Consider the following 56,618-nt stretch of genomic DNA (forward strand, 5'->3'; position numbering starts at 1 on the left):
GACGAGATCGGCATGGGCGACAACATCTGGCTCGGCGACCGCGACGCCGTCCGCACCCCCATGCAGTGGACCCCCGACCGCAACGCCGGCTTCTCCGCCTGCGACCCCGGACGGCTCTACCTGCCGGCCATCATGGACCCCGTCTACGGCTACCAGGTCACCAACGTCGAGGCGTCCATGTCGTCGCCCTCCTCGCTGCTGCACTGGACCCGCCGGATGATCGAGATCCGCAAGCAGAACCCCGCCTTCGGACTGGGCACCTTCACGGAGCTGCCGTCCTCGAACCCGGCGGTCCTCGCCTTCCTGCGCGAGTACGAGGACGACCTCGTCCTGTGCGTGCACAACTTCTCCCGGTTCGCCCAGCCCACCGAACTCGATCTGCGGGTCTACGACGGCCGGCGCCCGGTCGAACTGATCGGTGGGGTCCGGTTCCCGGCCATCGGCGAGCTGCCGTACCTGCTGACCCTGGCCGGACACGGCTTCTACTGGTTCCGGCTCCCCCGAGTCGCCTCCTCCATCGGCCGTCGGCGTTGAGTGTGCGGAGCCGAGGAAAGGACGCGTCACCATGACGAAGACCGCTGCCCTCCCCCGGTCCACGGCGATCACCGGTCTCGACCGGCCGCTCGCCTCGCTCGGCGGGCTGCTGCGCGAGTGGCTGCCCCGGCAGCGCTGGTTCGCGGGCAAGGACCGGCCCGTCACGGATCTGTCCGTACTCTCCCTGACCGAACTCTTCCCCGGCTGCCTGCACCTGCTCGTGCACGCCGACCACTCCCCCGGCGGGGACGGCGCGCCCTCCGGCGACTGCTACCAGCTCCTGCTGGGCGTGCGCGAACAGCGCACACCCCGGCTGGAACGGGCGTACATCGGCCGTGCCGAGGAGGGTCCGCTCGCCGGACTCGCCGTGTACGACGCGCTGCACGACCCGCACGCCGCCGAACTGCTGCTGGAGCGGCTGCGGGTGCCGGGCACGGTCGGCCCGCTCCGGTTCGAGACCGCCCCGCGGACCCGGATACCCGGCGGCCTCACGCCCCGGCTACTGGCCGCCGAGCAGTCCAACTCCTCCCTCGTGTACGGCGATTCCTACATCCTCAAGGTGTTCCGGCGGATCCAGCCCGGGGTCAACCCGGACCTGGAGGTGCCCGGGGCGCTGGCCGCTCAGGGCTGTGCCCGGGTGCCCGCGCCGGTGGCCTGGTTCCGGACCACCGAGCCGAGCCCGGCGACCCTCGGAGTGCTGCAGCCCTTCCTGCCGGACGCCGCCGACGGCTGGACCCTCGCCCTGCGCGCGCTCGCTGCCGGGGAGGACTTCGCCACCGAGGCGCACGAGCTGGGCCGGGCCACCGCGGACGTGCATCTCGCGCTCGCCACCGCCTTCCCGTCCGCCGTCCACGACGAGCACGGCAGGACCGCCCAGGCCATGTCGGTGCGGCTGGAGGAGGCCGCGCACGCGGTGCCGGCCCTGCGGCCGTACGTGCCGGGGCTGCGCGGCGCGTTCGACGCGCTCGCCAGCTGCGACGCGGGACCGCCCGCCCAGCGCATCCACGGCGACCTGCACCTCGGGCAGGTGCTGCGGGCGGACCGCGAGTGGTTCGTCATCGACTTCGAGGGCGAGCCGTCCCGGCCGCTCGCGGAGCGGCGCGGCACCCAGTCGCCGGTGCGGGACGTGGCCGGCATGCTGCGGTCCTTCGACTACGCGGCCCGCCAGCGCCGTCCCTGGCGTCCCGAGTGGGCCCTGCGCTGCCGGGAGGCCTTCTGCGCGGGTTACGCTGCGCGGGCCGGCTGGGATCCGCGGAAGAAGCACGCTTTGCTGCGCGCCCACGAGACGGACCGCGCGGTGTACGAGGTGGTGTACGAAGCCCGGCACCGGCCGGCCTGGCTTCCGGTTCCGATGGCCGCGATCGAGCGGCTCGCCCGCTGGGGAGGCTGACCTCATGGCCCTGCGCGACTCCTTGCTTCCCGAACCCTCGGGACCGTCCCGTCCCACCGCGCCGGCGCTGGACGCCGACGCCCGCGGACGCCTGCTGGCGGGCGCCCACCACGATCCGCACGCGCTGCTCGGCGCCCACCCGGTGGACGGGGGCACCCTGGTCCGCGCGCTGCGCCCGCACGCCCGTGCGGTGAGCGTGATCGTCGACGGGGAACGCATCCCGCTGGCGCCGGAGGGCGACGGCCTCTTCGCCGCCGTGCTCCCGTACGCCGAGCCCCCCGCCTACCGGCTGCTCGTCACGTACGAGGACGGCGACGGCGAGGGGCTGGAGGTGGACGACCCGTACCGCTTCCCGCCCGCGCTCGGCGAGTTCGACCTGCATCTGATCCGCGAGGGACGGCACGAGCAGCTGTGGAAGGCGCTCGGCGCCGAGCCGATGACCCACCAGGGCGTCACCGGCACCCGGTTCACGGTGTGGGCGCCGAACGCCCAGGGCGTGCGGGTCGCCGGGGACTTCACCTGCTGGGACGGCACGCAGTACCCGATGCGCTCGCTGGGCGCGGCCGGGGTGTGGGAGCTGTTCCTGCCGGGCGTGGGCGAGGGCGACCGGTACAAGTTCGAGATCACCTCGCGGTACGGCGGCCGGTTCCTCAAGTCCGATCCGATGGCCCGGCGTACCGAGGTGCCGCCCGCCACCGCGTCGATCGTGGCGGTCTCCCGGCACGAGTGGGGCGACGCCGAATGGATGGCGCACCGGGGCGACACGCCGGTGCACGAGGCGCCGTTCTCGGTCTACGAGGTGCACCTGCCGTCCTGGCGTCCCGGCCTGACCTACCGCGAACTGGCCGAGGAACTGCCCGCCTACGTCGGCGACCTGGGCTTCACGCACGTCGAGTTCATGCCGGTCGCCGAGCATCCCTTCGGCGGCTCCTGGGGCTACCAGGTCACCGGCTTCTACGCGCCGACGGCCCGCCTCGGCACCCCGGACGACTTCAAGTACCTGATCGACGCGCTGCACCGGGCCGGCATCGGCGTGATCATGGACTGGGTGCCGGCCCACTTCCCCAAGGACGACTGGGCGCTGGCCCGCTTCGACGGGGACCCGCTGTACGAGCCCGGGGACGACCGGCGGGCCGAGCATCCGGACTGGGGGACCTACGAGTTCGACCTGGGCCGGGTGGAGGTGCGCAACTTCCTCGTCGCCAACGCGGTGTACTGGTGCGAGGAGTTCCACATCGACGGGCTGCGGGTGGACGCGGTCGCCTCGATGCTCTACCTCGACTACTCGCGGGACTCCGGGCAGTGGACGCCGAACGTGTTCGGCGGGCGCGAGGACCTGGCCGCGGTGGCGTTCCTGCAGGAGATGAACGCGACCGTGTACCGGCGGGCGCCGGGCGTGGTGACGATCGCCGAGGAGTCCACGGCGTGGGACGGCGTGACCCGGCCGACCGACAGCGGCGGTCTCGGTTTCGGCCTGAAGTGGAACATGGGCTGGATGCACGACTCGCTGGAGTACATCCAGCACGAGCCCGTGCACCGCAAGTACCACCACGACGAGATGACCTTCTCGATGGTCTACGCGTACAGCGAGAACTACGTGCTGCCCATCTCCCACGACGAAGTGGTGCACGGGAAGCAGGCCCTGGTGTCCAAGATGCCCGGGGACTGGTGGCAGCAACGCGCCAATCACCGCGCGTATCTGGGCTTCATGTGGGCCCATCCCGGCAAACAACTGCTCTTCATGGGGCAGGAGTTCGCCCAGGGCGGCGAGTGGTCGGAGGCCCGCGGCCCCGACTGGTGGCTGCTGGACCCGGCCTACGGCGCCGAGGCCGACCACCGGGGTGTCCGGGATCTGGTCCGCGATCTCAATTCCGTGTACCGCACACGCCCCGCGCTGTGGCAGCGGGACACCGATCCGGCGGGGTTCCAGTGGGTCGTGGGCGACGCGGCCGAGGACAACGTCTTCGCCTTCCTGAGGTTCGATGCCGAGGCCCGGCCCCTGCTGGCGGTCTCCAACCTCTCCCCCGTGGTCCGTCCCGACTACCGGCTGAACGTGCCCGGCCGGGCCGTCGTGTGGCGCGAGATCCTGAACACCGACAGCGCGCGGTACGGCGGCGGGGACGTCGTCTGCCGCGGGCCGCTGCTGGCCGACGAGGGCGCCGTACGGCTGACGCTGCCGCCGCTCGGCACGGTGTGGCTGGAGCCCGTCGTCCCGTAGGCCGCCGGACGGGCCCGCACGTGTCCGGGCGGCCGGGCCTGGGCAGTTCGGGGTGAAAGACCCCGCCGCGCCCGGTCGCGGCCCGGCCGGAGGGCGGTCCTCGGTGCTGCGTACCGTCGGAGTGGAGGAAGAACTTCTGCTGGTGCACCCGGACAGCGGGGAGCCGATGCCCCAGTCGGCGGCCCTCCTGGACCGGGCCGCGCTGGACGATCCCGGACAGGCCGTGTTCCAGAAGGAACTGTTCGGGCAGATGCTGGAGCTGGCCACCAGTCCGCAGCGGCACATGGCGGACCTCGGCGCGGAGATCGCGCGCTGCCGCAAGGAGGCGGCCCGGCTCGCCGGGGAGATCGGCTGCGCGGTGGCGGCGCTCGCCACCTGCCCGCTGCCGGTCACGCCCGCGCTCAGCGCGCACGAGCGGTACCGCTGGATGGCCGGGCGGTTCGGCAGCGCCACGCTGGACCAGTTCGTGTGCGGCTGCCACGTCCACGTGTCGGTGGAGTCCGACGAGGAGGGTGTCGCGGTCCTGGACCGGCTGCGGCCGTGGCTGCCGGTGCTGCGCGCGCTCAGCGCCAACTCGCCGTTCTGGCAGGGCCGGGACACCGGCTACGCCAGTTTCCGCGGCCGGCTGTGGTCGCGCGGCCCGTCGGCCGGCCCCACCGAGCTGTTCGGTTCGGCGGCGGCCTACCGGCGCCGGGTCGCGGACATGGTGGCCAGCGGGGTCATCCTCGACGCGGGGATGGTGTACTTCGACGCCCGGCTGGCCGTGCACTACCCGACGGTGGAGATCCGGGTGTCCGACGTCTGCCTGCGGGCGGACACCACCGTCCTGGTCGCCACCCTCGCCCGGGCCCTGGTGGAGACGGCCGCCCGTGACTGGCGGGCGGGCCGGCCGCCGCTGGACCACAGCGTGAGCATGCTGCGGCTGGCCTCCTGGCAGGCCGCCCGCTCCGGCCTGGAGCAGGAGCTGCTCGATCCGGTCGCCATGCGGCCCCGGCCGGCCGCCGAGGTGGTGGACGCGCTGCTGTCGTACACGGCGGACGCGCTCGCCGACAGCGGTGACACCAGCGGTGCGGAGGAGGCCGTCGCACAGCTGCTGTCCCGGGGAACCGGAGCCGGTGAGCAGCGCGCGCTGCTGGAGCGCACGGGCAGCCTGCGGGAGGTCGTCGTCGACTGCGTCCGACGCACACAGGGGTGACCTCTTGTCACTGCGGGGAACCGAGTTGACCGTTCCTGACACGGACCGCGTTCCCCTGGGCTAGATTCGACCAGCGTCGACAACAGTACCGATCGGGAGGGTCACCCTCCGTACAATCTGGAGCAGCGCATGCGCGACTACGCCCTCGCTCCGACTACCGCTTCGACCCTGACCGGCGGGCTCGCCGACAGCATCTTCGAGACGGCGGACCGGAACCCCACCCTGCCGGTGCTGGCGCGCCGGCCCGACACCGGCGCCGCGGGCTGGGAGGAGATCACCGCGGTCGAACTGCGCGACGAAGTGGTCGATCTGGCCAAGGGTCTGATCGCGTCGGGTATCTCGCCCGGTCACCGGGTCGCCGTGATGGCGCGGACCCGCTACGAGTGGACGGTGTTCTGCCTGGCGTTGTGGTCGGTGGGCGCCGAGGTGGTGCCGATCCATCCGACCTCCGCCCGGGACCAGGTGGAGTGGATCCTGCGGGACGCCCGCTGCGTGGCCGTGGTGGTCGAGGACGCCCCGGCCGTGATGACCGTCGGTACGGTGTGCCAGGGCCTACCGGGCCTCAAGCACGTCTGGCAGTTGGACGCGGGGGCGGTGCCCGCGCTGGTGCAGCAGGGCGCGCTGGTCCCGCTGACCACGGTGGAGTCGCTGCGGCGGATCGTGATGCCGGACTCCACGGCGGCCGTCACCTACACCTCCGGCACCTCGGGCCGGCCGCTGGGCTGCGCGCTGAGCCACCGTGGCCTGGCGTACCCGTGCGACACCCTGCTGGCGGGCTGGGGGCACACCGCCGCGCCCCCCGGCGAACAGGCCTCCGTCCTCGCGTACCTGCCGTTCTCGCACGTGTACGGCCTGATGGTGATGGTGATCTGTCTGCGCGGCGGGTTCCTGATGGGCCACGAGCCGGAGATGACGGAGAACGCGCTGGCGTCGGCGCTGCGCAGCTTCCGGCCCACCTACCTGTACGCCGTGCCCTCGGTGCTGGAGAAGCTCTACAAGACGTTCCTGCGCACCGCGCACCAGCACGGCCGAGGCGCCCTGTTCGAGCGGGCCGTGGACACCGCGCGGGACTTCGCCTCCGCCCAGGAACGGCAGCGGCTGGGCACCGGCGCCGGGCCGGGTCTGGACCTGCGGCTCCAACACGCCCTGTACGAGCGGACGGTGTACCGCAAGCTGCGGTCCGTGCTCGGCGGACGGGTGCTGCGGGCCACCTCCGGCGGGTCCTCCCTCAGCCGCGAACTCACCCTGTTCTTCGAGGGCATCGGCATTCTCGTGCACGACGGCTACGGGCTGACCGAGTCCAGCGGCGGAATCACCATGCAGCCGCTGGGCCGCGAGAAGTCCGGGACGGTCGGCCAGGCCCTGCCCGGCGTCCAGATCCAGGTCGCCGACGACGGCGAGATCCTGGTGCGCGGACCGTCCGTGTTCCAGGGCTACGTCGGTGACGACTACGCGACGCGTTCCGCGCTGCGCGGCGGCTGGCTGGCCACCGGGGACATCGGACGGCTCGACCCCGAGGGCTATCTGACCATCACCGGCCGCAAGAAGGACGTCATCATCACCAGCAGCGGCAAGAGCGTGGCGCCGGCCCCGCTGGAGCAGCGACTGCGGATGCATCCGCTGGTGCACCAGGCGGTGGTGGTCGGCGACGACCGGCCCTGCGTGGGCGCGCTGATCACCCTGGACCCGGACTTCCTCGCGCACTGGCGCGGTGGACTGTCGCTGCCGGGCGAGTCGCCGGGCCGGGAGGCGCGCGAGGAGAACGCCCTGCGGGAGGAGATCGCGCGGGCCCTGGCGTCCGTCAACAGCACGGTCTCCCGTTCCGAGTCGATCCGGGTATACCGGGTGCTCCAGGAGCCGTTCGCCCCCGGCAACGGCATGCTCACGCCGTCGATGAAGCTGCGCCGGGACGCGATAGCGCGTCACTACGCGGCCGAGATCGACGCCATGTACCAGGCCCGCTCGCGGGCCGCGCAGCGGCCCGGCGCGGCCGAGCCGGCGGACTGGGACGACGCGGACGACGTGTTCCGCTGAACCCCGTACGCGTAGCCGGGGCGGCAGGGGGAACTCGCCGCGAGGGGAGTTCCGACACAGATGACGGCCCTGATCCCCGAGGGCCGGGAGAGACGACATGGCGACCGGGCCACGGCGCGACCCCAGATCCTCCCCGGAGGAGACCCTCGAACGGACGGTCTCCTTCCCCGGGGAGCTGCGCAACGTCACCGGTGCCCGGCTGGCGGCGGACGGCTACCTGGCCGACCTGTGCCGTACCTCGCCGCCGACCGCGCCGGAATGCTGGGACGACATCCTGCTGGTGGTGACGGAGCTGGCCGCGAACGTGGTCCAGTACGCGCCGGGACCCTTCGAACTGCGGATGCGGCGCACGTACGACGGGGTCCACTTCACCATGCACGACACCAGTCAGGTGCAGCCCGAGCCGCGGCCCTTCCATCCGCGGCACGGCGGCGGCGGTGTCGGCTGGCACCTGCTGCACACCCTGTGCGACCAGGTCAGCGTGGTCGTCACCGACACCGGCAAGGACATCCACGTCTTCCTGCCCTGGTGAGCCGTAACGCGGTCACGCGGGGCGGCGGGCGACCACCCCGAACATCGTGACGGACATGTGCAGCGCACCGTGCTCGGCGGCCTCGGCGAGGTCGGCGTACAGGGTGTCGCGCTGCTGCTCGGTGAGGGCTCCGGTGCGCACGGCGGACTCGCCGAGCATCCGGATCAGCGGCCAGGCGACCGTGCGGTGGTCCTGCAGCAGCGCCTGCGAGCCGCGGTCCTCCACCACGAACCCGGCCGCGCTGAGCTGGCCGACCAGACGGCGCCCGGAGTAGGGGTTGGCGCCCTGCAGGGCGGCGGCGGTCAGGGCGTGCACGACCGCCGGATCGCCGGGGTGCAGCACCGTGGTCCCCCAGTCGGTGTCCAGCAGCGCCACCCGGCCGCCCGGCCGCAGGACCCGGGCCATCTCGGCGACGGCCCGGTCGGGATCGGTCAGGTGCTGGAGGACCCGCTCGCACCACACCAGGTCCATCGAGGCGTCGGGCACCGGCAGAGCGGCCGCCTCGCCGTGCACGAACCGGACCCGGCTGCCCGGTGAGCGCTCCTCGGCGACCGCCCGCAGGCTCGGGTTCGGCTCGACGCCGATCGCGACGCCTTCCGGGCCGAGCGCGGCGGCCAGGGTCCGGGTCTGCGAGCCGGTGCCGGAACCGACGTCGAGCAGGCGCTCACCGAGCCGTACCGCGAGCGCCTCCTCGGCCCAGGCGCGCAGCCGCCGTACGCCCGGGTTGGCGTCCTGGGAGTCCAGGGCGCCGACCAGCGGGGCCACGCGGTCGGGGTCGATGTGCCGCTGCTGGAAGCCCGTTCCGGGCTGGGTCTGCGCCATGGCGGGCACTCTACTGGCGTGAATGATCGCCGCGGGCGGCCTTGTGCCGGACACGAGTACGGCGCATATCCGTGCGACAGCCGGTTACTCCTCTCGATCGAGGGGCATGCTGGAGCCCATGCGTTCGTCTGCCTGCGCCGCCCGGCTGGCGGAACGGCGCCGGGCACGGTGGGATCGAACTGGTGCGAGGCGAGCGTTCCAGGGCGTGCGCACGGCGTGACCCGGGCCCCTGGAGCAACGGAAAGGGATGGACACCGTGACACGACCCAGGATCCTGGTGGTGGGAGCAGGCTTCGCCGGAGTGGGCTGCGTCCGCCGCCTGGAACGCAAACTCGCCCCGGACGAGGCCGACGTCACCCTGGTGTCGCCGACCTCCTACGAGCTGTATCTGCCCCTGCTGCCACAGGTCGCCTCGGGCGTGCTGACACCCCAGTCGATCGCCGTCTCGCTGCGCCGCAGCAAGAAGTACCGCACCCGGATCCTCCCGGGCGGCGCCATCGGCGTGGACCTCAAGTCCAAGGTGTGCGTGGTGCGCACCATCACCGACCGGGTGGTGAACGAGCGGTACGACTACATCGTGCTGGCCCCCGGCAGCGTCACCCGGACCTTCGACATCCCGGGTCTGACCGAGCACGCCTTCGGCATGAAGACCCTGGCCGAGGCCGCCTACGTCCGTGACCACGTCATCTCCCAGCTCGACCTGGCCGACGCCAGCGACGACCCCGCCGAGCGGGCCGCGCGGCTCCAGTTCGTGGTGGTGGGCGGCGGTTACGCGGGCACCGAGACCGCGGCCTGCCTGCAGCGGCTCACGCACGCCGCGCTGCACCGCTACCCGAACCTCGACCCGAAGCTGATCAAGTGGCATCTGATCGACATCGCACCGAAGCTGATGCCGGAGCTGGGCGACAAGCTCGGCCGCAGCGCCCAGGAGATCCTGAGCCGCCGGGGCGTCGACATCTCCCTCGGGGTGTCCATCGCGAAGGCGGGCGCCGAGGAGGTCACCTTCACCGACGGCCGGGTGGTGCCCACCCACACGCTGATCTGGACGGCCGGCGTGGTGGCCAGCCCGCTGATCGCCACCCTGGGCGCCGAGACGGTCCGGGGCCGGCTGGCGGTCGACGCCGAGATGACCCTGCCCGGCCAGGACGGGGTGTTCGCGCTCGGCGACGCGGCCGCCGTCCCGGACAAGGCCAAGCACGAGCCGGGCGCGGTCTGCCCGCCCACCGCGCAGCACGCCATGCGGCAGGGCAAGGTGGTCGCCGACAACGTCATCGCGACCCTGCGCAACAAGCCGCTCCAGCCGTACGTGCACAAGGACCTGGGGCTCGTGGTGGACCTCGGGGGCAAGGACGCCGTCTCCAAGCCGCTGGGCATCGAACTGCGCGGCCTGCCCGCCCAGGTGGTGGCCCGCGGCTACCACTGGTCGGCGCTGCGCACCAACGTGGCCAAGACGCGGGTGGCGACCAACTGGCTGCTGAACGCGCTGGCCGGCGACGACTTCGTGCGCACCGGCTTCCAGTCCCGCACCCCGGCCCGGCTCAAGGACTTCGAGTACACCAACAGCTATCTCACCCCGGAGGAGGTCAGGGCCCGTGTCGAGGGCCACGGCGACGCCACGGTCTGACGCGGGGAGCGGCCCGGTGAGCACGACGGGGCGCTCGGTGCGGGCGGAGGTCCGGGGGCGGCTCGCGGCGGCCGACCCCGGGCTGCTCCGGTTCACCGCCGCTCTGCGCACGGTCCTCGCCATCGCGGTCACGCTCGCCGTCCTGACGGCCTTGCGGTTCGACGTGTCGCATCTGGTGGCGGGCGCCATCGCGGCGATGGTCGCCACCTTCGCGATCCGGGAGAAGGGACGGCCCCAGCAGGCCGTCACGCTCGCCCTGGGCCTGCCGGTGGCGCTGGTCTCGATGTCCCTGGGCGCGCTGCTCAACCAGCGGGTGGTGATCGGCGACCTGTTCTTCGTCGCGCTCATCTACTGCGCCGTCTACAGCCGCCGGTTCGGCGACCGGGGCACGGCGCTGGGGCTGATCGGTTTCCAGATCTACTTCGCCTCGCTGTTCGTGCACGCGACCGGGCCCGCGCTGCCCGGTCTGTACGTGGTGATCGCGGTCGCCTTCGGCAGCGCGGCGCTGGCCCGTTTCGCGCTCGTGCCGCAGACACCGGCGGGCATCCTGGACCGGCTGCGGCGGGCCTTCCGCGGCCGGTTCGCCCAGCTGGTCGCGGCGCAGGCGGAGTTGCTGGACGCCGGGCCCGACGAGCTGGACAGGACGGTGGAGGAGGTCCGGGTCAGGACCGCCCGGCTGCACGAGACGGCCCTGCTGATCCAGGGCCGGCTGACGGACGGCACCGACGACGAGGCGGTGGCCCGGCTGCTGCAGCGCCGGATCGCGGACGCCGAGATCGCCGCCGAACGGCTCGGGTTGATGCTGCTCACCGCGCGCAGCGCCCGGCGGGCGGACACCCTCACCCTGCACCTGCCCGGTGTCCACCTGGCCTCCCCGCCCCCGCTGCCCGCGCGGGACGAGGCGCTGGACCGGCTGCGCCTGGATCTGGAGGCGCTGCGGCTGCTGGTGCTGCGGCCGGTCGGCCCGCGGCCGGGGGCCGCGCTGTCCGTGCTGCGCAACCGGCTGCTCGGCTACCGCGAGGAGGAGAACCTGCCGCCCGCCGATCCGGCCGTGCAGGACGTCTTCCGGGGTGTCGGCGAGGCCGCGCGGGCGGTCCTCGGGCTGCGGATCGCGCTCGACGGACCGCAGGACGAGTCCGACGACACCCCGGCCACGTCCCGGTCGCGCGAGGAACTGGACGCCGAGGACGCGGCCATCGAGGTGGCCGAGGAGGAGGAGACCGGGACCGAGGAGCCCACCGGGCTGCGCCGGCCCACCACGCGGGCGGCGGTGCAGGTGGCGGTCGGGTCGTCGCTGGCCATCGTGGGGGGCGAGTTCCTGTCCGCGCAGCGCTGGTACTGGGCGGTGCTGACCTGCTGGATCGTGTTCCTCAACACCGCGTCCACCGGCGAGATCCTGGTGAAGGGCTACCGGCGTCTGCTGGGCACGGTCCTCGGCGTGGTGGCGGGCATCGGGCTGGCGGGACTGGTCGGGCACCACACCTGGACGGCGTTCGGGCTGGTCCTGCTGTTCGTCTTCGCGATGTTCTACTCGGCGCCGCTGTCGTACACCCTCATGTCGTTCTTCGTGACGGCGATGCTGGGCCTGCTGTACACGCTGCTCAACACCTACAGCCTGGACGTCCTGGTGCTGCGGATCGGGGAGACGGCGCTGGGCGCGGTGTGCGGGGTGATCGCGGCGGCCGTGGTGCTGCCGGTGCACACCGACCGCCGTACCGACGAGCTGCTGGTGACCACGCTGGACCGGCTAGCCGACGTGACCCGGGCGGCCACCGACCAGTTGAGCGGTGCGCCGCCGGCCGACCTGGTGGAGAAGGCCCGCGACCTCGACCAGGCACTGGCCGACCTGCGGGCGGCGGTGCAGCCGCTGACGCACCCGATCACGCCGCTGCGGTCCCGCCGGGACACCGCGCGGTACCTGGTGGCGCTTCTGGAGACGTGCGCCTACCACGCGCGGTCCCTGGCGGCGACGGCCGAGCTGCTGCCGACCCACCCGGCGATCGCGGCGGATCCCCGGCTGCGCGGGGCCGGGCGGCGGATCGTGCACAACATCGAGGCGATCGCCGCCCAGGTCGACGGCGGGCGGCCCGGCGCCGAGATCGAGACGGGCCCGAGCATCGCGGCGATGCTGGAGCCGGGTACGCTGCGCGCGCCGCGCTACGGCCGGGTGACCGATCGGGTGCTGCGGCACCTGCAGCGCCTCGACGAGGCGGTGGCGGGGCTGGCCCGGCCCCTGAAGGTGCCGGTCCGGACGCCCGCCGCCTGACGGTGAGCGGTCACCGCCGGCCGAGGGCCTCGGCGCGGACGCGGGCGCAGCTGCGCGTGATGAGGCGGGAGACGTGCATCTGGGAGAGGCCGAGGCTCTCCGCGATGCGGCTCTGCGTCATGTCCTCGAAGAAGCGCATGTAGAGGATGGCGCGCTCTCGTTCGGGAAGCCGGCGCAGGCCTTCCTTGACGGCTTCCCGGTCCACGACGGTGTCGAAGGAGCCGTCGGAGTCCCCGAGGGTGTCGGCGAGGCTGTATCCGTCGTCGCCTGCGGAGAGTTCGGCGTCCAGGGAGAGGGTGCTGAAGCTCTCCAAGGCCTCCAGCCCGGCGCTGACCTCGTCCTCGGTCAGGCCGGTGTGGGCGGCGAGGTCGGCGACGGAGGGTTCGGGGCTGCCGGGGGTCTCGGTCAGTTCACGGCGGGCGACCCGGACCCGGTTGCGGTACTCCTGCACCCGGCGCGGGACCCGCAGCGCCCACATGCGGTCGCGGAAGTGCCGCTTGACCTCGCCGGTGATGGTGGGCACCGCGTAGCTCTCGAAGGCGCCGCGCGAGGGGTCGAAACGGTCGACGGCCTTGACCAGGCCGAGCGCGGCGACCTGGCGCAGGTCCTCGATGTTCTCGCCGCGGTCGCGGAAGCGTCCCGCGATGCGGTGCGCCATCGGCAGCCAGGCGGCCACCAGGTCGTCGCGCAGCGCCTCCCGCTCGGGGCCGTCGCCGAGTTCGGCGAGCCGGGCGAACAGGGCGGCGGTGTCGGGGGCGTCGTGGTGGGAGCGGCGGGAGGGGGTGTGCGTGCTGCGGCCGGGTGTGGCGGGGTGGCTGTTCGACAAGTCGGTGAGCATGCGGAAACGCTCCTGAGCTGGGTTCCAGGGCATCGCCGGAACGAGGTTCCGGGACTCGACCCGAACTGCTGTGTCAGAGTCGCCGCGGGAACTCCGCCCGGACCGCGTCGCGGGCCGGGGGCGGTCGATCCGCTCCCACTGGCGCGCGCCTCCGGTCCGAAGCACGACGGTCCGCCTGCCCCTGGTCTCCCCGCGCAAACACCACGGGGAGAAATCCGGCCCGCCGGATCAACCCAGCGACACGACCGCCGTGATGCGCTTGCCGCCGCGGGGCAGTCCGGCGACCTCGACGTCCCGGGCCAGCCGGCAGACGATGGGCCAGCCCCGGCCGCCGGGCCGGTCGTCGTCGGGTTCGCCGGCAGTCCGCTCGGTCACCGGCAGCGCGTCACTGCGGTCGCTGACCGACACGCGCAGCGCGCATCCCTCGACGTCCACGTCGAAGCCGGTGATCCCGCCGCCGTGCACGATCGCGTTGGTGGTCAGCTCCGAGGTGACGAGCAGGGCGTCGTCCATGGCCGTGGCGGCGCACGGCGGGGCCTGCCGGGCGAGCGCGCCGCGGACCGCTCTGCGGGCGTCGGAGGGCCGCAGTGACGGCCGGTGGGGGTCGGTGGACATCACCACTGATTCGGTCCGGAACTTCTCGCGCATCCCTTCGCTCCCTGCGTGGTGGACCGGTTGGACGGAGGGGGCCCGTCCGCACGGGTCTCCCTTTTCTTCGGCTCACCCGTCGACGCGGTGGCAAACACATTCGCGGCCCTCGAAGGCTTCCCCGAGTGAAACAGGTCACGTAGCCTGTTCGTGGGTACCCGAGATCGCCCCCGATGGTTTAGCGTTCATCCATCAGTGGTCGAGGAGTCGACGTCAGGTCCTCCCGAGCCACCGCTTGACGGCCCTGGCTGGCCTCCCCCGTCCAGCCAGGGCTTTTTAACGCCCGGGCGGTGCCCTGAGGCGATTCTCATGCCCCCCGAGGTGCCCGGCACGGCGGCAGCGGCTGAAATGGGCGTAGGGAATGCCCCCGTACCCTCGCCGGCGAGGAGCCCCGTGCCATGACCAAAGCCATCAAACTGCTGACCGCCCTGCCGCAGGCACAGCGCGAGCGCCTCATGGAACTGGCCGAGGAGGTCTCCTTCGCCGAGGACACCCGCATCTTCGAGGCGGGCGGCACCGCGGACCGCTTCTGGGTGATCCGCTCGGGGGCGGTCAACCTGGACCAGGAGGTGACGTCCCGCAAGCGGGTCACCGTCGCCACCCTGGGCGCCGGCGACCTGCTCGGCTGGTCATGGCTGTTCCCGCCGTACGCCTGGGACTTCGGAGCGATGGCCTTCAGCCAGGTGCGGGCCTACGAGTACGACGCCGCGGCCGTGCTCGCGCTGTGCGTGGAGGATCCGCTGCTGGGGCTCTCGCTGGTGCGGACCGTCGCCGAGATCCTCGCCAGCCGCCTGGAGGTCACCCGCGGCAAGCTGCTGGACGCGTACGTGGGACGCCGGCCCGCTTAGGGCGCACCACGCCCCGGGGCGTCAGACGCGGTAGCGGCGCAGGGCCGGCACCGCGGCGGCCAGGAGCAGCATCACCGCCACGACCAGCAGTCCGCCGCCCGTGACGGCGGCACGCGGCCCGAACACGGACCCCATGGTGCCGTGCAGGACGTCGGCGAGGCGCGGGCCGCCCGCGACCACCACCGTGAACACGCCCTGCATCCGGCCGCGCATCTCGTCGGTCGCGGCGGACAGCAGGATCGCGCCCCGGAAGACCATCGAGACCATGTCGGCGACCCCGGCGGCGGCCAGGAAGGCGACCGCCACCCAGAGGTTGCGGCTCAGCCCGAACCCGGCGACCGCCGCTCCCCAGCCGACCACCGCGCCGATCACCATCCAGCCGTGCCTGCGGGCTCGCGAGAACGTGCCGGAGAAGAGCCCGCCGAGCACCGCGCCGACCGGGATCGCCGCGAACAGCAGGCCGAGCGCCAGCCCTTCGCCCCAGGAGCCGTAGGTCTCGGCGGCCAGTTGCGGGAACAGGGCGCGGGGCATGCCGAAGACCATGGCGATGATGTCGGCCACGAAGGAGAGCAGCAGCACCTTGTGCATCGAGATGTACCGGAACCCGGCCACGATCTCCCGGACGCCGGCCCTCCGGGCCGCCGCACGGGCCAGCGGCGGCAGGGCGGGCAGCCGGTAGACCGCCCACACCGTCACGCACAGCGCCAGCGCGTCGATCAGGTACAGCTCGGGCAGGCCGATGACCGGGATCAGGGCGCCGGCCAGCAGCGGCCCGATCACCTGCCCGGTCTGCATGACGGTCGAGCCGAGGGCGTTGGCCGCGGGCAGCTGTCCCTCGGGGACCAGGCGCGCTATGGACGCCGTGCGGGCGGGCGCGTTCAGCCCCCAGAACGCCTGCTGCAGGGCCAGCAGGACCATCAGCGCGGCCACCGATTCCAGGCCGGTGACGGCCTGGAGCCAGAACAGCAGCGAGGTGACGGCGATGCCGCAGTTGGTGATCAGCAGCAGCTTGCGGCGGTCCATCGCGTCGGCGACCGCGCCGCCCCACAGGGCGAAGACGACGAGCGGCAGCAGTCCGGCGAGGCTCGCGGCACCGACCCAGGCCGAGGACCCGGTGATGTCGTAGATCTGCTTGGGCACGGCCACCGCGGTGAGCTGGCTGCCGACCGAGGTGACGATCGTCGAGGTCCACAGCCGGCGGTAGGCCGGAATGGCCAGTGGGCGGGTGTCCATCGCCCAGCGCCGCCAGCCCCGCCGCGGCGGAGGCGGGGACGCCGCGGCATCCTCGGGGGGCTGTATGCCGGACTGGGTGCCGCTCTCGCTGGTGTCCACGGAGTTCCTGGTGTCCTGGTCCTCTTGGTGCTCACTACATCTTTCGACTGCAGGATCACTATCCCAGCACCTTCCGCGACCGCCGAACCCGCCGTCTCAGGATCCGGCCAGCAGCGTCAGGCCGAGCCCGATCATGGTCACCGCCACCAGCGCGTCCAGCACCCGCCAGGCGGCCGGTCCCGTGAGACAGCGGCCGAGCAGCCGGGCGCCGAATCCGAGCGCGGCGAACCAGCACAGGCTGGCCAGCGCCGCCCCCAGGCCGAAGGTCCAGCGCAGGTCGCCGTGGCCGGCGGCGAGCGAGCCGAGCAGGAACACCGTGTCCAGGTAGACGTGCGGGTTCAGCCAGGTCATGGCGAGGCAGGTGAGCACGGCCCGCCGCCGGGAACCGGCCGCCTCGCCCTCGGCGCGCAGGCCGCCGCCGCCCGGACGCAGCACCCGGCGGGCGGCCAGGACGCCGTAGCAGAGCAGGAAGGCACCGCCGACCACGCCGACCGCCCGCACCGCGCCCGGCCACGCCGCCACCAGCGCGCCCACCCCGCCGACGCCGAGCGCGATGAGGGCGGCGTCGGACAGGGCGCAGATGCCGACGACCGCGAGGACGGCGTCCCGGCGGACGCCCTGGCGCAGGACGAAGGCGTTCTGGGCCCCGATGGCGACGATGAGCGAGAGGCCACTGCCGAATCCGGCGGCAGCGGCGGCGAGAGTGCTGGACATGTCCTCGACGGTAGGGAAGCGATCTCTGTACGTACAGCTAAGGATTCTTACGTACCCTTAGCACGACTGCAGACGGGAGCAGATCGTGGACCTTCCTCTCGACCAGGTGCGGACGCTGCTGGCGGTGGTGGACGAGGGCACCTTCGAGGCGGCGGCCGCGGCCCTGCACGTGACGCCGTCGGCGGTGAGCCAGCGGGTCAAGGCGCTGGAGATGCGGACGGGCCGGGTGCTGCTGCGGCGCACCAAGCCGGTGCGGCCCACCGAGTCCGGCGAGGTGCTGGTGCGGTTCGGCCGCCAGCTGGCCCGGCTGGAGCGCGACGCGCGCCACGAACTGGGCATGAGCAGCGCCGGGGAGCCGACCCGGGTGTCGGTCGCGGTCAACGCCGACTCGCTGGCGACCTGGTTCCTTGAGGCGCTCGACGGGCTCCCGCACGTCTTCGTCGAACTGCGCCGCGAGGACGAGGAGCACACGGCCTCGCTGCTGCGGGAGGGGCTGGTGATGGCGGCGGTGACCTCGTCGCCGGACGCGGTGCCCGGCTGCTCCGTGCGCGCGCTCGGCCGGATGCGGTATCTGCCGGTGGCCGCGCCCCGGTTCGCGGCGGCGCACGTCACCGGGCCGCTGGCGGAGGCCCTTGGGAACGCGCCGGTGATCGTGTTCGACCGGGTGGACGACTTCCAGGACGGGTTCGTACGACGGCTGGGCGGAGCGGGCGCGGCGGAGCTGCGGCACTACGTGCCGACGTCGGAGGGGTTCCTGGACTCGGTGACGGCGGGCCTGGGATGGGGCATGGTGCCGGAGGCGCAGGCCGAGCCGCGGCTGCGGGACGGCCGGCTGGTACGGCTCGGAGGCCCCGAGCTGTGGGTGGACACGCCCCTGTACTGGCAGCAGTGGAAGCTGGATTCGCCGGCGCTCGGGGCGCTGGCGGACGCGGTGGCGCGGGCGGCACAGGGCGCGCTGCGCCGGCCGTAGGCTCCGGTCACGGGGGCGCGTCCGGGTGGCGTCCGGCGCTCTCCAGCAACATCTCCAGTGCCGTCGGATACGCGCTGGTCACCATGCGTCTCGCCAGCAGCGGTGCCGCCTCGGCGATGCGGGGGTGGGTCGCGGGCGACAGCCGGGCGTACGTGGAGTGCCACTTGGCCTCGTCCGCGCGCAGCGCGTCCCGCGGCAGCGCCAGCGACGCCGCGTCCAGGGCGGCGAAGGCCAGGGTCTGGTCGATGAAGGCGTGGTAGACGCGGACCGTCTCCGCCAGCGGGAAGCCCGCCGTGCGCAGGACGTCGAGGATCGCCTCGTCCGCCGCGAGTTCCTGCGCCCGGCCCGTCACCCGGCTCGCCGTCAGCAGCGCGGCCTGCGGGTGGGAGACGTACTCGGCGTGGATGCGCAGGCCGATCGTGCGCAGGTCGGCCCGCCACTCCCCCGTCGGCACCCAGCCGGCCAGCGCCTGGCCGATCAACGCGTCACCGATCGCCAGGGTCAGTTCGTCCATGCCCCGGAAGTACCGGTACAGGGTGCTGGGATCGCAGTCCAGGGCCAGGCCCAGGCGGCGGGCGGTGAGGCCCGCGCTGCCGTGCTCGCGCAGCAGCCGCAGGGCGGTCGCCACGATGAGCCGTTCGGACAGCACGGTGCCGCCGCGGGTGGGCCGGCGCCGGCGGCGCTTCTCCTCCGGTACCACCGGTTTGGGCATCGGGCGCGCTCCCTGGGGTTCGGGTGCCGGGCGTTCTTATGCCAACGCCATTGACCTTATGCCACGGTCCGGCGTTTGATTCCGGCCGGGCGCCCCCGTACTCGTCCTCGCACACTGTTCGAGAAGGAGAATCCGCCATGCGCGTACTGCTCGTGGGAGCCGGTGGTGTGGGCACCGCCGTCACCCGGATCGCGGCCCGTCGCCCGTTCTTCGAGGCGATGGTGGTCGCCGACTACGACCCGGCCCGCGCCGAGGCGGCCGTGGCCGCCGTCGGCGACGACCGCTTCCTCGCGGAGCGGGTCGACGCCGGCGACGAGACGGCCGTGGCCGCACTGCTCGCCCGGCACGGCTGCGACGTGCTGCTCAACGCCACCGACCCGCGCTTCGTGATGCCGCTGTTCCGGGCGGCCCGCGAGGCCGGCGCCGGCTACCTCGACATGGCGATGTCGCTGTCCCGGCCGCATGCCGAGCGGCCGTACGAGGAGTGCGGCGTGAAGCTGGGCGACGAGCAGTTCGCGCGGGCCGGGGAGTGGGAGGAGGCGGGCGCGCTGGCGCTCGTCGGGATGGGCGTGGAGCCGGGACTCTCGGACGTGTTCGCGCGGTACGCGGCCGACGAACTCTTCGACGAGATCGAGGAGATCGGCATCCGCGACGGCGCGAACCTGACCGTGGACGGCTACGACTTCGCGCCCTCCTTCAGCATCTGGACCACGATCGAGGAGTGCCTGAACCCGCCGGTCGTGTTCGAGAAGGACCGCGGCTGGTTCACCACCGCGCCCTTCAGCGAGCCGGAGGTGTTCGACTTCCCGGAGGGGATCGGACCGGTCGAGTGCGTCAACGTCGAGCACGAGGAGGTCCTGCTCGTGCCCCGCTGGGTGGACGCGCGGCGGGTCACCTTCAAGTACGGGCTCGGCGGCGAGTTCATCGACACGCTGAAGACGCTGCACCTGCTCGGCCTGGACAGCACCACGCCGGTGACCGTGCCCGGCCCCGGCGGCCCGGTCGCGGTCTCGCCGCGGGACGTGGTCGCCGCTTCGCTGCCCGACCCGGCGACCCTGGGCGACCGGATGCGCGGCAAGACCTGCGCGGGCACCTGGGTGCGCGGCGTCAGGGACGGGCGGCCGCGCGAGGTGTATCTCTACCACGTCGTCGACAACGAATGGTCGATGGCGGAGTACGGTTGTCAGGCCGTGGTGTGGCAGACGGCCCTCAACCCGGTCGTCGCCCTCGAACTCCTGGCCACCGGCGCGTGGTCGGGCTCGGGCGTCCTCGGTCCGGAGGCGTTCCCGGCCCGCCCGTTCCTCGACCTGCTGACCGAGTACGGCTCGCCCTGGGGTCTGCGCGAACAGTGACCGCCCGCGAATTTCCTGGGACTTGACCGTTTCGGAGGCGTCGACTCCGGTGACCCGGAACCGAGTACGCGCCGAAACGGCAGAGTCGACATGGATCGCAGGTGAATTCGATGACGGAGGACTGGCGAGACCACGCCGTGTGCCGCGAGGAGGACCCCGACCTCTTCTTCCCGATCGGCACCACCGGGCCTTCGCTGCACCAGACGCGGCGCGCGAAGGCCGTCTGCGAGCGCTGCCCGGTCCAGGAAGCGTGCCTGGACTGGGCGATGGACACCGGGCAGACCGTCGGTATCTGGGGCGGTACGACGGAGGCGGATCGCAGGCTGCTGGCCCGGCGCCGCCAGCGGGCCGCGCGCCGGTTCAGCTGACGTCGGGCGGCGCCTCGGCGGCCGGCAGCCGCAGGGTGAACTCGGCGCCCCTGCCCGGCTGGCTCGCCGCCTCGACGGTCCCGTCGTGGGCGGCGACCAGGTGGCGCACGATGGGCAGCCCGAGTCCACTGCCCCCGGTACGGCGGCTGCGGGACTTCTCCGCCCGCCAGAACCGCTCGAAGACGTGCGGCAGGTCGTCGGGGGCGATGCCCTTGCCGGTGTCGGCGACGGTGAGCCGGATCCCGTCGCCGTCCCGGCGGGCCGCCAGGGTCACCGTGCCGTCGGGCGGGGTGTGCCGGATCGCGTTGGAGACCAGGTTGCCCAGCGCCTGACGCATCCGCACCGGGTCGGCGTCGAGCCAGACCGTGCCGTCGGCGTCGGTCACCAGGGTGACCGACGCCGCGTCGGCGGCCACCCGGTGGGCGGCGGCGACCTGCTCGAACAGGTCGGCGACGCGCACCGGTTCGCGGTGCATGCGCAGCGTGCCGGCGTCGGCTGCCGCCAGGTCCTGGAGGTCGTCGATGATCCGCTGGAGCAGCAGCGCCTCCTCGTGCAGCGACGCCAGCAGCGCCGGGTCCGGGTCGACCACGCCGTCCCGGGTGACCTCAAGCCAGCCGCGGATGTTGGTGAGCGGGCTGCGCAGTTCGTGGGCGATGTCGCTGACCATCGCCTTGCGCTGCTCCTCCAGGCGTTCCCGGCGCTCGGTGAGGTCGTTGAACGCCTCGGCCAGCAGTCCGGTCTCGTCCCGGGTGCGCACCGGCGCCCGCGCGTGCAGTTCGGGCGGCTGGCGCACGGCGAGGGTCAGCGCGCGCAGCGGCCGCACGAGCCGGGTGGCGACCACGGCGGTGACGGCGACCGTGAAGGCGAGGACCAGTCCGGCGGCGCCGACGATCTTCGCCTTGTTGGCCCGGGACATGTCGAACCGGGGCGCCGTCTGGTCACCCAGGCCGAGGAAGAGTTCGGCGGCAGGTGCGGCGTACGGTTCGAGCTGGGTGCGGCGGGCGCCGGTGACGCAGCCCTTGGCGAGCTGGTCCGTCTGCGCCTGGTCGCGCCTGGCCTGCTTGGTGGTGAAGAGGAAGCTGCCGGTGACGGGGTTGCGTCCGCTCTGGTCGAAGGTGAGGTAGAGCTGTCCGGCGAGGTCGAGGTCCTTGCTCCGCAGGCAGGGGCGGACCAGGTCGGTCAGGGTGGCGAGGGCCTTCGCCTCGGTGCGGGTGGCGCCGAGGAACCCCTTCTTCATCGCCATGAACGGGTCGTCCAGGCCGCCGCAGCCGATCGAGCGGAACGCCGAGGTGTCGGTGCCGTCGTCGTCGACGAGGTAGGGCCGGCCGCTCGGGGTGTGGGCGACGGTGGTCCTGATGCCGTAGGAGTCGTAGCAGTACCGCTCCTTCTCCGCGACCGCGTCCAGTTCCCCGCGTTCCTTGGCCGACAGCCGGTAGGGGCCGACGACACGCGGGTCGATGCCGCTGAGCTGGGCGCCGGACTCGGTGTAGGTGTCGGTGTGCAGCGGGTCGATGGCCGCGGCCGGGCGCGGCGGGAGCGCGGTGCCGCGGGCCGCCGAGTCGGCGATCAGGGTGCGGTCGGCGGTGGTCAGCGCGATCCTGCGGCCGGTCTCCGCGGCCAGCGCGCGGACCGTGTGCCGCACCCCGCTCCAGTCGGGGTGGTCCGCGGCGTAACCGCTGAGCCGGGCGAGGATCTTGTTGTCGGCGGCGAGGTCCTGGCCCTGCTCCTCCTCCAGGGCGCTGGTGGTGGTCGTCACCGCGAGCCAGGCGGTGGCGGCGACCGAGCACGCGGCGATCAGCACCGAGGCGAACAGCAGCCGGACCAGGAGCCGTTTGCGCCACGGTATCCGGGTCCTCACGGCCGGCCGCCGCTCAGCTTGTAGCCGACGCCGAACACGGTCTGCAGCCGTTTCGGCCGCCGGGGGTCGGCCTCGATCTTCCGGCGCAGGTTCATCACGTGGACGTCGACGGCCCGTTCGGTGGAGGCCCGGTCGAAGCCGCGGGTGCACTGCAGCAGCTGGCGCCGGGTGAAGACCCGGTCGGGTTCCCCGGCCATGGCGAGCAGGATCTGGAACTCGGCCGGGGTCACCTCCACCGGCACTCCGTCGCAGCGCACCTCGTGCCGTACCGGATCCACGCTGATCCCGGCGGCGGTCACCGCCGGCTCCTCGCGCACGGCGGCGCCGCGCCCGCTGCGCCGCAGGACCGTCCGGATACGGGCCATCAGCTCACGGGGGCTGTACGGCTTGGTCATGTAGTCGTCGGCGCCCAGCTCCAGGCCGAGCAGCACGTCGTCCTCCCCGGACCGGGCCGTGAGCATCAGCACCGGGATCTCCGGGTCGCCGCCGCGCAGCACGCGGCAGACGCCGAACCCGTCGATCACCGGGAGCATCAGGTCGAGGACGACCAGGTCGGGCCCGAGCCGCCGGGCCGCGTCCAGCGCGGCGGCTCCGTCGTGGACCACGGTCGCGGTGTGGCCCTCGGCCAGCAGGCTCCGCCGGATCAGCTCGGCCTGCATCGCGTCGTCCTCGGCGACCAGTACATGTGCGCACACAGGTTCGGATCCTAGACGCGGTGTCCGGCGGGCTACTGGGCGAGCCAGTCGGCGTACCCCATGACGACGACCGGATGCCGTCCCGGGTCCAGGGTGCGCAGCAGGTGCTTCATGTGCGCCTTGGCGACGCTGACGCAGGCGTGCGTCGGACCACCGTGGTCGACGTGCAGCCAGACGCCGCCGCCGCGTCCCGCGCCCATCGGGCGGGTCCAGTCGAGCGGCGAGGTGCCGGGCTCGCGGTTGTAGTTGATGGCGACGACGTAGTCGAAGGAGCCTTCGAGCGGCTCGCCCTCGAAGCCGGTGCCGGGCGAGTGGAAGCCGTACCCGTGGTCGTAGGGCAGCCTGCTGCCCGGGTCGGGGAGCAGGCCGCCGGCGTCGGTGAGGCCGTACACGCCGACGGGCGAGCGCAGGTCTCCGGCCATGTGGTGCTCGCTCCAGCCGTCCCTGCCGTTGTGCGCGGGCCAGTTCGCGCCGGCCTGCCAGACGCTGTCGTCGCGCTCGTACAGGACGACGCTGGAGACGGGCGAGTTCTTCCCCCGGCCGCGGGCGACGACGACCTGCTCGGCGTGGCCGGGTATCGCTGCCGCGGTCCGGGGTCCCAGGCCCGGTATGCCGGTGGGCCGAGGGGTGTTGCTCTCGGAGGTGGGGGCGGCCGTCGTCGGCGCCGGCCGGTCGTCGTCCGACCGGCTCGGCGCTGCCTCGGCACCGGCCCCGCAGCCCGAGAGCAGGAGCGGGGAGGCGACGAGGGCGACAGCAGTTCTGCGATGGATCATGAGATCGACTCTGGCCGACGAATGTAAGAAACTCGTCAGCTTTCAGAGCTCCTTCGGGGCAGCGGGCCACCCCCAACGGCCCGCGCCCGGACCGCTACGGCTTGCCCTTCTTGTACAACCACGTCTGGAACAGGGACGTGAGATCTTTGCCCGACTGCCCTTCGGCGAGCTTCACAAACTCCGCGGTGGTTCCGTGCCCGTAGCGGTGCTCGGTGGCCCAGGCGCGCAGAATCCGGAAGAACACCGCGTCCCCGACGGCCTTCCGCAGCTCGTGCAACGCCATCGCGCCGCGCGCGTACACCGGCGTGCCGAAGATGTTCGCGCCGCTGCCCGGGTCGGCCGGCGGATACGCCCACAGGTCGTTGCCCGCCGGCTTGGCGTACAGCGCGTCGAACGTCTTCTGCGCGCTGGCGCCTCCGTGCTGCTCCTCGTAGAGCCACTCCGCGTACGTCGCGAAGCCCTCGTTGAGCCAGATGTCCTTCCAGGCGGTCAGGGAGACCGAGTCGCCGAACCACTGGTGGGCGTTCTCGTGCACCAGGGTGTCGAGGTCGGGCGCGGAGTCGTAGATCGGCCGGCCCTGGGTCTCCAGGGCGTAGCCGACGTTCGGCGCGTGGTCGACGATCGAGCCGGCCGAGCGGAACGGGTAGGGCCCGAACAGCTTGCTCTCCCACTCCAGGACCGACGGCAGCTTCTTCAGGACGGCCGCCGACCGGCTCGCCTCGCGCGGGTCCACGGCGTTGTACACCTTGATCCCGTCGCGGGTGGTGTACTGCTGCACCTTGAACGTGCCGACGGTGGCGGTGGCGAGGTAGGCGGCCATCGGCTCGCTCTGCCGCCAGCGGAAGGTGGTGCGGCCGCCGGAGGTGTGCTGCCCGAGCAGGACGCCGTTGGCGACGGCGGTGCGTCCCTTGGGGACGGTGAGGGTGACGTCGTAGGACGCCTTGTCCTTGGGGTGGCTGTTCGCCGGGAACCAGGTCATCGCGCCCTGCGGCTCGTTGGCGACGAACGCGCCGTCGTCGGTGCGGATCCAGCCGTCGGGCGAGCCGTCGGGGTCGGTGACCTGCTTCGGGGTGCCGCCGTAGGTGACGGTGACCTGGAACTGCCGGCCCTTGGCGAGCGCGCGGGACGGCGTGACGGCGAGTTCCTGTCCGCTGCGGCTGAAGCGGGCGGTGCGTCCGTCGACCGTGATCCGGGTGACCTTCAGGCCGCTGAGGTCGAGGTCGAAACGGGTGAGCCTCTGGGTGGCCCAGGCGGTGAGGACCGCCTTCCCGTCGAGGTGGTGCGAGGAGGTGTCGTAGCGCAGCGTCAGGTCGTAGTGGCCGACGTCGTAGCCGCCGTTGCCGCTGAGCGGGAAGTAGGGGTCGCCCGCGCCCGCCGCGCCGATCGTGCCCGCCGAGGCCGTTCCGGCCGCGGCGAGCAGGGCCGCCACGGCGACCGGGACGGTGGCGAGGACGGCCTCGCGGCGGAGGACTGCGGTACGTCTGCTTGCACCCTGCACCTGCACGAGCGCTCCTTCGAGGGGGTGGCCGGTGATCACTGGCCCACAGACTAGGCGCGCGGGCGTCCGCGTTTCCCCCTCATTCTGGTCAAGCCGCGCCGCGTCCGCAGCCGGTGGCGCGGCCCCGCCGCGTACCCTCGCGGCACCGCCGCCGAGCCGAGAGGACCCGACCGTGAGCGTGCGCGTGCGCAGGATCTACGAGACGCCCGAGCCGGAGGACGGGGTGCGTGTCCTGGTGGACCGGCTGTGGCCGCGCGGGGTGTCGAAGGAGGACGCGCACGTGGACGAGTGGCCCAAGGGGCTGACCCCGTCGAACGAGCTGCGGCGGTGGTTCCACGACGGCGGCTCCTACGAGGAGTTCACCAGCCGCTACGAGGCGGAGCTGGCCGCTCCCGAGGCCGCCGCGCTCCTCGACGGCCTGCGGAGGACGGCCCGCGCGGGCCGCGTCACCCTGGTCACCTCGTCCAGGAACCCGGACGAGAGCCACGCCTCGGTACTGGCGCGGCTCCTCGCCGCCTAGGCGGTCTGCCGGGCCGCGGCGCGGCCGGCCGCTCGGCCCGAGAAGAGGCAGCCGCCGAGGAAGGTGCCCTCCAGGGCGTTGTAGCCGTGCACACCGCCGCCGCCGAAGCCCGCCACCTCGCCGGCCGCGTAGAGTCCCTCGATCGGCCGTCCGTCGGCGGCCAGGGCGCGGGAGTCCAGGTCGGTCTGGATGCCGCCGAGGGTCTTGCGGGTCAGCACGTGCAGCCTGACGCCGATCAGCGGCCCGGCGGCCGGGTCGAGGATGCGGTGCGGGGAGGCGACCCGGCCGAGGCGGTCGCCGATGTAGCGACGGGCGTTGTGGATGCCCTGGACCTGGGAGTCCTTGCTGTAGGAGTTGTCGATCTGCAGGTCGCGGGCGACGATCTGGCGGCGCACCGCGGCCGGGTCCAGGAGTGCCTTGCCGGTGAGCGCGTTCATCTTCTCGACCAGCTGATCCAGCGAGTTCGCGGTCACGAAGTCCGCGCCGTTGTCGACGAAGGCCCGCACCGGGGCCGGGGCGCCCTTGCCGAGCAGCCGGTCGCGGAGCACGGCCTTGCGGTCCTTGGCGGTGATGTCCGGGTTCTGCTCGGAGCCGGAGAGCGCGAACTCCTTCTCGATGATCTTCCGGGTGAGGACGAACCAGGAGTGGTCGTGGTCGGCGATGTCCTCGGTGGTGCGCAGGTACTTGAGGGTGCTGAGGGTGTCGTAGCCGGGCAGGCAGGGGTCGGGCAGCCTGCGGCCGAGGGCGTCCAGCCAGATCGAGGACGGGCCGGGCAGGATGCGGATGCCGTGGCCGGGCCAGATCGGGTTCCAGTTCTGGATGCCCTCGGTGTAGTGCCACATGCGGTCGCGGTTGACCAGGCGCACGCCTGCCTCGGCGCTGATGTCGAGCATCCGGCCGTCCACGTAGGCGGGCACCCCGGTGACCATCTCGCCGGGAGGCGTGCCGAGGCGTTCGGGCCAGTAGCGGCGGACGATGTCGTGGTCGGCGCCGATGCCTCCGGAGGTGACGACGACCGCCTGGGCGGTGAGTTCGAAGTCGCCGGCGCGGTCGCGGTTGGAGGCGACACCGCGCGCCGAGTCGTCGGGGGCGAGGACCGTGCCGCGCACGCCGCGGGCCGCGCCGTCCTCGATGACGAGTTCGTCGACCCGGTGGCGGTGCAGGAAAGTGAGCAGCCCGTCGCGGGCGGCCTGCCGGGCGTACCGGACGAAGGGTTCGACGACGCCGGTCCCGGTGCCCCAGGCGATGTGGAAGCGCGGCACGGAGTTGCCGTGGCCGGTCGCGCGCAGGTCGCCGCGTTCGGCCCAGCCGACGGTCGGCAGCAGGCTGATGCCGTGGCTCCGCAGCCAGGGCCGCTTCTCGCCGGACGCGAACTCGACGTAGGCGCGCGCCCAGCGCACCGCCCAGGAGTCCTCGTCGTCCTCGCGGTCGAACTGGGCGCTGCCCCGCCAGTCGTTCCAGGCCAGGTCCAGGGAGTCCTTGATGCCGAGGCGGCGCTGCTCGGGCGAGTCGACGAGGAAGAGCCCGCCGAAGGACCAGAACGCCTGGCCGCCGAGGTTGGCGGCGTTCTCCTGGTCGACCAGGGCGACCCGGCGGCCCTTGCTGGTGAGTTCGTGCGCCGCGACCAGGCCGGCGAGGCCCGCTCCGACGACGATGACGTCCGCGTCCATGGCGACCGTTGCCTCTCTTGTCCGAAGGACTTATCCGAAGGGGGTGCTGCCGTCGGTCAGCAGCGCGGTGAGCAGGTGCTTGAGCCAGGCGCGGGCCCGGTCGACGTCCCGGTCGAGGAGCAGTTGGGTGGTCACGCCGTCGTAGGCGGCGACCACCGCGTGGGCGGCGCCGTCCGCGTCGCCGAGCACCGCCGGGACCGGGGCGTGGCCGTGGGCCCGGAAGAGCCGGTCGGCGATGGCCCGGCGGAGCCGGGCCCGGTGGTCGAGGAGGGCCTCGGCGACGGCCGGCTCCCGGGCCGCGTGCACCAGGAAGTCGGTCTTCACCAGCAGCCAGTCCACGTCGAGGAGCAGGACGTCGGTGACCCGGTCCACGGAGGCCGCCACGTCCAGGTCCGGGCGGTCCAGGGCGAGGGCGTCGGCGACCTGCCGGGCGATGAGGTCGGCGCGGTCGCGGTAGAGGGCGAAGAACAGTTCGTCGAGGGTGGCGAAGTTGGAGTAGAAGGCGCCCCGGCTGAACCCGGCGGCCTCGCAGACCTCCTCGATGGAGACGCGTCCGAAGCCTTTGGCGGCGAACACGGTGAACGCGGCGTCGAGCAGCCGGGCCCGGGTCCGCACCCGGCGCCGGGTCACCCGCGGGGACGTGCCGTCCACTGTCATGTCCCGACCTCCGTTCGATACACGAACGTATCCGATACATGAACGTATCGAAAGCCCCCGGACCGACCCGGTCACCGCCCCCGCGGCCCTCGACAAGATCGAATGGGAACACATTTTCGATTAGGGGTACGCTGGCTCCATGGCCACGCACCTCCAGGGCTCCCTGTTCGACCAGACCGACGTGCCGCGGCTCGGCGCCCTCACCGGCGCCGGCCGGACCGAGCTGGGCTCCGGCGCCTGGATCGACGTGCTGCCCGGCTGGCTGAGCGGCGCGGACCTCCTGTTCGAACGACTGGCGGCGGACGTCCCCTGGCACGCCGAGCGCCGCACGATGTACGAGAGCGTCGTGGACGTCCCCCGGCTGCTCGCCTTCTACGGCGCCGCCGACCCGCTGCCCGACCCCCTCCTCACCGAGGCACGGGAGGCGCTCACCCGGCACTACGCCGGAGAACTGGGCGAGCCCTTCACCACGGCGGGGCTCTGCTACTACCGCGACGGCCGCGACAGCGTCGCCTGGCACGGCGACCGGATCGGCCGCGGCGACCGGGAGGACACCATGGTCGCGATCCTCTCCGTGGGCGCGCCCCGAGACCTGCTGCTGCGTCCGCTGCGCGGCGGCCCGTCGGTCCGCCGCCCGCTGGGCCACGGCGACCTGATCGTGATGGGCGGCTCCTGCCAGCGGACCTGGGAGCACTGCGTACCGAAGACCGCGCGGGCCGCCGGGCCGCGCATCAGCGTCCAGTTCAGGCCGCACGGGGTGCGCTGAACCGGGTCCCCCTCAACGGACACCCCGGCCCGTCTGGTTGGCTGTCCTCCGGTTCGGACAGGACGCCGCGGGAACGTCGGAGAGATCATGCGCGCAGAGGTACACGAAGTCGCCAAGGGCATCTACCTGGTGCACGGCCACCACACCAACTGGGTCATCCTCAAGGACGGCGACGCCGTCACGCTGGTGGACACCGGCTACCCCGGCGACCGGCCGGGACTGCTCGGCTCGCTGGCGGAGGTGGGCAGTTCGCCCGAGGCGGTCACCGCCGTCCTCATCACGCACGCGCACAACGACCACCTCGGCTCGGCCGAGTACCTGCGCGACGCCCACGGCACCCCGGTCTACCTGCACGAGGCCGAAGTACCGCACGCGCGGCGGGACTTCCTCCAGCAGGTCGCCGTCGGGGCGGTGCTGAAGAACGCCTGGCGGCCGGGGGTCGTGCCATGGCTGGTGCACGTCCTGCGGGTGGGCGGCACCGAGCAGCATCCGGTCACCTCACCCGAGGCGTTCCCGATCGCCGACGGCCCGCTCGACCTGCCCGGCCGGCCCGTCCCGGTGCACACGCCCGGCCACACCGACGGGCACGCCGTCTACCACCTGCCGGACGCCGGGATCGTGATCTCCGGCGACGCCCTGGTCAGCGGCCACCCCACCTCGCGCCTGGCCGGACCGCAGCTGCTGCCCGACATGTTCCACCACGAGCGCTCCCGCGCGGTGGAGTCGCTCGGCGTCATCGAGGCCCTCGACGCCGACGTGCTGCTGCCCGGCCACGGCCCCGTGCACCACGGATCCGTGCGGGCGGCCGCCCGGCTGGCCCGCGAACGCGCCGTCTAGGGCCGGGCCATGGCATTGCAGATCAGCGCCACCAACCCGGAACACCCCGCGCTCCTGCTCGAACTCCCCTGGGACGTACCGTTGGAGGAGTGGCCCGCGGAGTACCTCGTGCCGCTCCCCCGCGGCATCTCCCGGCACGTGGTGCGCTACGCCCGCGCCGGCGACGAGGTCATCGCGGTGAAGGAGCTGGCGGAGCGCCCCGCGCTGCGCGAGTACGAGCTGCTGCGCGACCTGGACCGGCTCTCCATCCCCGCGGTGGACCCGCTCGCGGTGATCACCGGCCGTACCGACACGGCCGGTGATCCGCTGGAGCCGGTGCTGGTCACCCGGCACCTGGGCGGCTCCATGCCGTACCGCTCCATGTTCGAGACGACCATGCGTCCCGCCACCATGCACCGCCTCATGGACGCCCTCGCGGTGCTGCTCGTACGCCTGCACCTGGCCGGGTTCGCCTGGGGCGACTGCTCGCTGTCCAACACGCTGTTCCGGCGGGACGCGGGCGCGTACGCGGCCTACCTGGTGGACGCCGAGACCGGCGACCTGCATCCGCAGCTGAGCACCGGGCAGCGGGACTACGACCTGGACCTGGCCCGGGTCAACATCAGCGGCGAGCTGCTCGACCTGGAGGCGTCCGGCGCGCTGCACCCGTCGCTGGACCCGATCGAGTTCGGTTTCGAGATCTGCACCCGGTACGGCGAGCTGTGGCAGGAGCTGACCCGCACCTCGGTGTACCCGGCGGGCAAGTACCACTACATCGACCGCCGGATCCGCCGCCTGAACGAGCTGGGATTCGACGTGGCCGAGATGCAGATCGAGCACTCCACCAACGGCGACAGCGTCACCTTCGTGCCGAAGGTCGTCGACGCCGGGCACCACCAGCGCCAGCTGCTCCGGCTGACCGGTCTGGACGCCGAGGAGAACCAGGCCCGGCGGCTGCTGAACGACCTGGAGAGCTGGATGGCCACCCAGGACGACTACGCCCCCGGCGACCCCCTCGCCGCCCGCCCGGAGGTGCTGGCCCACCGGTGGGTGCGGGACGTCTTCCGCCCCACCGTGCGGGCGGTGCCGCTGGAGCTGCGCGGCTCCATGGACCCCGCCGAGATCTACCACGAGCTGCTCGAACACCGCTGGTACCTGTCCGAGCGGGCGCAGCACGACATGGGCCTGGACAGCGCGGTCCAGGACTACATCGCCAACGTGCTGCCCAAGGCCCGCGAGACCCTGGAGCCGGTCACTCCGGAGTGACCGGCCCATGGGGCACCACGGCCACCGGGCAGCCGGCGTGGTGCAGCACGCCGTGCGCGACCGAGCCGATGCGCGCGCCGACCGCGGTGCGGTGCGCGCGCCGGCCGACGACCATCAGCTGCGCCCGGCCGGCCACCGACAGGAGCACCTGCCCGGCGCTTCCCATCTCCACGTGCTCGGCGACCGGCACGTCAGGGAACCGCTCCCGCAGCGGCCGTACCGCCTCGGACAGGGCCTTCTTCTCGTAGGGCTCCAGGCCGCCGGACTCGTCCAGCAGCTTCAGCGAGCCCGGGCTGTAGGCGAAGACCGGCGGCAGCGTCCAGGCTCTGACCACCCGGACCGTCGCGCCCCGGGCCGCCGCCGTCTCGAACGCGAACTCCAGCACGGCGGCGCCGTCCTGCGGGCCGCCCTGCTGGCCCACGACGACCTCGCGGCCCGCGGCCTCCGCCGCCGGCTCGTCCTCTGCCCTGACCAGTACGACGGGCCGGGCGGACGCGGCGATCACCCGCTGTCCGACGGAGCCGAGCAGGAAGCCGACGACCGGCCCGTGCCCGCGCGAGCCCAGCGCCAGCAGCTCGGCCCCGGCGGCCGCGCCTTCCAGGACGTCGGCCGGCTCGCCCTGAACGACGTCGACGGTCGCCGAGAGCCCGGGATACCGGCCGGTCACGGCCCGCACCGACTCGCCCACCCCGTCCGCCACCCACCGGCGCTGCGTCTCCGGGCCGCCGTCCAGTGCGTCGTGCTCCTCGTAGCGCCATGCGTGCACCACCCGCAGCGGCAGACCGCGCCGCACCGCCTCCCGGGCCGCCCAGTCCAGAGCCGCCAGGCTCTCCTCCGTACCGTCGACCCCTGCCGTGATCGGGCGTGTCATGCACCGGCCTCCTCGTCGGTTCCGCGTGAGCGTGATCAGTGTTCCGCACTCCCGGGTGCCCGCTGTGCACCGGCGTACAAGGCGCAGGCCGCCGATCGAACATACGATGGGCGGGTGCGGTGGCCGCGCTCCTCGCGGAGGGCCCGCCGCACCGACGAACCAACGGCTCGGGGTGGGAGACGTATGGCACAGGCTGCCGACGCAGCACGGACCGTCATCATGACCGTGGACGACGATCCGGGGGTCTCCCGTGCCGTCGCCCGCGATCTGCGGCGGCGCTACGGCGCGTCGTACCGGATCGTGCGCGCGGAGTCCGGTGACTCGGCGCTGGAGGCGCTGCGGGAGTTGAAACTGCGCGGCGACCTGGTGGCGGTGATCCTGGCCGACTACCGGATGCCGCAGATGAACGGCATCGAATTCCTGGAACAGGCCCTGGACGTGTACCCGGGCGCCCGGCGCGTGCTGCTGACCGCGTACGCGGACACCAACGCGGCGATCGACGCGATCAACGTCGTCGATCTGGACCACTATCTGCTCAAGCCCTGGGACCCGCCGGAGGAGAAGCTGTACCCGGTCCTCGACGACCTGTTGGAGGCGTGGCGGTGCAGCGCCTACAAGCCGGTGCCGGCCACCAAGGTCGTCGGGCACCGCTGGTCGGCCCGCTCCTCGGACGTGCGGGAGTTCCTGGCCCGCAACCAGGTGCCCTACCGCTGGTACTCGGTCGAGGAACCGGAGGGCCGGCGGCTGCTGGCCGCCGCCGGCGCCGACGGACAGCGGCTGCCCCTGGTGATCACGCCCGACGGCACGCCCCTGATCGAACCCGAGGCGCCCGAGCTGGCGGCACGGGTGGGCCTCGCGACCACGCCCACGGCGGACTTCTACGACCTGATCGTCATCGGCGGCGGCCCGGCCGGGCTCGGCTCGGCGGTGTACGGGGCGTCGGAGGGGCTGCGGACCGTGCTCGTGGAGCGCGCGGCAACCGGCGGGCAGGCCGGGCAGAGCTCCCGGATCGAGAACTACCTGGGCTTCCCGGACGGGGTGTCCGGGGCGCAGCTCACCGACCGGGCCCGGCGGCAGGCCGCCAAGTTCGGCGCGGAGGTGCTGACCGCCCGCGAGGTCACCGCGCTGGAGGTCAACGGGGCGGCGCGGGTGGTGCGGTTCGCCGACGGCTCGACGATCGCCGCGCACAGCGTGATCCTCGCGACCGGTGTGCAGTACCGCCAGCTGGATGCCGAGGGCTGCCTGAACCTGACCGGCTGCGGGGTGTTCTACGGCTCGGCGCTGACCGAGGCCTCCTCCTGCCAGGGTCATGACGTGTACATCGTCGGCGGCGCCAACTCCGCGGGCCAGGCGGCGATGTACCTGTCCCGGTTCGCCAAGTCCGTGACGCTGCTGGTGCGCGGCGCCGACCTGTCGGCCTCGATGTCGTACTACCTGATCCAGCAGATCAACGAGGCGCCGAACATCTCGGTGCGCGGCCACACGGTGGTGGACTCCGCGCACGGGACCGACCGGCTGGAGCGGCTGACGCTCCGTCACTCGGTGAGCGGGGACACCGAGTCGGTCGAGGCGCAGTGGATGTTCGTGTTCATCGGCGCGGCCCCGCTGACCGACTGGCTCGGCGACACCGTGCTGCGCGACGGCCGCGGGTTCATCCTGGCCGGACCCGACCTGACCGTCGACGGACGGCCGCCGACGGCCTGGGAGCTGGACCGGCCGCCGTACCACCTGGAGACCAGCGTGCCGGGAGTGTTCGTGGCGGGCGACGCGCGCGCCGAGTCGGCCAAGCGGGTCGCGTCCGCCGTCGGAGAAGGAGCCATGGCCGTGATGCTCGTCCACCGTTACCTGGAGCAGTCGTGAGCGCGCAGCTGATGCCGTGCAGCCCGCGGGAGGTCGGCTCGCTCTTCCTCTTCGAGAAGCTGGAGCCCGAGCAGCTGGGGCGGCTGTGCGCGGCGGGCCGGGTCGAGCTGTTCCAGCCGGGTCCGGTCTACGCCGAGGGCGATCCCGCCACCTGCTTCTACGTGATGATCGAGGGCACCGTGGTGCTCTCCCGGAAGGTCGGCGGGGACGACGTCGAGGTCACCCGGACCTCGCAGAGCGGGGTGTACGCGGGCGCGATGCAGGCGTACCTCGGTGACCGGGTGCGGCAGGCGTACAACAACTCGATGCGGGTGACCGAGCCCACGCGGTTCTTCGTGCTCCCCGCGGACACGTTCGCGGAGATCATGCAGGACTGGTTCCCGATGGCCGTGCACCTGCTGGAGGGCCTGTTCTTCGGCTCGAAGAACACCCAGGCGGCGATCGGGCAGCGCGAACGGCTGCTGGCGCTCGGCTCGTTGTCGGCCGGACTCACCCACGAGCTGAACAACCCGGCCGCGGCGGCGGTCCGCGCGACGTCGTCGCTGCGCGAGCGGGTGGCGAAGATGCGGCACAAGCTCGCGATCATCGCCGAGAGCCCGTTCTCCCGGGAGCAGCTGGCCGGTCTGATCGAGATCCAGGAGCGCACCGCCGAGCGGGTCGCCAAGGCGCCCTCGCTCAGCCCGCTGGAGGCCTCCGACCGCGAGGACACGCTCACGGACTGGCTGGAGGACCACGGCTGCGACAACGGCTGGCAGCTCGCCCCGATCTTCGTGCAGGCCGGGCTGGACGTCGACTGGCTGGACCACGTCGCGGCGGCCGTGGACGAGGAGATCCTGCCGAACTCGATCGGCTGGCTCAACTACACCATCGAGACCGAGCTGTTGATGAACGAGATCGAGGACTCGACGACCCGGATCTCCCATCTCGTCGACGCCGCCAAGCAGTACAGCCAGCTGGACCGGGCGCCGTACCGGGTCGTCGACGTGCACGAACTCCTCGACAGCACGCTGCTGATGCTGTCCGGCAAGATCGGGCAGGACATCCGGGTGGTCAAGGAGTACGACCGGACGCTGCCGCCGGTGCCCGCCTACCCCGCCGAGCTGAACCAGGTGTGGACCAACCTGATCGACAACGCGGTGTGCGCGATGAAGGGCGACGACGGCGTCGGCCAGGGCACGCTGACCGTGCGGACCGCGCTCGACCACGAGCAGCTGCTGGTCGAGTTCGGGGACACCGGGACCGGGATCGCGCCGGAGATCAAGGACCGGATCTTCGATCCCTTCTTCACGACCAAGCCCGTGGGGCAGGGCACGGGTCTCGGCCTGGACATCTCGTGGCGGATCGTCGTCAACAAGCACCACGGCACCATGCGGGTGGATTCGGTGCCCGGCGACACCCGTTTCCAGGTCCTGCTCCCGCTGACCGCCGAGACGCCCGAGGCGGACACCCCCCGATCATCCAAGGAGACGGCATGAGTGGCGACACCGCGATCGATCCGAGCGTTCCGCCGAGCGGTGCCGGGTGCGTGGAGTGCGACAAGGCGGGCGGCTGGTGGTTCCACCTGAGGCGGTGCGCGCAGTGCGGGCACATCGGGTGCTGCGACGACTCGCCCTCGAAGCACGCGACGGCGCACTACCAGGACACCGGGCATCCGATCATACGAAGCTACGAGCCGGGCGAGGGCTGGTTCTGGAACTACGAGACGGACGAGGTGTTCGAGGCCGGCCCGGAGCTGGCACCGCCGGACTGCCATCCCGCGGACCAGTCCGTGCCGGGTCCCGCGGAGCGGGTGCCGGAGAACTGGGCACAGGTCCTGCGGGGCTGACGCGGGGCGCGGCGCACCGGGGCGGCGCCGCCGCCCGCCGTCGGACACGGGTCGACCCCCGGGCCGGTGGCCCGGGGGTCGACGCGTCGAGCGTGGTTCAGCGGTCGCAGTCGAGGCTCGCGAGACCGACGGAGTCGGCCATGGCCTGCATTCCCTTGTCGTTGGGGTGGATGTGGTCGCCGCCGTCGAGGAACGGCAGCATCCGCGCCTGGTCGTAGGGGCTGCGCAGGATCCGGTCGAAGTCGGCGGTCCCGTCGAACTCGCCGCTGGTGCGGATGTACCGGTTGACCTCCTGGCGCACGGCCTCGCCCGCGGGGTCCCACTCCGGCCAGCCCTCGTACGGCCCGACCGTCGAGGCGACGACGCACTTCCCGGCGGCGTGCGCCCGCCGGACGACCTCGCGGTACCCGGCGATCAGGTCGGCCGCGGTGACCCCGGTGTGGGCCTTGATGTCGTTGACGCCCTCGAAGAGGAAGACGGTCCGCACGCCGGGCTGGCCGAGGACGTCGCGGTCGAGCCGGTTCAGGGCGGCCTGGCCGGCGCCGTCCGCGAGCACCTGGTTGCCGGAGATGCCCTCGTTGGCCACGCCCTTGACCACGGTGTCCGCCTTCTGGAGCCGCCGGGCGAGGTAGTCCGGCCAGCGGCGGTCGAGGTCCGAGCTGGACGCCCAGCCGTCGGTGATGGAGTCGCCGAGCGTGACCACGGCTGCGGTCGCCGGGTCCGGCGGCCGTACGGAGACCGAGTCCAGGTACCACCAGGAGCCGGTGGTCCCGGTCCAGTCGGCGGCGCTCTCCTCGGCGGTGTGGTCGCCCTGGGTCACGTACGAGGTCTGCATCGCCATGCCGTGGCCGGTGGCGGGTCCGGCCGCGTCGGGGCTGTGCAGGCTGACGACCAGATCGCTGCCGGCGGGCAGGCTGCCGGGCAGCGGGTCGCTCCAGGCGGTGGCGCCCGCCGGCACGATGACCGTGCGGGCGCCGTCGAAGGTGAGCCGCCGGTTGCTGCCCGGCTTCAGAGCGGCGCCGTGGCTCCGCAGGCCCGCGTAGACGCTGTCCAGGGTCAGCGGCCGGTCACCGAAGGCGTTCGACAGCCGTACCCGCGGACCGCTGCCGGCGGCGCTGGTGTGCACGACCAGCCGGTAGCTCCGGTCGGCCGCGCCCTCACCGAGCCGGTCGGCGCTCGCCGCCCAGGTGACGACGTCGTGCCGGGCGGCGGTCGGTGCCGGGACCGCGTGGGCGGGCCCGGTCTGGCAGGCGACCGTCGCCGGCAGGAGCGCCGCGAGGGCGCCGAGGCGCGCGAACCGGCCGGTCACCGCGCGAAGTCCTTCAGCGTGACGGACCCGCCCGGCTTGAGCGTGACCGTCCGGGTCGTCCCGCCGTGGGCGACCGTCGTCGTCCGGCCGCCCACGCTGCGGATCCGCGCCTCGGTGGGCCTGCCGTCGCGCCAGCTCAGGTCGACGACGAAGCCGCCGCGCGCGCCGGCCCCGGTGATCCTGCCGGCGGCGGCCCAGGCGTCGGGCAGGGCGGGCAGGAGTTCGAGGTGGCCGGGGCGGGAGTAGAGCAGCATCTCCGCGATCGCCGCCGGAGTACCGAAGTTGGCCTCGATCTGGAAGATGCCCCGGCCCTGTTCGACCTCGTAGATGTCGAACAGGTTGGGTGAGGTGCCGTTGCTGCCGTTGCTGGAGGGGCGCAGGTTCCTGACGACGAGCTCGTAGGCCTTGTCGGCGTCCTTGAGCCGCGCCCAGCACAGCGAGCGCCAGGCGTTGGCCCAGCCGAAGCTGTCCATGCCGCGTGAGGTGAGCAGAGCGGTGGCGCCCTTGACGATGTCGGCGGGTGTGGAGCCGTCGGGGCGGATCCGGTCGCCGGGGAAGAGGTTGATCAACGGCGAGAGGTGGCGGTGGGTGGTCTCGCCGAGGTTGTCCGGGGACATCCACTCCTCCAGCCAGCCGGTCTTCGGGCTCACCACCGGCAGGTAGAGGCGATCGCGGAGCTTTCCGATGGTGTCCGCGTATCCAGCATCCCTCTTCAGTGCGGCGGCCGCAGTACGGAAGTTGCCGAACAGCGTCCACACCTGTTCCTGGGAATAGGTGTTTCCCTTGCCGTCCTGCGGGCCGTGCTCCGGCGACCAGTCGCTGTCGTCGATCAGCACCTGCCTCCCGTCGTCCAGCGTGGTGGTGAGCAGCCGCGCCTCCCAGAACTGGCAGGCGCCCTTGAGCAGCGGGTAGATCTTCTCCAGGTGGGAGCGGGAGAGGGTGAACTCGTAGTGCTCGAAGAGGCTGTTGCAGAGCCAGGCGTTGCCCGCCGGATGCCACCACCAGCCGAGTCCGCCGTAGGGGTTGGTGGAGAAGGCCACGGTCCAGCCGGCGACCTTGCCGGTGGAGTTGCGGTAGCGGTTGCGGGAGTCCTGGTACAGCCTGTGGGTGAGGTCCGTCCATGAGGAGAGCTGGTCGACACAGTAGTCGGTGAAGGCGTCGAAGCACTGCGACAGACCGAGCCGGTCGGACATCCAGTAGTTCATCTGGATGTTGATGTCGGTGTGGTAATCACCCATCCAGTCGGGGTCGTTGCCGTCCAGCCAGACGCTCTGCAGGCCCATGGGCAGGCCGTCGCGGGACCCGGCGATCATCAGGTAGCGCCCGAACTGGGCGTAGGCGGCCTCCAGTTCCGGGTCGGGGTCGCCGGTGTCGGTGCGGGCCTGGAGGCGCGCCCAGGTGTCGAGTTCACGCTGGCCGGCCGTCGAGGTGCCGAGCGAGAGGTCGAACTGCCCGAAGAGCGCGCGGTGGTCGGCCGCGTGGGTGCGCAGCAGCGAGTCCACCGGGTGCCCGGCCGCCGTCCGGGCCTTGCTGCGGGCGAGCGCCAGCGGGTCGAGCCGCCGGTCGCGGAAGCCGGTGGCCGCGTCCGGCGCGTAGTTCGTGCCGCCGCCGAGGACGACGGTCAGTTCCCGGCACTCGGCGAAGTCGATGCGCGAGCCGTTCACCCGTACCCGGCCGCCGTCGCTGACGGCGTGCACGGCGGCCGCGTACCTGAGGCCGTTGGCGAAGGTCCCGGCGAACGACTCGGCGGTGCCGCCGGTCTCGCCGTGGGTGCCTTCGAGGGTGATGGTGCCGGTGTAGCGGCCGCCGCCGTCCTGGCCGAAGTGCAGCACGACGACGTCGTCGGGACGGCTGGCGAACAGCTGCCGCCGGTAGGTCACGCCGGAGCGGACGTACGACGCGCGGACCACGCCGTTGTCGAGGTCGAGGTCGCGGCGGTAGCCGGAGACGGCGCCCAGATCGTGGTCGGGGATCTCCACGGTGAGCTTGGCGAGCAGGGTGAGCGAGCCGAAGTCGGCGCGGCCGTAGGGGAACTGGCCGTCGGAGTCGAGGGTGTCGTTGAGGCCCCCGGTCCACAGGGTGGCGTCGGTGATCAGGAGGAGTTCACGGCCGGGGTCGTTGCTCGCGAGGGCGCCGAGCCGGCCGTTGCCGACGGGCAGGCCCTGCTCGATCATCGACCCGTCTCCGGCGGGCGCCTGCCACCAGAGCCGGTGGCGGGAGGCGGCGAGCGGCGCGGCGGACCGCTGCGGGGCGGCGGAGGCGGTGAAGGCGGGAAGTCCGGCGAGGGCGCCCGTGGCGGCGGCGAGGGCGAGGAAGCCACGCCTGCTGGGGTGGTTGTCCATGGGGTTCCAATCCAACGTCCGTGAGGGGGCGCCCTTTCGGGGGCGCTGGGGGAGGAACTGCGGACCGGCGCCCACCGGTCCGCAGTTCCCGAACAACGCTCGTGCCGAGCCGGCTACCGGGGCGACTTGGGAACGTCGATCCGGTCCACGTCCGGCGCGTACCCCGACCCGCTGTCGAAGACGATCGTGTTGGCTCCGGCCTTCAGGGTCACCGGGACGCTCACCGTCGAAACCGTCCCCCAGTCACCGGTCGACGGGAACGTGTGGCTGGTCCCGGCCCCGGAGTTGGCCGCGACGACGGCCGGCCGGGAGTCACCGCTGACGTAGGCGACCTTCACCAGGTAGGTGCCCGCCTTGGCGACGACCACGTCGTTGAAGGTCAGCTTGCCGCCCTGGTACAGGTTGCCGACCTTCTTCTGGCCGGAGCACGCGTCGCAGCCGGCCACCGAGGCGTTGCCGCTCAGCGTGTTGCCGCTCGCCTCGGCCTCGTACCCGGTGAAGCCGAGCGCGCTTCCCTGCGGGGTCACGGTGAACAGCCGCGAGCCGTGCGCGGGCAGCGCCTCGGTGATCTTGCTGGTGTAGGAGCCGAGGTTCTCGCGGTTCCACACGTCCCGCACCGACGCCTTGCCGGTGAAGCCGAGCGAGGTCCAGTCGGCGGTGACCGCCGCGGGCGAGTCCGCGAGGTTGAACAGGGCCACCGTGTAGGTGCCGTCGGCGTTCTTCGCGGCCCACACCTGCTGCGGGTCGGACGCGGTGACGGGCCGGGCCGGCGGGTCGGTGCTCTGGTCGATCGCGATGACGTCGCGGTTGGTCAGCAGCGAGATTCCGTAGTCGTCGAGCTCGGTGAGGTCGTCGCCGGTGAACAGGGGCGACTTGGCGATGGCCCACAGGGTGGCGTAGCTCTGCCGTTCGGCCTTGGTGAGGCCGTCCATCGCGCCGTTGCCGACGTCGAGGGAGTCGAGGTCGTTCCAGCCGCCGGGGCCCGCCTTGCCGGTCCAGGCCGGGGTGTCGTCCCAGCGGTCGTCGACGGAGTTCTCCCAGCTGACCAGGGTGTTGCAGTAGCACTCGACATCGGTGTCGATGCGCCAGCCGTTGGTGTACTTCTGCCAGTCGGCGGCGTGCCCGTAGTCCAGGGACCAGGAGGCCTCCAGGTGGATCGGGCGGCCGGTGGCGGCGATCGCCTGGTGCCAGGCGGCCACGTCGGCGACGTTGTCGTACTGGTCGCCGCTCTTCCCGGAGCCGGGGCCGACGCCGTCGAGCTTGAGGAAGTCGTAGCCCCAGTCCGCTATCAACCGGGCCTGGGAGTCGATGTACTTCTGCGCGCAGGGCCTACTGAAATCGATCTTGTACGAGCTGTCCCAGCCGTTGGTGGTGCGCAGGTCGTCGTAGACGATGTCGGCGGTGGTGCAGCCCGCGGCGTTCCAGATCGGCGTCTTGCCGTCGCCGTAGGCGCCCTTCTCCAGGCCGGCCGGGAGGTAGATGCCGGCCTTGAGGCCCTTGGCGTGGATGCGGTCGGCGACGGCCTTCATCCCGCTGGGGAAGCGGGCCGCGTCGGCCTTCTGGCGGCCGTACTGGTCGTATCCCTGCTTCCAGTTCCAGTCCATCCACCAGCCGGCGTCGATGTTGACGTGGTCGTAGCCGTACTTCTTGAGCTTGCTCGCCAGGGCGTCGGTCTGCTTGAGGACGTTCGCCTCGGTGAGGTAGCTGTAGTCGCCCTTGTCGTTGAGGCCGGGGTACTTGGACGACTGCATGCTCCAACTCGACCAGCCCATGTAGGGCTTGGCGGCGATCGGCGGCGTGGCCGGGCCGGGGGTCTGGGCCTGGGCGGCCGGCACGGCGGCCGCGAAGGCGGCGGTGAGTGCCAGCACGAGGACTGCTCTCAGCCCGCGTGCGGGCAGGACGGAGTACGAAGGTGACCGCATGGGCCCTCCTGGGTTCGGGGTCTCGGGCGGCTCAGCCCTTGCCCGTTGGGGTGGGAGACGAGGTGATGAAGGACTGGATCGCGGTGGCCGCGGCCCCGCGCGCCCACTCCTCGAAGGGGAGCGGGCGGGTCTGTACGTCGCACTGCGCGGCGGAGCCGAAGGCGGCCGCGGCGAACGAGTCGAGGATCTGCTCGGCGAAGAGGTCGTAGGCGGCGAGGCCCTCGCCGGAGATGATCACGCGTTCGGGTCCGAAGAGGTTGGCCACGGTGGCGATGCCCCGGCCGATGGCCTCGCCGGCACTCGCGTACACCTCCCGCGCCCCGCGGACGCCTTCGTGGGCGAGGGCCACCGCCTCGGCGGCGTCGGTCACGTGGCGGCCGGTCACCTCGCGCATGCGGGTGACGATCGCGGCGTCCCCGGCGATCGCCTCCACGCAGCCCCGGTTGCCGCAGTGGCACGGGGGCCCGGCCGGGTCGATGGCCACGTGGCCGATCTCCCCCGCCACGCCGTGCGCGCCCGCGACCAGGCGGCCGTGGACGACCAGACCGCAGCCGATGCCGGCGCCGACGGTGACCACGGCGAAGTCGGAGAGCCCGACCCCGGCGCCGAACCACTGCTCGGCGACGGTCAGGGCGCGGACGTCGTTGTCGACGACGACCGGCAACCCGGTGGTCATGGAGGTCAGTTCGGCGAGCGGGACGTTCCGCCAGTCGAGGAAGGGCGAGTAGCGCACGGTCCCCTGGCCGCGGTCCACGTCGCCCGAGACGGCGATGCCGAGGCCGAGGACCGGGGCGCCGAAGTCCTCGGCCTCGGTCCGCAGTTCGTGGGCCAGTTCGGCGACGGAGGCCAGGACGGCCCTGGGGCCGCGGTCGGTGACCGGCAGCCGGCGGGCCAGCCGGATCCGGCAGCACAGGTCGGTGAGGACCGCGATGACCTCGTCGCCGGTCACCTTGACCCCGATGAACAGCGCCCGCCCGCCGTCGACCCGCACCAGGTTGGCGGGGCGGCCGAGGGCCGGCCGGGCGTCGCCGTCGGCGTCCTCCGCGAGGTATCCGGCCGCGAGCAGCGGCCGGACGGCCTTGGTCACGGCGGCCGCCGACAGGCCGGCCCGGCGGGCCGCCTCCAGCCGGGTGAGCGGGCCGTGGCACAGGACCGTGGTGAAGATCTGCGAGGCGGCCGGCGTGTGGGCCGGGAACGTCTCGGCTCGGGAGGTGGAGCGCATGGCCGGGAACTTAGGTGGCTTATTTTCCGCTGTCAATAAAAGAAACAGGAATCACCTGAAGGTTGACTGTGAGCCTGCCGTGGCCTTCAAATGGCGGGTGACGTGGGGGCGTTGGCCCCGTGTTCCGGCAGCGGACCGGACGCCGCGCACGCCCGGCGGGCCGGATCCGGGTGCCCGGCCCCCCGACAGGGCACCCGGATCAGCGGCGGGGCGTGCGCGTCAGCGACCGGCCGCCTGCGTGCCGGCCTCGGTGACGTTGACCGCGGCCCAGGCCCGGTCGACCGTGCGGTACTCGACGCCGCTCGCGCCGTACAGGTCCTTGGCCGCCTGCAGCGTCGCGATCCGCGCGTCGTGGAAGTCGGTCGAGGAGACCATGTACCGGGTCAGGGCGCGGTAGAAGATCGCCGTGGCCTTCGCGCGGCCGATGCCGTTGACCGTGGAGCCGTCGTAGGTCGGCGAGTCGTAGGTGGTGGCGCCGATCTTCTTGCGGCCGCTGCCCTCGGCGAGCAGGTAGTAGGCGTGCGAGGAGACTCCGGAGCCCGCGTGCACCTCGGCGTCCGCCACCTGGGGCGACCAGTAGTCGACGGTGCCTTCGAGGCGGTCGAGGGAGGGGTGGTCGAGGCGGCGCAGGAACTTCTGCGCCAGGCCGAGCTTCTCGCCCAGCAGGTAGTTCGGCGGGTTCTTCGGGTTGTTCGCGGAGAACTCGACGTTCGAGCCGAAGATGTCGGCCAGCGACTCGTTGAGGGCGCCCGGCTCGCCGTACTGGTTGCCGTCCTCGTCGACACGGGTCGGTTCGAGCTTCGCGGTCGCGTCCACCACGCCGTGGGTCAGCTCGTGGCCGGTGACGTCGAGGACGACCAGCGGCTTCTTGATCTCCTGGCCGTCGCCGTCGCCGTACAGCATGCAGCCGCAGTCGGAGTCCCAGAAGGCGTTGCCGACCTTCCTGCCCCAGTGGACCATGGCGCGGGCGGGCTTGGAGTTGTCGGCTATGCCCTTGCGGCCGAAGGTCTTCTTGTAGAAGTCCAGGGTCTTGGTGATGCCGTACTGGGCGTCGGCGGCGGCGCTGCCCCGGTTGCTGGTGGCACCGTTGCCCCAACTGTCGGTAGTGCTGGTGAACTTGGTGCCCCGGGCGAAGCTCTCGGTCTCCTTGCCCTTGGCGTCCCGTGTCTCGGTGCCGTACCGGGTCGGGTCCTTGAGCAGGAAGCTCTTGCGGGCGGTCTGGGTGGTGGTGAGCGGGACCTTGCCGACGAAGAGCGACCTGCCGGAGCCGTGCGCGGTCGCCGGGTAGCGGCCGGCGGCGGTGACGGACGCCCCGGTGAGGGCCTGGGCGGCGATGCCGGTGGCCGGGTCGAGGGTCTCGCCGCGCCGGTGGAGGGCCTTGAGCACCTTGGGTGAGAGGAACTCGTCGTTGTCCGGCGTGTTGCTCCGTACGGCGCCGGTCGTGGCGTCGACGACGACCGTCCGGGAGCCGTCCGCGCCGTCGACCGGCACCTGGTAGGCGAGGGCGCAGGCGCCGCCGCGGGCGTCCACCACGAGCGCGGCGGTGCCTGCCTCGCCGTCGGCCGCGGTGGCGGCCTTCAGCTCGGCCTGGCGGGCCGTCAGCTTCGCCTCGGTGGCCGCGGGCCGGACGGTGTGGTCGGCCGCCCGGGTGACACCGGTGTAGGCCAGCCGACGGGAAAGGTGGACGACGAGATCGCCGCCGAGCACCGGCATGCCCCGGTGGCTGCGGACGAAGCGGACATGACGCGCCCCTTCGGGGTCGATCATCACGTCCTGCGCCCGGAGTTCGTCGCCGGTGCCGACACCGGTCGCGGGCGCGTGGGCGAAGGCCGCGGCCCGTGCCGCGGTCACCACCTGGGCGGCCGTCGTCGTGGCGGCCGCGGCCTGCTGCTCCACCCCCGTGGTGGGACCGGCGAAGGCCGTACCGGTCAGGCCCGTGGCGGCCGTCGTCACGGCGACGGCGATCGCCACGCTGCGTATGTGCGCGCTACGCACTGATCAGGGTTCCTCACGTTCGAAGCCGGCCGGGATCCCTCACCGACCGCCTTGCGGTACGGCGCCGTGGAGGCGCCAAAGGGGCTGGTCGGGCCCCGGCCGCAACCCTTCCGGACGAGTCATGTCCATGTAAAGCGCACTTCATCGCTTTTCTTGCTTTTCGAGGCAATACTTTGCGATCCGACGCCGCGTGGTGATCACAGAGTGACCAACTGTGCGTCGACAGTGGAGAGGTGACGGGATGCGAGAGGGTTCCACGAACCGTATGTGACCCATCTCGCATCGAAGACGGACAGAGAGGAGCGGGGTCCGGATGGTCTCGGCGAAGGTGAGCAACGGCACGGTGCTCGCGGCGGTGGCACTGTCACTGCTCGCGGTACCGGCCCAGGCGGCGCCCACGGCGGCGGGAGCGGAGCCACGGCCGGCCGCCGCCCTGCCGGCGCCCGACACCGCGGGCATGGCCGCGGTGCTGGACTCGGTGGTGGCCAAGGGCGCGCCCGGCGCGCTGGCGCGGATCGACGACGGCACGAAGGTCTACCGGACGACGCGCGGCGTCGCGGACCGGACCACCGGCCGGGCCATCACCACCGGCGACCGGTTCCGGGTCGGCAGCGTCACCAAGACGTTCTCGGCGGTGGTCCTGCTGCAGCTGGCGGACGAGGGCAGGCTCGCCCTGGACGCGCCGGTCAACCGCTACCTGCCGGGGCTGCTGCCCGACGACCGCATCACCGTGCGGCACGTGCTCGGCCACCGCAGCGGCCTGTACGACTACACCGACGACATGTTCGCCGACAGCGTGCCGGGCTTCGAGACGGTGCGGAACAAGGTCTTCACCTACCGCCAACTGGTCGACCTCTCCCTCAAGAAGCCGCGCACCAACGCGCCGGGCGCGGCCTACTCGTACTCCAACACCAACTTCGTGGTCGCCGGGATGCTGATCGAGAAGATCACCGGGCGCAGCGTGCGGGCCGAGTACGAGGACCGCCTCTTCAAGCCGCTGGGCCTGCGCGACACCTTCTACGTCCACCCCAGCACGAAGATCCCGGGGCAGCACGCCCACGGCTATCTCACCGCGGACCAGGCGGGTGCCCGGCCCGTCGACGCCACGGACCAGACGGTGTCCTGGGCGCAGAGCGCGGGCGCGATCATCTCCACCGCCCGGGACCTGGACACCTTCTACTCGGCGCTGCTCCGGGGCCGGCTGACGTCGGCGTCCGGCCTCGCGGAGATGGAGCGCTTCACCCGGGTCAACGCCACCACCTCCTACGGCCTGGGACTGCGCCGCCGCGAGTTGTCCTGCGGCATCTCGGTGTACGGCCACACGGGCGCCGTGCAGGGCTACTACACGTACGCGTTCACCACCAAGGACGGCAGGCGCAGCCTGACCGCGCTGGCCAACGCCTCCAACAACTCCGCCGTGCTCAACACGCTGGCGGAGACCCTGGAACCGGCGTTCTGCGGCAAGCGGGCGGCACCGGCGGCCTCGCGCACCGGGACACCGGTCGAGCGGGAGGACATCGCGCCGGCGGCGCCGCGGGAGCAGTAGCCGCGGATCCCGCCGTCGCGGCAGCGGCGGCGGCCGGCCCGCCACCGGGGGACGACAGGGCGCCTCGCTCGGCGCGGCGCGCGGTGTCGTCCCTCCCGTCGCGCCGCGGGAACCCCGTGCGCGGGCCGGACGTTCTACCGGCGACTTCCCCGCCGGGCGCCGTGTCCGGCCCCTGACCCCGCGGAGGGGGCGCGATGAGCGAGCTGGTCCCCGGGGGCAATCTGCCCCTTCCGGACGGCGCGCTGACGCTCCGGGTGCCCGGTCCCTTCGACGTCTCGGCGCTGATCACCGGCGAGAGCGGCAGGGTCGGCGGCGACGCCGACTTCGTCTTCTACAACCAGCCGGACGCGCCGGGCGTCCGCCTGCGCGGCGACACCCTGACCGTCGAGCCGGCCCGGCTGCGGTCCGGCGCCCGGCGCGTGACCCTGACGGTCACCGGCGCCGAGCCGGGCACCCCGCTGGGCCGGCTGCCCGCGGCCACGCTGCACGTCACCGACCGGCTCGGACGGCCCGTGGCCCGTTTCGCCCCGCCGCGCCCGCAGACGGAGACCCTGCTGGTGCTCGCCGAGATCTACCTCCGGGGCGCCGCCTGGAAGCTGCGCGCGGTCGGGCAGGGGTACGCCGACGGACTGGCGGGCCTGGCCCGGGACTTCGGGGTGGACGTCGTCGAGGACCACCGGCCCGCCCCGGCACCGCGGTCCGCGATACCCGCCCAGCGCACCGCGGCCGTCCCTCCCCGGCAGCCGGCCTCCGCGCCCGCGGATCCGGACGGCCTGCTGGAGCTGGTCAACTCCGCCCGCGCCCACGCCGGCCGGCCGCCGGTGGTCGCGGACCACCGGCTCGCCTCCGCCGCCCGCGCCCACGCCGGCGCGATGGCCGACGCAGGCGGTCTGGCCACCGAGGGCCCCGACGGCGTCTCGCTGCACCAGCGGATCGACCGCACCGGATTCACCTACGTCACCGTCGGCGAGCACCTGGTCTCCGGCCCACGCACCCCGGCCGAGTTCGTCGACTACTGCCTGCGCACCGACAGCGCCCGCCGCACCCTGCTCGACCCGGCCTTCACGCACGCCGGCCTCGCCCACGTCCGGGGTCCGCGGGACGGGGACACCTACTGGACCGCGCTGTGGGCCAGGCCCCTGACCCCGGCCGAACTGGCCCGCACCCGCGCCGAGGTCGTGGACCTCACCAACCGGGAACGCACCCGCGCCGGGCTGCGGCCGCTCGCGGTCGATCCGCACCTGGCCGCGGCGGCACAGGACTACAGCACCGACATGGCGGTCCGGGACTTCTACGCGCACACCTCCCCGGAGGGGACCCAGCCCTGGGACCGGGCGGCCGCCGCGGGCTCGCGTCGGCGCACCATCGGCGAGAACATCGCCTGCGGCCAGCGCTCGGCGGCCGAGGTGGTGGACGGCTGGATGAACAGTCCGGGCCACCGGGCCAACATCCTCAAACCGGACTTCACCCACATAGGCACCGGCTTCGCGGGCGGTGGCCGGGCCGGGACGTACTGGACCCAGGTGTTCGGTGCCTGAACCGACACGTTCCGTGATCTTGGCGGAACGGGTCCGTCCGGGCCACCATGCCCGGCATGAAGGGTGATCTCTTTTCCAGTCAGCACGTGGTGGAGCCGGCCGCCGAGCCGGGCATGACGATCGAGAACGCGAAGTGCGTCCGGTATGCCGTGCACGGCGAGATGTACGCCCGTCAGGGCGCGATGATCGCGCACCGCGGCACCTTGAGGTTCGAGCGCAAGGGCCAGGGCGTGGGCGGCATGCTCAAGCGCGCGGTCACCGGCGAGGGGCTGCCCCTGATGTCCGTGCAGGGCCAGGGCGAGGCGTGGTTCGCGCACGAGGCGCAGAACTGCTTCATCGTCGAGGTCGAGTCCGGCGACCAGTTCACGGTCAACGGCCGCAACGTGTTGTGCTTCGACGCGTCGCTGTCGTACGAGATAAAGACCGTGAAGGGCTCCGGCATCGCCGGCGGCGGCCTGTTCAACAGCGTGTTCACCGGTCACGGCAGGCTGGGGCTGGTCTGCGACGGCAACCCGCTGGTCATCCCGGTCTCGCCGCAGGCTCCGGTGTACGTCGACACGGACGCGGTGGTGGGCTGGACGGCCCGGCTGGAGACCTCGCTGCACCGCTCGCAGTCCATCGGCTCGATGCTGCGCGGCGGTTCGGGCGAAGCGGTCCAGCTGATGCTCCAGGGCGAGGGGTACGTCGTGGTGCGGCCGAGCGAGGTGACTCCGCAGAAGGCCCAGCAGCACTGACGTGCTCGCGTGGTGATCCGCGCCACGCAGGCAACCCCGGCGGCCGTACCGACGTCTTGGTTCACATCAGCGAAGCCCTGGCCCCTGCGGCCAGGGCTCAGATCGGGCGCACTATGCACTCCATGTATACACATTGTGTATAGATACGGTGCACAGTCGCCTCGCGTAGAGAGGCAGCCATGTACGGCAAGGCATTCGCCCCGGAGTACCAGGGCGCGTTGACCTCCCTGTCCGTGAACTCGTCGCTGGTCGACGTGCTGGCCGAGGGCATCGACCGGCTGCGGGAGGCCGAGCGGTCCGGCCGGCTGGACGAGGTGGCCCGCTGCGGGCTGGCCGTCGCGGAGGCGCACCGGCGCCTCGGCCAGGTGACGGACGCCGACCGGGCCTGGAAGGCGAGTTACCGGGCCGCCCGAGCGGCCCGGGAAACAGCGGCCATGGCGTGGGCGCTGTGGAGCGGCGGCACCCTGGCCCGGCAGCGCGGCGCGTTCCCGCTGGCCCGGCGGCTGCTGGGGCTGGCCGCCGACCTCGGCGAGCGGGGCGGGGACGTCGTCGTGCGCGGCTACTCGCTGGCCGGCCTCGCCGAGACCGGCCGCATCCAGGGCGACTACGCGGCGGTGGGACGGCTGCACGAGCAACTGCTCGCCGAGGCACGGCGGCGCGGCGAGGCCCGGCACACGGTGTGGGCGCTGGAGGGCATCGCGCAGATGCACCGCAACACCGGCTCCTACGACCGGGCGTACGCCCTCTTCGAGGAGGCGGCGGCGATAGCGGCCCGTGCGGAGGACCGGCGCGGGCACGCCTGGGCGCTGCGGGGCCTCGCGGACATCGTGTCGGTACGGGACGGCGACAGCGAACGGGCGCTCGCCCTGCTCTCCGAGGCGGAGCTGTCCTGCCGGGAGATGGACCTGTCCGGGGCGCTGGCCTACAACCACAAGATGCGCGGCAACGTCCACTACCGGGCCGGGCGTTACGCGCAGGCGCGGGAGCTGTACGAGCTGGCGCTCACCGAGTTCCGCGCGATGAGCGAGCCGCGCGGCGAGGCGCTGTCCCGGCTCGGGCTGGCCAAGTCGCTGGCCCGGCTGGGCCGGGACCGTGCCGAGACGGCGGCCGAACTCGCCGACCTCGCGGGCCTGCTGGAACGGGCCGGTCTGCGGCACGCCCGGGAGATGGTGGCCCGGGCCCAGGCCGAGTTCGGCGTCGCGGCGCAGGCCGTCCGATGACCGCGCCCGCCCCCGTCACCGCTCCCCCGCACGTCCTCGTGCGGTGCCGGGACCTGGTGCGGCCCGCGCTGGCCGCGGCGGTGGCACGGCTGCACCCCTGGGTCGGCGAGATGGCAGGGTACGCGTTCGGCTGGTGCGAGGTCGGTGGCTCCCCCGCCGCCGACCCGGGCGGCAAGGGCGTCCGGCAGGCACTGGCGGTGCTCGGCGCCGAGACGGCGGGCGCGCCCGCCGGACACGGGGTACCGGCGGCGGTCGCGGTGGAACTGGTGCACGCCTTCTCGCTGGTGCACGACGACATCATGGACGGCGACGCCACCCGGCGGCGCCGCCCGGCCGTCTGGCAGGCGTACGGCACCGGTCCTGCCGTACTGGCCGGCGACGCCCTCTTCGCGCTCGCGGTCGAGACCCTGGCCGCCGTGCCCGGCGGCCTCGGCGCCGTGCGGCTGCTGTCGGCCGCGCTCGCGGACCTGGTGCACGGCCAGGCGGACGACCTGCTGTTCGCGGCACGGCCCTGGACCGGCGTGTCCGCGCGGGAGTACCGGACGATGGCCGAACGGAAGACGGGTGCGCTGCTGGGGTGCGCCGTCGCCCTCGGCGCCGCGCTCGGCGGCGCTCCCGACACCACGGTGGGCACGCTGGACCGGGCCGGACGCCATCTCGGGGTGGCCTTCCAGCTGGTCGACGACGTGCTCGGGATCTGGGGCGACCCGGCCGTCACCGGCAAGCCCGTGCACGGCGATCTGCGGCAGCGCAAGAAGACGTACCCCGTGCTCGCCGCGCTCGGTTCGCCCGCGGCGCCCCGGCTCGCCCGGCTGCTCGACGAACCGGGCCGGGCCGCCGAGGCGGCCGCGCTGATCGAGGAGGCCGGCGGACGGTCCGCCGCGCTCGCCGAGGCCCACCGGCACACCGCCCGGGCCCAGGCGCTGATCGCCGGGCTGCCGACGGCTCCGGCCGAGCTGCGCGTCCTGCTGGACTTCCTGGTCCGCCGCGACCTCTGAACCGTGTTGACCTGCGCCGGGTCCTCGGGCCAGGGTGCGGGTGGCGCGGTCTCCACCCCCGCGCCGGAAGGGTGAACCGCCTTGATCGGCATCTCGGACATCGAAGCCGCGGCCCAGCGCATCGCCGGGCACGTCGTACGCACGCCCACCGTCCCGAGTCCGGGGCTCACGGAACTGCTCGGCGCCCCGGTCACCGTCAAGCTCGAACTCCTCCAGCGGACGGGGTCGTTCAAGGCGCGCGGTGCCACGGCGAAACTGCTCTCGCTCACCGAGGCAGAACGGGCCGCCGGTGTGGTGGCGGTCAGCGGCGGCAACCACGGCATCGCCCTCGCGGTGATGGCCGCGGCGCTCGACGTGAAGGCCACCGTGGTGATGCCCCGCACGGCGCCCGCGCGGTCGATCGCGCTGGTGGAGGAGGCCGGGGCGTCCGTGCGGCTGACCGACGGGATGGGCTCGGCGTTCGAGCTGGTGACACGGCTGCGGGACGAGGGCCTGACCCTGGTCCACCCCTTCGACGACCCGGTGGTGATCGCCGCGCAGGGCACGGTGGGCCTGGAGTTCGCCGAGGACGCGGACGAACTCACCGACGTGCTCGTGAGCATCGGCGGCGGCGGGCTGATCGCCGGGGTCGCGGCGGCGCTGCGCGCCCGGCGTCCGCACGTACGGGTGTGGGGTGTGGAGACGGAGGGCTCCGAGACGCTGTCCGAGGCGCTCGCGGCGGGCGGCCCGCTGCCGGTCGCGGTGACGTCGATCGTCACGACGCTCAGCGCGCCGTCCGCCTCCCGGCTGACGTACGAGCACGTGGCGGCGCTGGTGGAGGACGTCCTGGTGGTCCCGGACCGGGAGGCCGTGCGCGGCAGTCTGGACCTCGCCGAACACGCCAAGGTGTGGGCCGAGCCCGCCGCCGGCTGTCTGCTTCCCGCCGCCCGGCAGGTCCTCCGGCGGGTGGGCGACGGCGCCCGGCTCGGCCTGGTGGTGTGCGGGGGCAATGTCACCCATCGCGAGATCGCCGAGTGGAGCGACCGCTTCGGGCTGCGCTGAACGCCGGACCGCAGCCGGGCTTCTACCGTCGGTTACCCGCAGGTCGAAGCCCGGCAATCGGGTGCCTTCCCCAAGTCTCCCGCAGGGGGCACCGTTTGAATAAAAGGCAAGAATGGGCTTCGAGTTGCAGATTCTTTGAACACACCCAGGCTGGTCCCGCGTACCTCTGGTCAAGACGAGGCAGGGGTTCCAGCGAGGGATGACGATGGTCAAGGCGCATGTCTCCGCACAGCAGTCGGTCGCCGGCAGGTACCGGCTCCTAGAGGTCGCGGGCCGCGAACCGAACCGCATCATCTGGTACGCGCAGGACGTGCAGGCCGAACGTCCGCGTCTGGTGACCCAGACCATGCTTCCCGACGCCCTCACCGACGACGTGGTGCGCCGGACCACCTCCCGTGTGCTGCGCACCTCCGAGGTCATGGGCGCGCTGCGGCCCGGCCGGGTCGCCATGGTGATCGACGCCTTCGAGGAGGCGGGCGCGCTCTGGACGGTCACCGAGCCGATCGAGGGCACGCCTCTCAGCGAACTGCTGCTCCGCCAGGACTCGGTGGACTTCACCCGGGCCGCCCGGATCACCCTTGAGGTGCTCGACGTGCTGGACGGCGCGCACGGCGAGGGCTACACGCACGGCGAGCTGAGCCCCGGCCAGATCTTCGTCCGTGACAGGGGCCCTGTCGTGATCACCGGGTTCGGCCTCGCCGGGGCGACGCTCGCGCCCCGGGTCACCGCGCCGTCGTACGCCTCGCCGGAGCAGGCCAGGGACGAACGGATCGGTCCGGCGGCCGATCTGTGGGCGCTCGGCGCGATCCTCTACACGATGCTGGAGGGACGGCCGCCGTTCCGGGACCGCGGCCGGGCGGACGCCACGCTCAAGGGCGTGGACCGGCTGCCGCTGCGGACGCCGCTGCGGGCCGGACCGCTGACGCAGGTCGTCCAGGGCCTGCTGCGCAAGGACTCCCGTGAGCGGCTGAGCCGTTCCGTGGTCCGGCAGGCGCTGACGCGGGTACTGGACGACGAACCCGACACGTTCGGCCAGCCCGTGCCCCGGCCGCGCGGCGCGTTCGGAGCGACGCGGGCCTCCGGGTGGAGCAGGACCACGATGATCGGCGGGACCGCGCTGGCCGTGGTGACCGTGTCGGTCGCGGTGCTGGCCGCCACCCGGGGACTCCCGGACGCCGCCCCCTCGGCCGGACCGGCCGCGAGTGCCACCACCACCGCACCGGACCCCGGTGACCGCACGGACCGCAACGCGCCCACCGCCCCGCCCTCCTCGGCCTCCCCGCCCTCCGCCGCGCCCTCCGTCCCGCCGTCGAGGACCGCCCGTCCCTCCTCCTCACCCGTCCCGGGCGGCGCCCTCCCCGCCGGATTCCGCCGCTACACCGCCCCGGAGGGGTTCTCCGTGGCGCTCCCGGACGACTGGAAGCGCATCGGCACCGCCCGGGACGACGGCGCCTACCGGGTCACCTTCGGACCGGGCGGCGACGATGCGCGGACGCTGGCGGTCACTTACAGCACGCAGGCGGGCCCGGACCCGGTCGCGGTGTGGCGGGACGACGTGGAACCGGGACTGGAACAGCAGAACGGCTACCGGCGGATCGGCTCGATCAGGGCCACCACCTACCAGGGACACCGGGCGGCGGACATGGAGTGGCTGACCGGCACGGGCGCCGGGCGGGTGCGGACCTTCGGCCGCGGCTTCCTGCTCGGCGGCGGCCGCAGCTTCTCGCTGCGGATCACGGCCCTCGCGGCCACCTGGGACGACGCCGCCGACACCCTGGCGAGGAGGACGTTCCTCGCCACGTTTGCGCCGATATAGGCTGCCGGTCGGCATCCACGCCGTCCGGCAGCCCGAAGGAGTGTCCTCCGTGACCCTGGCGATCGACCCGACCGAGACGTCCACCGCGTCCCCGGCCCCCCTGTCCGACCTGGTGGCGCGCGATGCCCGGGAGTTCGGGGCGTACGTGCGCACCGGCGGCTGGACGTTCGGGCTGATGGTGGCCCGCAGCGTGCGGCCGGGAGGACAGGGCGCGGACGGGACGCCGAAGGTCTCGGCGAAGGAGTTCGCCGAGCTGGCCGGCTGCTCCCCGGAGCGGGTGATGCGCTACTACAAGGCATGGGACAGGGCCGCGGACGACGGCGTGGTCCCGCAGTTCGAGGCGCTCACCCCGGGCCAGGAGGCCGAACTCCCGGACTCCGACCTGTGGCTTGACTACTACGTCTCCCGCAACGGCGCGGCCTCCGAGCGCGGCACCGCCATCAGCCAGGCCGCCGAGGCCGAGGGCATCCGGCCCACCAAGGCCCTCGAAGTGGCCGAGAACCCGACCGCGTTGCGGGCCGCGATCCTCGCCGACCCCTCCACCGCCCGCGCCGCCCGCTCGGCCCTCCTGGACCGCATCAAGGAGGACCCGGACCTGCAGACAGTGCTCGCCCGTGACGTGGTGCGCACCGCCGACCTCAAGAAGGCGGTCGCCACCGAGAGCCGCTCGGCCGACCGCATCGGGTACGTCCGCCAGATCGCCGAGTCCGGCCAGATCAGGACGCCCGCCGGCCAGACCGTCGACGCCCCCGTCGGACTGCGCCAGGAGGCCGAGCGCCACCTGTCCCTCCTCGACGAGCTGGACGAGGACGAGGACACCGGCGAGTGGGCGACCGAGGCCTACGACACCATGAAGAACCTGGTGGTCGAGACGGTCGAGGCGGACCCGGAACTCCGCGTCCAGGAGAAGCGCACCCGGTTCTACAGCAGCCTGCAGAAGGCGACCAAGGCGTTCGAGGAGCTGACCTTCGACGACGCCCAGGACTTCTACGAGGACGACATGGTGCAGCGCCTGGAGGAACTCCAGCAGGCCATCGGTTCCTGCCTGGCCGCGCTGCGCGGCACCGGCGGCGGATCCGCGGCGGATTCCGCCGTGGATTGAGCGTTTTCCGTGCGAGAGGGGTACTAGAGGGCACCAAGCCGATCGTTCTCGGAGGCCTCTCGCGTGAACCCCATCGTGCACAGGACCCTGGTGGTACAGCTCCGCGCCCACGGGACGGCCCGCTGTCCCGTCCTCGCCCACCTGTCCTACGACCCCGAGGACCCGTTCGCCGTCACCGCGATGTTCACCCTGGACGGCCGGGTGCTCGCCCGGTGGCAGCTGGACCGGGAGATGCTGAACGAGTCCCTGGGAGGACCGGTCGGGGTCGGGGACGTGCGGCTGCGTCCGGTGCGGCAGGGACGCTGGAGGGAAGTGCGGATGGATTTCCTCGGCGATCCCCTGCCCGGCGGCGAACGCCACCACGCGGTGGTGTTCGCCTGGGCACCCGCGCTGGCCTCGTTCCTGAGCGACACGTACATGGCGGTGCCGCCGGGGCGCGAGGAGGTCCGGATGGACGACGTACTCGCGGAGATCCTCGCCACCGGCTGAGTAGGCGTACTCATGCCCGGCTCCCGGCGCCGCGGCCACGATGGGGCTCCCACGACGAGGAGACCGCCATGACCGCAGCACACCCCGCACCGCGCCCCGTTCCGCACCGGGTGCCGCGCCGGGTCCCGCCCGTCCTGCTCGCCGGGGTGGTGGTGGCCGGCATGGCCGTGTCGGCGTGGGGCGCCAGGGACCGCACGACCTGGCTGCTGGAGACCGTGTGGGTACTGGTGGGCCTGCCGCTGGTGGTGCTGTCCTGGCGGCGCTTCCCGCTGACGGGTCTGCTCGCCGGGCTGCTGACCGCGCACGCGCTGGTGCTCGCCGTCGGCGGCCACTACACCTACGCCGAGGTACCGGCCGGCGACTGGGTGCGGGACGCCTTCGGCCTGGACCGCAACCCGTACGACCGCTTCGGCCACCTCATGCAGGGTTTCGTCCCTGCGGTCCTGGTCCGCGAACTGCTCAGCCGCACCTCACCGCTGCGCGGCAGCCGCTGGCTCGCCCCGCTGACGGTGTGCGCGTGCCTCGCCTTCAGCGCCTGCTTCGAGCTGCTGGAGTGGCTGGCCGCGGAGATCGGCGGCCACGGCGCGGACGCCTTCCTGGCCACCCAGGGCGATGTCTGGGACACCCAGTGGGACATGTTCTGCGCGCTGATCGGGGCGACGGTGTCGGTGCTGGTGCTCGGCCGGCCGCACGACCGGCAGCTGCGCGCGCTGGAAGCGGCTCACGGGGCGGTGTGACGGCGCCGGGACCACAGCGGCAGGCCGTACCAGCACACCAGGTACCAGACGACCACGCCCGCGACCACCCAGGTCACCGGGCTGCCGCCGGTGGCCACTCGGAGGATCAGCACCAGGGCGGCGGCCATCGTGGCCAGCAGCAGGAACAGGCCGACCTGGGTCAGTCCGGAGGCCAGCCGGACCGCCTGCGGCTTCACCTTGCGGCCGGAGACCAGCCGGTGCAGGGAGACCGGGCCGATGAGGGCGCCGGTGGCCGCTGCGCCCAGCACGACGGTCACGAGGTAGATCGTGTGGTCCGTGGCGGACAGGCCGGCGTACTTCTGCTGGAAGACCACGGTGAGCAGGAAGCCGAAGAGGATCTGGACGCCGGTCTGGGCGACGCGCACCTCCTGGATGAGGTCGCCCCACATCCGGTCGGCGCGCTCCTCGTCGCTCTCGTCGCGCCCCTGCCGCCGCGCCTGGTCGGTCATGAAGTGCGTGTAACCCCCGGGCCCGTCGTTCAAACGGCACGGGGCGGGAGCCCGCCTCCTGGCGGCGCTCCCGTCCCCGGCGGGTCTACCAGCGGTTCTCGACCTGCTCCTTGATGCGGCGGTCGTACAGGTCGCGGACGGCGGCGACCGTCTCCGCGGGCAGCTCGGGGAGCCTGGCGGCGGCCGCGTTGCCGCAGGCCTGCTCGGCGTTGCGGGCGCCCGGGATCACGGTGGTGACACCCGGCTGCTCGATGATCCAGCGCAGGGCGAGCTGGGCCGGGGTGTACCCCTCGGGGGCGAGCGCGGCGAACTCGGCGGCGGCCTCGACGCCCGTCGTCCAGTCGACGCCGGAGAAGGTCTCGCCCTGGTCGAAGGCCTCGCCGTGCCGGTTGTAGGTGCGGTGGTCGTCGGCCGCGAAGACGGTGTCCTTGGTGTACTTGCCGGACAGCAGACCGGAGGCGAGCGGCACCCGCGCGATGATGCCGACGCCGGCCTCCTGGGCGGCCGGGAGCACCTCGCGCAGCGGCTTCATCCGGAACGGGTTGAGGATGATCTGGACGCTGGCCACGCCCGGCCGGGCGATGGCGGTGAGCGCCTCCGCGCAGGTCTCGACGCTGACGCCGTAGGCGGCGATGCGCTCCTCCTCGACGAGGGTGTCGAGGGCG

At 72.9% G+C, this 56,618-nt stretch carries 49 protein-coding genes (1 of these 49 running past the window's edge); 29 read left to right on the plus strand and 20 right to left on the minus strand.

What is annotated here, in order from left to right; genetic code table 11:
- The 6 genes from ACIRQ9_RS25850 to ACIRQ9_RS25875 all read left to right on the plus strand — a co-directional run.
- Positions 1 to 534: alpha-glucosidase C-terminal domain-containing protein (locus ACIRQ9_RS25850; protein WP_404177981.1), on the plus strand; the 534-nt coding region annotated here is incomplete at its 5' end.
- A gap of 31 nt (positions 535 to 565) precedes the next feature.
- Positions 566 to 1,924 carry a maltokinase gene (locus ACIRQ9_RS25855; protein ID WP_404177984.1) on the plus strand — a complete coding sequence of 453 codons (1,359 nt, stop codon included), beginning with the start codon at positions 566 to 568 and terminating at the stop codon, positions 1,922 to 1,924.
- A 4-nt stretch (positions 1,925 to 1,928) separates the two neighbouring features.
- Complete coding sequence (gene glgB, locus ACIRQ9_RS25860) at positions 1,929 to 4,142, plus strand: 1,4-alpha-glucan branching enzyme (protein ID WP_404177987.1); 2,214 nt, start codon at positions 1,929 to 1,931, stop codon at positions 4,140 to 4,142.
- 106 nt (positions 4,143 to 4,248) lie between these two features.
- Complete coding sequence (locus ACIRQ9_RS25865; protein WP_404178446.1) at positions 4,249 to 5,337, plus strand: glutamate--cysteine ligase; 1,089 nt, start codon at positions 4,249 to 4,251, stop codon at positions 5,335 to 5,337.
- Positions 5,338 to 5,466: 129 nt separating this feature from the next.
- Positions 5,467 to 7,371 carry an AMP-dependent synthetase/ligase gene (locus ACIRQ9_RS25870; protein WP_404177990.1) on the plus strand — a complete coding sequence of 635 codons (1,905 nt, stop codon included), beginning with the start codon at positions 5,467 to 5,469 and terminating at the stop codon, positions 7,369 to 7,371.
- Between the two features lie 97 nt (positions 7,372 to 7,468).
- The gene (locus ACIRQ9_RS25875; RefSeq protein ID WP_351324333.1) at positions 7,469 to 7,903 is read left to right on the plus strand and encodes an ATP-binding protein; all 435 of its coding nucleotides are present in this window, start codon (positions 7,469 to 7,471) and stop codon (positions 7,901 to 7,903) included.
- A 12-nt stretch (positions 7,904 to 7,915) separates the two neighbouring features.
- On the opposite strand, the gene ACIRQ9_RS25880 is transcribed toward ACIRQ9_RS25875, so the two are convergent.
- Complete coding sequence (locus tag ACIRQ9_RS25880) at positions 7,916 to 8,725, minus strand: methyltransferase domain-containing protein (protein ID WP_404177993.1); 810 nt, start codon at positions 8,723 to 8,725, stop codon at positions 7,916 to 7,918.
- Positions 8,726 to 8,972: 247 nt separating this feature from the next.
- On the opposite strand from ACIRQ9_RS25880, the gene ACIRQ9_RS25885 reads away from it, so the two are divergent.
- Together ACIRQ9_RS25885 and ACIRQ9_RS25890 are read left to right on the plus strand one after the other, a co-directional pair.
- Entirely contained in the window at positions 8,973 to 10,349 is a 1,377-nt protein-coding gene (locus ACIRQ9_RS25885) for an NAD(P)/FAD-dependent oxidoreductase (RefSeq protein ID WP_404177996.1), read from the plus strand.
- Between the two features lie 16 nt (positions 10,350 to 10,365).
- A complete protein-coding gene (locus ACIRQ9_RS25890) occupies positions 10,366 to 12,615 on the plus strand; it encodes an FUSC family protein (protein WP_404177999.1) in 2,250 nt (749 codons plus the stop codon).
- Between the two features lie 10 nt (positions 12,616 to 12,625).
- Here the strand turns inward: ACIRQ9_RS25890 and ACIRQ9_RS25895 are convergent, their stop codons facing one another.
- Both ACIRQ9_RS25895 and ACIRQ9_RS25900 read right to left on the minus strand, forming a co-directional pair.
- The gene (locus tag ACIRQ9_RS25895; RefSeq protein WP_404178002.1) at positions 12,626 to 13,453 is read right to left on the minus strand and encodes a SigB/SigF/SigG family RNA polymerase sigma factor; all 828 of its coding nucleotides are present in this window, start codon (positions 13,451 to 13,453) and stop codon (positions 12,626 to 12,628) included.
- A 228-nt stretch (positions 13,454 to 13,681) separates the two neighbouring features.
- The gene (locus ACIRQ9_RS25900) at positions 13,682 to 14,101 is read right to left on the minus strand and encodes an ATP-binding protein (RefSeq protein WP_404178005.1); all 420 of its coding nucleotides are present in this window, start codon (positions 14,099 to 14,101) and stop codon (positions 13,682 to 13,684) included.
- A 398-nt stretch (positions 14,102 to 14,499) separates the two neighbouring features.
- Here ACIRQ9_RS25900 and ACIRQ9_RS25905 point away from each other — a divergent pair, with 398 nt between their 5' ends.
- Positions 14,500 to 14,949 carry a cyclic nucleotide-binding domain-containing protein gene (locus ACIRQ9_RS25905; RefSeq protein WP_351324322.1) on the plus strand — a complete coding sequence of 150 codons (450 nt, stop codon included), beginning with the start codon at positions 14,500 to 14,502 and terminating at the stop codon, positions 14,947 to 14,949.
- A 21-nt stretch (positions 14,950 to 14,970) separates the two neighbouring features.
- Here ACIRQ9_RS25905 and ACIRQ9_RS25910 read toward each other — a convergent pair whose 3' ends face one another.
- Together ACIRQ9_RS25910 and ACIRQ9_RS25915 are read right to left on the minus strand one after the other, a co-directional pair.
- Positions 14,971 to 16,281, minus strand: a complete 1,311-nt coding sequence (locus ACIRQ9_RS25910; RefSeq protein ID WP_404178008.1) for an MFS transporter — start codon at positions 16,279 to 16,281, stop codon at positions 14,971 to 14,973.
- 96 nt (positions 16,282 to 16,377) lie between these two features.
- Positions 16,378 to 16,995 carry a LysE/ArgO family amino acid transporter gene (locus tag ACIRQ9_RS25915; protein ID WP_404178010.1) on the minus strand — a complete coding sequence of 206 codons (618 nt, stop codon included), beginning with the start codon at positions 16,993 to 16,995 and terminating at the stop codon, positions 16,378 to 16,380.
- Positions 16,996 to 17,077: 82 nt separating this feature from the next.
- Between ACIRQ9_RS25915 and ACIRQ9_RS25920 the strand changes: the two genes are divergently transcribed.
- A complete protein-coding gene (locus tag ACIRQ9_RS25920) occupies positions 17,078 to 17,965 on the plus strand; it encodes a LysR family transcriptional regulator ArgP (RefSeq protein ID WP_404178449.1) in 888 nt (295 codons plus the stop codon).
- Positions 17,966 to 17,972: 7 nt separating this feature from the next.
- Here ACIRQ9_RS25920 and ACIRQ9_RS25925 read toward each other — a convergent pair whose 3' ends face one another.
- Positions 17,973 to 18,677, minus strand: a complete 705-nt coding sequence (locus ACIRQ9_RS25925) for a TetR/AcrR family transcriptional regulator (protein ID WP_404178013.1) — start codon at positions 18,675 to 18,677, stop codon at positions 17,973 to 17,975.
- 137 nt (positions 18,678 to 18,814) lie between these two features.
- On the opposite strand from ACIRQ9_RS25925, the gene ACIRQ9_RS25930 reads away from it, so the two are divergent.
- Positions 18,815 to 20,029 (plus strand): saccharopine dehydrogenase family protein, encoded by a 1,215-nt coding sequence (locus tag ACIRQ9_RS25930; RefSeq protein WP_404178016.1) that lies wholly within the window; start codon positions 18,815 to 18,817, stop codon positions 20,027 to 20,029.
- Between the two features lie 110 nt (positions 20,030 to 20,139).
- On the plus strand, positions 20,140 to 20,397 hold the full coding sequence (locus ACIRQ9_RS25935; protein WP_404178019.1) for a WhiB family transcriptional regulator: 258 nt from the start codon (positions 20,140 to 20,142) through the stop codon (positions 20,395 to 20,397).
- Here ACIRQ9_RS25935 and ACIRQ9_RS25940 read toward each other — a convergent pair.
- From ACIRQ9_RS25940 to ACIRQ9_RS25955, 4 genes are all read right to left on the minus strand, one after another.
- Positions 20,390 to 22,255 carry a sensor histidine kinase gene (locus tag ACIRQ9_RS25940; protein ID WP_404178021.1) on the minus strand — a complete coding sequence of 622 codons (1,866 nt, stop codon included), beginning with the start codon at positions 22,253 to 22,255 and terminating at the stop codon, positions 20,390 to 20,392. The genes ACIRQ9_RS25935 and ACIRQ9_RS25940 overlap by 8 nt on opposite strands.
- Positions 22,252 to 22,950: a response regulator transcription factor gene (locus ACIRQ9_RS25945; protein ID WP_404178023.1), complete on the minus strand. Its 699-nt coding sequence runs from the start codon at positions 22,948 to 22,950 to the stop codon at positions 22,252 to 22,254. Before ACIRQ9_RS25945 ends, ACIRQ9_RS25940 begins: the two co-directional genes overlap by 4 nt.
- Before the next feature lie 32 nt (positions 22,951 to 22,982).
- Positions 22,983 to 23,723, minus strand: coding sequence for a L,D-transpeptidase family protein (locus ACIRQ9_RS25950; protein ID WP_404178025.1), 741 nt, complete (start codon positions 23,721 to 23,723; stop codon positions 22,983 to 22,985).
- A gap of 94 nt (positions 23,724 to 23,817) precedes the next feature.
- Complete coding sequence (locus ACIRQ9_RS25955) at positions 23,818 to 25,227, minus strand: M1 family metallopeptidase (protein ID WP_404178029.1); 1,410 nt, start codon at positions 25,225 to 25,227, stop codon at positions 23,818 to 23,820.
- A 166-nt stretch (positions 25,228 to 25,393) separates the two neighbouring features.
- On the opposite strand from ACIRQ9_RS25955, the gene ACIRQ9_RS25960 reads away from it, so the two are divergent.
- A complete protein-coding gene (locus ACIRQ9_RS25960) occupies positions 25,394 to 25,741 on the plus strand; it encodes a DUF488 domain-containing protein (protein WP_404178032.1) in 348 nt (115 codons plus the stop codon).
- Here the strand turns inward: ACIRQ9_RS25960 and ACIRQ9_RS25965 are convergent.
- Positions 25,738 to 27,411: an FAD-binding dehydrogenase gene (locus tag ACIRQ9_RS25965; RefSeq protein WP_404178035.1), complete on the minus strand. Its 1,674-nt coding sequence runs from the start codon at positions 27,409 to 27,411 to the stop codon at positions 25,738 to 25,740. The two genes, ACIRQ9_RS25960 and ACIRQ9_RS25965, sit on opposite strands and share 4 nt — an antisense overlap.
- Before the next feature lie 30 nt (positions 27,412 to 27,441).
- A complete protein-coding gene (locus ACIRQ9_RS25970) occupies positions 27,442 to 28,068 on the minus strand; it encodes a TetR/AcrR family transcriptional regulator (RefSeq protein WP_404178038.1) in 627 nt (208 codons plus the stop codon).
- 139 nt (positions 28,069 to 28,207) lie between these two features.
- On the opposite strand from ACIRQ9_RS25970, the gene ACIRQ9_RS25975 reads away from it, so the two are divergent.
- The 3 genes from ACIRQ9_RS25975 to ACIRQ9_RS25985 all read left to right on the plus strand — a co-directional run bounded on the left by ACIRQ9_RS25975 (position 28,208) and on the right by ACIRQ9_RS25985 (position 30,916).
- A complete protein-coding gene (locus tag ACIRQ9_RS25975) occupies positions 28,208 to 28,834 on the plus strand; it encodes an alpha-ketoglutarate-dependent dioxygenase AlkB (RefSeq protein ID WP_404178041.1) in 627 nt (208 codons plus the stop codon).
- A gap of 87 nt (positions 28,835 to 28,921) precedes the next feature.
- The gene (locus ACIRQ9_RS25980; RefSeq protein WP_404178044.1) at positions 28,922 to 29,671 is read left to right on the plus strand and encodes an MBL fold metallo-hydrolase; all 750 of its coding nucleotides are present in this window, start codon (positions 28,922 to 28,924) and stop codon (positions 29,669 to 29,671) included.
- A gap of 9 nt (positions 29,672 to 29,680) precedes the next feature.
- Positions 29,681 to 30,916: a DUF4032 domain-containing protein gene (locus ACIRQ9_RS25985; protein ID WP_404178047.1), complete on the plus strand. Its 1,236-nt coding sequence runs from the start codon at positions 29,681 to 29,683 to the stop codon at positions 30,914 to 30,916.
- On the opposite strand, the gene ACIRQ9_RS25990 is transcribed toward ACIRQ9_RS25985, so the two are convergent.
- Positions 30,903 to 31,787 carry a universal stress protein gene (locus tag ACIRQ9_RS25990; protein ID WP_404178050.1) on the minus strand — a complete coding sequence of 295 codons (885 nt, stop codon included), beginning with the start codon at positions 31,785 to 31,787 and terminating at the stop codon, positions 30,903 to 30,905. The genes ACIRQ9_RS25985 and ACIRQ9_RS25990 overlap by 14 nt on opposite strands.
- Before the next feature lie 183 nt (positions 31,788 to 31,970).
- On the opposite strand from ACIRQ9_RS25990, the gene ACIRQ9_RS25995 reads away from it, so the two are divergent.
- From ACIRQ9_RS25995 to ACIRQ9_RS26005, 3 genes are read left to right on the plus strand one after another with little or no spacing between them, the layout of a single operon-like run.
- The gene (locus tag ACIRQ9_RS25995) at positions 31,971 to 33,647 is read left to right on the plus strand and encodes an FAD-dependent oxidoreductase (RefSeq protein ID WP_404178053.1); all 1,677 of its coding nucleotides are present in this window, start codon (positions 31,971 to 31,973) and stop codon (positions 33,645 to 33,647) included.
- Between the two features lie 11 nt (positions 33,648 to 33,658).
- The gene (locus ACIRQ9_RS26000) at positions 33,659 to 35,122 is read left to right on the plus strand and encodes an ATP-binding protein (protein WP_404178452.1); all 1,464 of its coding nucleotides are present in this window, start codon (positions 33,659 to 33,661) and stop codon (positions 35,120 to 35,122) included.
- Entirely contained in the window at positions 35,119 to 35,472 is a 354-nt protein-coding gene (locus ACIRQ9_RS26005) for a UBP-type zinc finger domain-containing protein (protein ID WP_404178056.1), read from the plus strand. The genes ACIRQ9_RS26000 and ACIRQ9_RS26005 overlap by 4 nt, the downstream gene beginning before the upstream one ends.
- Before the next feature lie 97 nt (positions 35,473 to 35,569).
- On the opposite strand, the gene ACIRQ9_RS26010 is transcribed toward ACIRQ9_RS26005, so the two are convergent.
- The 5 genes from ACIRQ9_RS26010 to ACIRQ9_RS26030 form a co-directional block, all read right to left on the minus strand.
- Positions 35,570 to 36,781, minus strand: a complete 1,212-nt coding sequence (locus tag ACIRQ9_RS26010; RefSeq protein ID WP_404178059.1) for an SGNH/GDSL hydrolase family protein — start codon at positions 36,779 to 36,781, stop codon at positions 35,570 to 35,572.
- The gene (locus tag ACIRQ9_RS26015; RefSeq protein ID WP_404178062.1) at positions 36,778 to 39,123 is read right to left on the minus strand and encodes a glycosyl hydrolase family 95 catalytic domain-containing protein; all 2,346 of its coding nucleotides are present in this window, start codon (positions 39,121 to 39,123) and stop codon (positions 36,778 to 36,780) included. Before ACIRQ9_RS26015 ends, ACIRQ9_RS26010 begins: the two co-directional genes overlap by 4 nt.
- A 113-nt stretch (positions 39,124 to 39,236) precedes the next feature.
- A complete protein-coding gene (locus ACIRQ9_RS26020; RefSeq protein ID WP_404178065.1) occupies positions 39,237 to 41,045 on the minus strand; it encodes an alpha-galactosidase D in 1,809 nt (602 codons plus the stop codon).
- Between the two features lie 31 nt (positions 41,046 to 41,076).
- Positions 41,077 to 42,267, minus strand: a complete 1,191-nt coding sequence (locus tag ACIRQ9_RS26025) for an ROK family protein (protein ID WP_404178068.1) — start codon at positions 42,265 to 42,267, stop codon at positions 41,077 to 41,079.
- Between the two features lie 219 nt (positions 42,268 to 42,486).
- A complete protein-coding gene (locus tag ACIRQ9_RS26030; protein WP_404178071.1) occupies positions 42,487 to 44,262 on the minus strand; it encodes a M4 family metallopeptidase in 1,776 nt (591 codons plus the stop codon).
- A 313-nt stretch (positions 44,263 to 44,575) separates the two neighbouring features.
- On the opposite strand from ACIRQ9_RS26030, the gene ACIRQ9_RS26035 reads away from it, so the two are divergent.
- The 10 genes from ACIRQ9_RS26035 (at position 44,576) to ACIRQ9_RS26080 (ending at position 55,483) form a co-directional block, all read left to right on the plus strand.
- On the plus strand, positions 44,576 to 45,808 hold the full coding sequence (locus ACIRQ9_RS26035; protein ID WP_404178074.1) for a serine hydrolase domain-containing protein: 1,233 nt from the start codon (positions 44,576 to 44,578) through the stop codon (positions 45,806 to 45,808).
- Positions 45,809 to 46,002: 194 nt separating this feature from the next.
- On the plus strand, positions 46,003 to 47,346 hold the full coding sequence (locus ACIRQ9_RS26040; RefSeq protein ID WP_404178077.1) for a CAP domain-containing protein: 1,344 nt from the start codon (positions 46,003 to 46,005) through the stop codon (positions 47,344 to 47,346).
- Positions 47,347 to 47,402: 56 nt separating this feature from the next.
- Entirely contained in the window at positions 47,403 to 48,080 is a 678-nt protein-coding gene (locus ACIRQ9_RS26045; RefSeq protein ID WP_404178080.1) for an AIM24 family protein, read from the plus strand.
- Positions 48,081 to 48,259: 179 nt separating this feature from the next.
- Positions 48,260 to 49,300 (plus strand): tetratricopeptide repeat protein, encoded by a 1,041-nt coding sequence (locus ACIRQ9_RS26050; protein WP_404178083.1) that lies wholly within the window; start codon positions 48,260 to 48,262, stop codon positions 49,298 to 49,300.
- Complete coding sequence (locus ACIRQ9_RS26055) at positions 49,297 to 50,298, plus strand: polyprenyl synthetase family protein (protein WP_404178086.1); 1,002 nt, start codon at positions 49,297 to 49,299, stop codon at positions 50,296 to 50,298. Before ACIRQ9_RS26050 ends, ACIRQ9_RS26055 begins: the two co-directional genes overlap by 4 nt.
- An 81-nt stretch (positions 50,299 to 50,379) precedes the next feature.
- A complete protein-coding gene (locus ACIRQ9_RS26060; RefSeq protein WP_404178089.1) occupies positions 50,380 to 51,339 on the plus strand; it encodes a threonine/serine dehydratase in 960 nt (319 codons plus the stop codon).
- A 199-nt stretch (positions 51,340 to 51,538) separates the two neighbouring features.
- Positions 51,539 to 53,155 (plus strand): serine/threonine protein kinase, encoded by a 1,617-nt coding sequence (locus ACIRQ9_RS26065; protein WP_404178092.1) that lies wholly within the window; start codon positions 51,539 to 51,541, stop codon positions 53,153 to 53,155.
- A 49-nt stretch (positions 53,156 to 53,204) separates the two neighbouring features.
- Entirely contained in the window at positions 53,205 to 54,257 is a 1,053-nt protein-coding gene (locus ACIRQ9_RS26070) for a hypothetical protein (RefSeq protein WP_404178095.1), read from the plus strand.
- A 63-nt stretch (positions 54,258 to 54,320) separates the two neighbouring features.
- The gene (locus ACIRQ9_RS26075) at positions 54,321 to 54,746 is read left to right on the plus strand and encodes an SsgA family sporulation/cell division regulator (RefSeq protein WP_404178098.1); all 426 of its coding nucleotides are present in this window, start codon (positions 54,321 to 54,323) and stop codon (positions 54,744 to 54,746) included.
- A 68-nt stretch (positions 54,747 to 54,814) separates the two neighbouring features.
- Positions 54,815 to 55,483 carry a DUF2238 domain-containing protein gene (locus ACIRQ9_RS26080; RefSeq protein ID WP_404178101.1) on the plus strand — a complete coding sequence of 223 codons (669 nt, stop codon included), beginning with the start codon at positions 54,815 to 54,817 and terminating at the stop codon, positions 55,481 to 55,483.
- Here ACIRQ9_RS26080 and ACIRQ9_RS26085 read toward each other — a convergent pair.
- Positions 55,468 to 55,953, minus strand: a complete 486-nt coding sequence (locus tag ACIRQ9_RS26085) for a DUF6328 family protein (RefSeq protein ID WP_404178104.1) — start codon at positions 55,951 to 55,953, stop codon at positions 55,468 to 55,470. The two genes, ACIRQ9_RS26080 and ACIRQ9_RS26085, sit on opposite strands and share 16 nt — an antisense overlap.
- A gap of 85 nt (positions 55,954 to 56,038) precedes the next feature.
- A protein-coding gene (locus tag ACIRQ9_RS26090) for an aldo/keto reductase (RefSeq protein WP_404178107.1) crosses the window boundary here: on the minus strand, positions 56,039 to 56,618 show its 3' portion. Its footprint extends 404 nt past the window's final position; only the last 580 of its 984 coding nucleotides appear in the window; the start codon falls outside the window, past its right edge; its stop codon occupies positions 56,039 to 56,041.

This window comes from Streptomyces sp. NPDC101237 (assembly GCF_044767465.1).
Lineage (GTDB): Bacteria > Actinomycetota > Actinomycetes > Streptomycetales > Streptomycetaceae > Streptomyces > Streptomyces gramineus.

Coding starts and splice junctions, on each gene's coding strand:
- ACIRQ9_RS25990 (WP_404178050.1), bottom strand. CDS start 31,787: ATGACACGCCCGATCACGGCAGGGGTCGACGGTACGGAGGAGAGCCTG.
- ACIRQ9_RS26000 (WP_404178452.1), top strand. CDS start 33,659: ATGCCGTGCAGCCCGCGGGAGGTCGGCTCGCTCTTCCTCTTCGAGAAG.
- ACIRQ9_RS26020 (WP_404178065.1), bottom strand. CDS start 41,045: ATGCGGTCACCTTCGTACTCCGTCCTGCCCGCACGCGGGCTGAGAGCA.
- ACIRQ9_RS25885 (WP_404177996.1), top strand. CDS start 8,973: ATGGACACCGTGACACGACCCAGGATCCTGGTGGTGGGAGCAGGCTTC.
- ACIRQ9_RS25925 (WP_404178013.1), bottom strand. CDS start 18,677: ATGCCCAAACCGGTGGTACCGGAGGAGAAGCGCCGCCGGCGCCGGCCC.
- ACIRQ9_RS26050 (WP_404178083.1), top strand. CDS start 48,260: ATGTACGGCAAGGCATTCGCCCCGGAGTACCAGGGCGCGTTGACCTCC.
- ACIRQ9_RS26045 (WP_404178080.1), top strand. CDS start 47,403: ATGAAGGGTGATCTCTTTTCCAGTCAGCACGTGGTGGAGCCGGCCGCC.
- ACIRQ9_RS26035 (WP_404178074.1), top strand. CDS start 44,576: ATGGTCTCGGCGAAGGTGAGCAACGGCACGGTGCTCGCGGCGGTGGCA.
- ACIRQ9_RS25950 (WP_404178025.1), bottom strand. CDS start 23,723: ATGATCCATCGCAGAACTGCTGTCGCCCTCGTCGCCTCCCCGCTCCTG.
- ACIRQ9_RS26080 (WP_404178101.1), top strand. CDS start 54,815: ATGACCGCAGCACACCCCGCACCGCGCCCCGTTCCGCACCGGGTGCCG.
- ACIRQ9_RS25880 (WP_404177993.1), bottom strand. CDS start 8,725: ATGGCGCAGACCCAGCCCGGAACGGGCTTCCAGCAGCGGCACATCGAC.
- ACIRQ9_RS25905 (WP_351324322.1), top strand. CDS start 14,500: ATGACCAAAGCCATCAAACTGCTGACCGCCCTGCCGCAGGCACAGCGC.
- ACIRQ9_RS25855 (WP_404177984.1), top strand. CDS start 566: ATGACGAAGACCGCTGCCCTCCCCCGGTCCACGGCGATCACCGGTCTC.
- ACIRQ9_RS26025 (WP_404178068.1), bottom strand. CDS start 42,267: ATGCGCTCCACCTCCCGAGCCGAGACGTTCCCGGCCCACACGCCGGCC.
- ACIRQ9_RS25915 (WP_404178010.1), bottom strand. CDS start 16,995: ATGTCCAGCACTCTCGCCGCCGCTGCCGCCGGATTCGGCAGTGGCCTC.
- ACIRQ9_RS25995 (WP_404178053.1), top strand. CDS start 31,971: ATGGCACAGGCTGCCGACGCAGCACGGACCGTCATCATGACCGTGGAC.
- ACIRQ9_RS26085 (WP_404178104.1), bottom strand. CDS start 55,953: ATGACCGACCAGGCGCGGCGGCAGGGGCGCGACGAGAGCGACGAGGAG.
- ACIRQ9_RS25935 (WP_404178019.1), top strand. CDS start 20,140: ATGACGGAGGACTGGCGAGACCACGCCGTGTGCCGCGAGGAGGACCCC.
- ACIRQ9_RS26015 (WP_404178062.1), bottom strand. CDS start 39,123: ATGGACAACCACCCCAGCAGGCGTGGCTTCCTCGCCCTCGCCGCCGCC.
- ACIRQ9_RS25980 (WP_404178044.1), top strand. CDS start 28,922: ATGCGCGCAGAGGTACACGAAGTCGCCAAGGGCATCTACCTGGTGCAC.
- ACIRQ9_RS25985 (WP_404178047.1), top strand. CDS start 29,681: ATGGCATTGCAGATCAGCGCCACCAACCCGGAACACCCCGCGCTCCTG.
- ACIRQ9_RS25900 (WP_404178005.1), bottom strand. CDS start 14,101: ATGCGCGAGAAGTTCCGGACCGAATCAGTGGTGATGTCCACCGACCCC.
- ACIRQ9_RS26005 (WP_404178056.1), top strand. CDS start 35,119: ATGAGTGGCGACACCGCGATCGATCCGAGCGTTCCGCCGAGCGGTGCC.
- ACIRQ9_RS26040 (WP_404178077.1), top strand. CDS start 46,003: ATGAGCGAGCTGGTCCCCGGGGGCAATCTGCCCCTTCCGGACGGCGCG.
- ACIRQ9_RS26065 (WP_404178092.1), top strand. CDS start 51,539: ATGACGATGGTCAAGGCGCATGTCTCCGCACAGCAGTCGGTCGCCGGC.
- ACIRQ9_RS25875 (WP_351324333.1), top strand. CDS start 7,469: ATGGCGACCGGGCCACGGCGCGACCCCAGATCCTCCCCGGAGGAGACC.
- ACIRQ9_RS25975 (WP_404178041.1), top strand. CDS start 28,208: ATGGCCACGCACCTCCAGGGCTCCCTGTTCGACCAGACCGACGTGCCG.
- ACIRQ9_RS25870 (WP_404177990.1), top strand. CDS start 5,467: ATGCGCGACTACGCCCTCGCTCCGACTACCGCTTCGACCCTGACCGGC.
- ACIRQ9_RS25965 (WP_404178035.1), bottom strand. CDS start 27,411: ATGGACGCGGACGTCATCGTCGTCGGAGCGGGCCTCGCCGGCCTGGTC.
- ACIRQ9_RS25930 (WP_404178016.1), top strand. CDS start 18,815: ATGCGCGTACTGCTCGTGGGAGCCGGTGGTGTGGGCACCGCCGTCACC.
- glgB (WP_404177987.1), top strand. CDS start 1,929: ATGGCCCTGCGCGACTCCTTGCTTCCCGAACCCTCGGGACCGTCCCGT.
- ACIRQ9_RS26055 (WP_404178086.1), top strand. CDS start 49,297: ATGACCGCGCCCGCCCCCGTCACCGCTCCCCCGCACGTCCTCGTGCGG.
- ACIRQ9_RS25970 (WP_404178038.1), bottom strand. CDS start 28,068: ATGACAGTGGACGGCACGTCCCCGCGGGTGACCCGGCGCCGGGTGCGG.
- ACIRQ9_RS25895 (WP_404178002.1), bottom strand. CDS start 13,453: ATGCTCACCGACTTGTCGAACAGCCACCCCGCCACACCCGGCCGCAGC.